General features: G+C 57.1%; 47 protein-coding genes and 4 pseudogenes. 36 read left to right on the top strand and 15 right to left on the bottom strand.

What is annotated here, in order from left to right; translation table 11 throughout:
• Positions 1–308, top strand: a pseudogene (locus tag A7Q00_RS00245) (IS630 family transposase); the annotation flags it as partial.
• A 141-nt stretch (positions 309–449) separates the two neighbouring features.
• Here A7Q00_RS00245 and A7Q00_RS00240 read toward each other — a convergent pair.
• On the bottom strand, positions 450–1,394 hold the full coding sequence (locus A7Q00_RS00240) for a class I SAM-dependent methyltransferase (protein WP_064088659.1): 945 nt from the start codon (positions 1,392–1,394) through the stop codon (positions 450–452).
• A gap of 495 nt (positions 1,395–1,889) precedes the next feature.
• On the opposite strand from A7Q00_RS00240, the gene A7Q00_RS00235 reads away from it, so the two are divergent.
• The 24 genes and pseudogenes from A7Q00_RS00235 to hpnE all read left to right on the top strand — a co-directional run bounded on the left by A7Q00_RS00235 (position 1,890) and on the right by hpnE (position 21,616).
• Positions 1,890–3,185, top strand: coding sequence for a DEAD/DEAH box helicase (locus A7Q00_RS00235; RefSeq protein WP_064088658.1), 1,296 nt, complete (start codon positions 1,890–1,892; stop codon positions 3,183–3,185).
• Between the two features lie 49 nt (positions 3,186–3,234).
• Positions 3,235–3,341, top strand: a pseudogene (locus A7Q00_RS13165) (IS5/IS1182 family transposase); the annotation flags it as partial.
• Positions 3,342–3,569: 228 nt separating this feature from the next.
• On the top strand, positions 3,570–4,301 hold the full coding sequence (locus tag A7Q00_RS00230) for an SDR family oxidoreductase (RefSeq protein WP_064088657.1): 732 nt from the start codon (positions 3,570–3,572) through the stop codon (positions 4,299–4,301).
• A 77-nt stretch (positions 4,302–4,378) separates the two neighbouring features.
• Positions 4,379–4,798: a hypothetical protein gene (locus tag A7Q00_RS13160; RefSeq protein WP_156503666.1), complete on the top strand. Its 420-nt coding sequence runs from the start codon at positions 4,379–4,381 to the stop codon at positions 4,796–4,798.
• 165 nt (positions 4,799–4,963) lie between these two features.
• Positions 4,964–5,941, top strand: a complete 978-nt coding sequence (locus A7Q00_RS00220; protein ID WP_064088655.1) for a pseudouridine synthase — start codon at positions 4,964–4,966, stop codon at positions 5,939–5,941.
• 69 nt (positions 5,942–6,010) lie between these two features.
• Positions 6,011–6,751: a DNA repair protein RecO gene (recO, locus tag A7Q00_RS00215; protein WP_064088654.1), complete on the top strand. Its 741-nt coding sequence runs from the start codon at positions 6,011–6,013 to the stop codon at positions 6,749–6,751.
• Between the two features lie 43 nt (positions 6,752–6,794).
• Complete coding sequence (locus A7Q00_RS00210; RefSeq protein ID WP_064088653.1) at positions 6,795–8,024, top strand: DUF711 family protein; 1,230 nt, start codon at positions 6,795–6,797, stop codon at positions 8,022–8,024.
• Positions 8,025–8,121: 97 nt separating this feature from the next.
• Positions 8,122–8,853, top strand: a complete 732-nt coding sequence (gene pdxJ, locus A7Q00_RS00205; protein WP_064088652.1) for a pyridoxine 5'-phosphate synthase — start codon at positions 8,122–8,124, stop codon at positions 8,851–8,853.
• A 145-nt stretch (positions 8,854–8,998) separates the two neighbouring features.
• Entirely contained in the window at positions 8,999–9,424 is a 426-nt protein-coding gene (locus A7Q00_RS00200; RefSeq protein WP_281178994.1) for a type IV pilin protein, read from the top strand.
• Positions 9,425–9,498: 74 nt separating this feature from the next.
• The gene (locus tag A7Q00_RS00195; RefSeq protein ID WP_064088651.1) at positions 9,499–9,972 is read left to right on the top strand and encodes a type IV pilin protein; all 474 of its coding nucleotides are present in this window, start codon (positions 9,499–9,501) and stop codon (positions 9,970–9,972) included.
• A gap of 28 nt (positions 9,973–10,000) precedes the next feature.
• Positions 10,001–10,321: a hypothetical protein gene (locus A7Q00_RS00190; protein ID WP_064088650.1), complete on the top strand. Its 321-nt coding sequence runs from the start codon at positions 10,001–10,003 to the stop codon at positions 10,319–10,321.
• A 58-nt stretch (positions 10,322–10,379) separates the two neighbouring features.
• Positions 10,380–11,153 (top strand): exodeoxyribonuclease III, encoded by a 774-nt coding sequence (locus tag A7Q00_RS00185; RefSeq protein WP_064088649.1) that lies wholly within the window; start codon positions 10,380–10,382, stop codon positions 11,151–11,153.
• Positions 11,154–11,356: 203 nt separating this feature from the next.
• Complete coding sequence (locus A7Q00_RS00180; protein WP_064088648.1) at positions 11,357–11,713, top strand: hypothetical protein; 357 nt, start codon at positions 11,357–11,359, stop codon at positions 11,711–11,713.
• A gap of 5 nt (positions 11,714–11,718) precedes the next feature.
• Positions 11,719–12,162 (top strand): protein YgfX, encoded by a 444-nt coding sequence (locus tag A7Q00_RS00175; RefSeq protein ID WP_064088647.1) that lies wholly within the window; start codon positions 11,719–11,721, stop codon positions 12,160–12,162.
• A gap of 61 nt (positions 12,163–12,223) precedes the next feature.
• Positions 12,224–12,628 carry a DUF302 domain-containing protein gene (locus A7Q00_RS00170; RefSeq protein WP_064088646.1) on the top strand — a complete coding sequence of 135 codons (405 nt, stop codon included), beginning with the start codon at positions 12,224–12,226 and terminating at the stop codon, positions 12,626–12,628.
• 252 nt (positions 12,629–12,880) lie between these two features.
• On the top strand, positions 12,881–14,188 hold the full coding sequence (gene folC / locus A7Q00_RS00165) for a bifunctional tetrahydrofolate synthase/dihydrofolate synthase (RefSeq protein WP_064088645.1): 1,308 nt from the start codon (positions 12,881–12,883) through the stop codon (positions 14,186–14,188).
• Positions 14,189–14,194: 6 nt separating this feature from the next.
• Complete coding sequence (locus tag A7Q00_RS00160) at positions 14,195–15,286, top strand: SPOR domain-containing protein (protein WP_064088644.1); 1,092 nt, start codon at positions 14,195–14,197, stop codon at positions 15,284–15,286.
• Positions 15,286–15,792, top strand: coding sequence for a CvpA family protein (locus A7Q00_RS00155; RefSeq protein WP_064088643.1), 507 nt, complete (start codon positions 15,286–15,288; stop codon positions 15,790–15,792). Before A7Q00_RS00160 ends, A7Q00_RS00155 begins: the two co-directional genes overlap by 1 nt.
• A gap of 4 nt (positions 15,793–15,796) precedes the next feature.
• Positions 15,797–17,323 carry an amidophosphoribosyltransferase gene (gene purF / locus A7Q00_RS00150; RefSeq protein WP_064088642.1) on the top strand — a complete coding sequence of 509 codons (1,527 nt, stop codon included), beginning with the start codon at positions 15,797–15,799 and terminating at the stop codon, positions 17,321–17,323.
• Positions 17,324–17,549: 226 nt separating this feature from the next.
• On the top strand, positions 17,550–18,302 hold the full coding sequence (locus tag A7Q00_RS00145) for an alpha/beta fold hydrolase (RefSeq protein WP_082887672.1): 753 nt from the start codon (positions 17,550–17,552) through the stop codon (positions 18,300–18,302).
• A gap of 73 nt (positions 18,303–18,375) precedes the next feature.
• Positions 18,376–18,741, top strand: coding sequence for a hypothetical protein (locus A7Q00_RS00140; RefSeq protein ID WP_064088640.1), 366 nt, complete (start codon positions 18,376–18,378; stop codon positions 18,739–18,741).
• Between the two features lie 219 nt (positions 18,742–18,960).
• Positions 18,961–19,482: a hypothetical protein gene (locus A7Q00_RS00135; protein WP_064088639.1), complete on the top strand. Its 522-nt coding sequence runs from the start codon at positions 18,961–18,963 to the stop codon at positions 19,480–19,482.
• Positions 19,479–20,330: a presqualene diphosphate synthase HpnD gene (gene hpnD, locus A7Q00_RS00130; RefSeq protein ID WP_064088638.1), complete on the top strand. Its 852-nt coding sequence runs from the start codon at positions 19,479–19,481 to the stop codon at positions 20,328–20,330. The genes A7Q00_RS00135 and hpnD overlap by 4 nt, the downstream gene beginning before the upstream one ends.
• The gene (gene hpnE, locus A7Q00_RS00125) at positions 20,327–21,616 is read left to right on the top strand and encodes a hydroxysqualene dehydroxylase HpnE (RefSeq protein WP_064088637.1); all 1,290 of its coding nucleotides are present in this window, start codon (positions 20,327–20,329) and stop codon (positions 21,614–21,616) included. The genes hpnD and hpnE overlap by 4 nt, the downstream gene beginning before the upstream one ends.
• A gap of 647 nt (positions 21,617–22,263) precedes the next feature.
• Here the strand turns inward: hpnE and plsY are convergent.
• On the bottom strand, positions 22,264–22,884 hold the full coding sequence (gene plsY, locus A7Q00_RS00120; RefSeq protein WP_425387483.1) for a glycerol-3-phosphate 1-O-acyltransferase PlsY: 621 nt from the start codon (positions 22,882–22,884) through the stop codon (positions 22,264–22,266).
• Positions 22,885–22,941: 57 nt separating this feature from the next.
• On the opposite strand from plsY, the gene folB reads away from it, so the two are divergent.
• A complete protein-coding gene (folB, locus tag A7Q00_RS00115) occupies positions 22,942–23,307 on the top strand; it encodes a dihydroneopterin aldolase (protein ID WP_064088636.1) in 366 nt (121 codons plus the stop codon).
• A 336-nt stretch (positions 23,308–23,643) separates the two neighbouring features.
• On the opposite strand, the gene A7Q00_RS00110 is transcribed toward folB, so the two are convergent.
• The 5 genes from A7Q00_RS00110 to A7Q00_RS00090 all read right to left on the bottom strand — a co-directional run bounded on the left by A7Q00_RS00110 (position 23,644) and on the right by A7Q00_RS00090 (position 27,789).
• Positions 23,644–24,060 carry a YidB family protein gene (locus A7Q00_RS00110; protein ID WP_064088635.1) on the bottom strand — a complete coding sequence of 139 codons (417 nt, stop codon included), beginning with the start codon at positions 24,058–24,060 and terminating at the stop codon, positions 23,644–23,646.
• A gap of 141 nt (positions 24,061–24,201) precedes the next feature.
• The gene (locus A7Q00_RS00105) at positions 24,202–24,981 is read right to left on the bottom strand and encodes an acetoin reductase (protein ID WP_049259334.1); all 780 of its coding nucleotides are present in this window, start codon (positions 24,979–24,981) and stop codon (positions 24,202–24,204) included.
• A gap of 413 nt (positions 24,982–25,394) precedes the next feature.
• Positions 25,395–26,315, bottom strand: a complete 921-nt coding sequence (locus tag A7Q00_RS00100; RefSeq protein ID WP_064088634.1) for a MetQ/NlpA family ABC transporter substrate-binding protein — start codon at positions 26,313–26,315, stop codon at positions 25,395–25,397.
• A 50-nt stretch (positions 26,316–26,365) separates the two neighbouring features.
• Positions 26,366–27,049 carry a methionine ABC transporter permease gene (locus A7Q00_RS00095; RefSeq protein ID WP_064088633.1) on the bottom strand — a complete coding sequence of 228 codons (684 nt, stop codon included), beginning with the start codon at positions 27,047–27,049 and terminating at the stop codon, positions 26,366–26,368.
• A gap of 2 nt (positions 27,050–27,051) precedes the next feature.
• Positions 27,052–27,789: a methionine ABC transporter ATP-binding protein gene (locus A7Q00_RS00090; protein ID WP_082887671.1), complete on the bottom strand. Its 738-nt coding sequence runs from the start codon at positions 27,787–27,789 to the stop codon at positions 27,052–27,054.
• Positions 27,790–28,088: 299 nt separating this feature from the next.
• Here A7Q00_RS00090 and eno point away from each other — a divergent pair, with 299 nt between their 5' ends.
• From eno to A7Q00_RS00070, 4 genes are all read left to right on the top strand, one after another.
• Complete coding sequence (gene eno, locus A7Q00_RS00085) at positions 28,089–29,375, top strand: phosphopyruvate hydratase (protein ID WP_064088632.1); 1,287 nt, start codon at positions 28,089–28,091, stop codon at positions 29,373–29,375.
• A 14-nt stretch (positions 29,376–29,389) separates the two neighbouring features.
• Positions 29,390–29,695 carry a cell division protein FtsB gene (gene ftsB, locus A7Q00_RS00080; protein WP_064088631.1) on the top strand — a complete coding sequence of 102 codons (306 nt, stop codon included), beginning with the start codon at positions 29,390–29,392 and terminating at the stop codon, positions 29,693–29,695.
• A 269-nt stretch (positions 29,696–29,964) separates the two neighbouring features.
• The gene (locus tag A7Q00_RS00075) at positions 29,965–30,837 is read left to right on the top strand and encodes a DMT family transporter (protein WP_064088630.1); all 873 of its coding nucleotides are present in this window, start codon (positions 29,965–29,967) and stop codon (positions 30,835–30,837) included.
• Between the two features lie 65 nt (positions 30,838–30,902).
• The gene (locus tag A7Q00_RS00070) at positions 30,903–31,781 is read left to right on the top strand and encodes a YicC/YloC family endoribonuclease (protein ID WP_156503665.1); all 879 of its coding nucleotides are present in this window, start codon (positions 30,903–30,905) and stop codon (positions 31,779–31,781) included.
• Positions 31,782–31,861: 80 nt separating this feature from the next.
• Here the strand turns inward: A7Q00_RS00070 and A7Q00_RS00065 are convergent, their stop codons facing one another.
• From A7Q00_RS00065 to rarD, 7 genes and pseudogenes are all read right to left on the bottom strand, one after another.
• Positions 31,862–32,455, bottom strand: a complete 594-nt coding sequence (locus A7Q00_RS00065) for a YcxB family protein (RefSeq protein WP_064088629.1) — start codon at positions 32,453–32,455, stop codon at positions 31,862–31,864.
• Positions 32,456–32,551: 96 nt separating this feature from the next.
• The gene (locus A7Q00_RS00060) at positions 32,552–33,214 is read right to left on the bottom strand and encodes a hypothetical protein (RefSeq protein WP_064088628.1); all 663 of its coding nucleotides are present in this window, start codon (positions 33,212–33,214) and stop codon (positions 32,552–32,554) included.
• A gap of 62 nt (positions 33,215–33,276) precedes the next feature.
• Complete coding sequence (locus A7Q00_RS00055) at positions 33,277–33,795, bottom strand: hypothetical protein (protein WP_064088627.1); 519 nt, start codon at positions 33,793–33,795, stop codon at positions 33,277–33,279.
• A 22-nt stretch (positions 33,796–33,817) separates the two neighbouring features.
• Positions 33,818–33,942 (bottom strand): annotated as a pseudogene (locus tag A7Q00_RS13155) (IS5/IS1182 family transposase); the annotation flags it as partial.
• 51 nt (positions 33,943–33,993) lie between these two features.
• Positions 33,994–36,393, bottom strand: coding sequence for a DNA topoisomerase (ATP-hydrolyzing) subunit B (gene gyrB, locus A7Q00_RS00050; RefSeq protein WP_064088626.1), 2,400 nt, complete (start codon positions 36,391–36,393; stop codon positions 33,994–33,996).
• 81 nt (positions 36,394–36,474) lie between these two features.
• The gene (locus A7Q00_RS00045) at positions 36,475–36,828 is read right to left on the bottom strand and encodes a hypothetical protein (RefSeq protein WP_064088625.1); all 354 of its coding nucleotides are present in this window, start codon (positions 36,826–36,828) and stop codon (positions 36,475–36,477) included.
• A 175-nt stretch (positions 36,829–37,003) separates the two neighbouring features.
• Positions 37,004–37,939, bottom strand: a complete 936-nt coding sequence (gene rarD / locus A7Q00_RS00040) for an EamA family transporter RarD (protein WP_245637493.1) — start codon at positions 37,937–37,939, stop codon at positions 37,004–37,006.
• A gap of 336 nt (positions 37,940–38,275) precedes the next feature.
• Here rarD and A7Q00_RS00035 point away from each other — a divergent pair, with 336 nt between their 5' ends.
• The 6 genes from A7Q00_RS00035 to A7Q00_RS00010 all read left to right on the top strand — a co-directional run bounded on the left by A7Q00_RS00035 (position 38,276) and on the right by A7Q00_RS00010 (position 45,252).
• Complete coding sequence (locus tag A7Q00_RS00035; protein WP_064088624.1) at positions 38,276–38,932, top strand: hypothetical protein; 657 nt, start codon at positions 38,276–38,278, stop codon at positions 38,930–38,932.
• Positions 38,933–39,133: 201 nt separating this feature from the next.
• Positions 39,134–39,955, top strand: a complete 822-nt coding sequence (gene mutM / locus A7Q00_RS00030; protein ID WP_064088623.1) for a bifunctional DNA-formamidopyrimidine glycosylase/DNA-(apurinic or apyrimidinic site) lyase — start codon at positions 39,134–39,136, stop codon at positions 39,953–39,955.
• Positions 39,956–40,024: 69 nt separating this feature from the next.
• On the top strand, positions 40,025–40,804 hold the full coding sequence (locus A7Q00_RS00025; protein WP_064088622.1) for a 1-acyl-sn-glycerol-3-phosphate acyltransferase: 780 nt from the start codon (positions 40,025–40,027) through the stop codon (positions 40,802–40,804).
• 191 nt (positions 40,805–40,995) lie between these two features.
• A complete protein-coding gene (locus A7Q00_RS00020; RefSeq protein ID WP_064088621.1) occupies positions 40,996–43,998 on the top strand; it encodes a YadA-like family protein in 3,003 nt (1,000 codons plus the stop codon).
• Positions 43,999–44,101: 103 nt separating this feature from the next.
• Positions 44,102–44,551 carry a hypothetical protein gene (locus A7Q00_RS00015; protein ID WP_064088620.1) on the top strand — a complete coding sequence of 150 codons (450 nt, stop codon included), beginning with the start codon at positions 44,102–44,104 and terminating at the stop codon, positions 44,549–44,551.
• Between the two features lie 89 nt (positions 44,552–44,640).
• Complete coding sequence (locus A7Q00_RS00010; protein WP_064088619.1) at positions 44,641–45,252, top strand: nitroreductase family protein; 612 nt, start codon at positions 44,641–44,643, stop codon at positions 45,250–45,252.
• Between the two features lie 136 nt (positions 45,253–45,388).
• Here A7Q00_RS00010 and A7Q00_RS00005 read toward each other — a convergent pair.
• Positions 45,389–45,696 (bottom strand): annotated as a pseudogene (locus A7Q00_RS00005) (IS630 family transposase); the annotation flags it as partial.

Genomic DNA, 45,696 nt, shown 5'->3' with positions numbered 1-45,696 from the left:
TTGCTCCGATGGTTTATCAAAATACGATGACCGGAGTCTTTTTTGAAGCGTGGTTTCAGCAATGCCTACTGCCCGCATTGACTCAAAAATCGGTGATTATTTTAGATAATGCACGATTTCACCGTATAGGTGTCTTACGGGAAATGGCGGAAAAATTGGGACATAAGGTATTGCCTCTTGCACCCTATTCACCTGAGCTCAATCCGATTGAGAAGGTGTGGGCGAATATTAAGCGGTATCTTCGAACCGTATTGTCTGATTACGCCCGATTTGACGATGCGTTACTGTCCTATTTTGTTTTTAATTGACTATAAATCAGGACAAGGCGGCGAGCCGCAGACAGTACACAAATAGTACGGCAAGGCAAGCCAACGCTGTACTGGTTTAAATTTAATTCACTATAAAAGGCTACTTGAAAACGGTTTGGATGTTTTCAGGTAGCCTTTGCTTTAGCGGTGTTTGATTGTCCAGCAGCGGTGGATTTTGCGGTTGCGGAAGTCTTCGGGCACGGATTGGCGGCTGATTTCGGCCACGGCATGGCGTTCGGCCACGGCGGGTTCGAGTTCGAAGCTGCGCAGGTTGTTGGAGAAATAAAGCGTGCCGCCGGTCTCGAGCAGGTGCATGGCTTCGCGGATGAGGCGAGGGTGGTCGCGCTGGATGTCGAGGATGTCGAGCATTTTTTTGCTGTTGGAAAAGCTGGGCGGGTCCATCACGATGAGGTCGAAGCGTTTGCCTTCGGCGGCGGCGTTTTGCAGGTATTGGAAGACGTCGGCACGGATGATGCGGTGCTGCTCGGGGTTGATGAGGTTGAGCTCGAAGTTGCGCCGTGCCCAATCGAGATAGGTGTTGGACAAATCGACGGTTTCGCTGCTAATAGCGCCGCCGGTGGCGGCGTATACGCTGAAGCTGCCGGTGTAGGAGAAGAGGTTGAGGAAGCGTTTGCCTCGGGCTTCGCTGCCCACGAGGGCTCGGGTGTTGCGGTGGTCGAGGAAGAGGCCGGTGTCGAGGTATTTGTCGAGGTTTATCCAGAAGGTGCGGCCGTTTTCGTGCACGATAAAATCTTCGCCGCTGCGGCCAGTTTTTTCGTATTGGCTGCTGCCGCGCTGGCGGCTGCGCTGTTTGAGGTGGATGTGTTCGGCGGGAAAGCCGGTGATGAATTGCACGGCTTCCACCACTTCGGCCAGCCAGGCTTCGTATTCGGCATGCTGCATGATCCAGCCGGTGTCGTATTCCTGCAGGTGGACATGGTTGCCGTAGATGTCGATGGCGAAGGGGTATTGCGGGATGTCGCGGTCGTAGAGCCGCCAGGCTTCGATGTTTTGCCGGCGTGCCCATTTGATGAGGTGTTTGGCGTTTTTGCCCAGCCGGTTGGCAAAGGCGGTGATTTCGCTCATGTGGGGCTACCTGAAAAGTGGAAAAAGGAGTGCGGCTATTTTACGGTTAATTGCCCCGTCGCTCCAAACGGACAACTGTGGCTTTCAGGTAGCCTTTTCGGTAGATAGGTGTCAATCCAAAGATTTTGCTTGACCGATTCCAAGCAAACGCCTAATATGCTGCCTCTTTTTTGTTCGAAGCCATCGTCTTCAGCCCCCGCAGTTTTACAGCTGCGTCTGTTTGCCGCATTTTGCGTGCAATTCTTCTCTGCTTCGCAGGTTGTCGCCGATGCCACTCCAAGCGCTTTGCTTGCGACAATCTTTTGCGTAACCTCCAGCGGTTGCCCTCGTTTTCTTTGCTGTGTCAGCCCGTTTTGCCGTACTGCCTGTACTGTTTACGGCCTGCCCTAGTATGGAAAGCGAATGAATCCCGCCTCTTTCTGTTAGCGCATCCTTTTGCTTCGCGGCTGCCCGTTTTGTGCGGGCGGAAAGTATTGTTGTCTTTTTTGGAAACACATGACCATCCAATTCAGCGACCTGCTGCACGATAAAAACCTGCTCGCCGCCCTGCGTTCCGCGGGCTACATCGAGCCCACCCCCATTCAAACCCAAGCCCTGCCCGCCGCCATTGAAGGCCGAGACATCATGGCTTCGGCGCAAACCGGCTCCGGCAAAACCGCCGCTTTCCTGCTGCCCAGCCTGCAGCGCATCACCCGCCGCAGCGACAAGCCCGGCAAAGGCCCGCGCATCCTTGTGCTCACGCCCACGCGCGAGCTGGCGGCGCAGGTGGAAAAAAACGCCAAAATCTACGCGCAAAACATGAAATGGCTGCGTACCGTTACCCTGGTGGGCGGCTCGTCTTTCGGCTTCCAAATCAAAGCGCTGGCCAAACCGATTGATTTGGTGGTGGCCACGCCCGGCCGCCTGATGGACCACATGCGCAGCGGCCGCATCGATTTCGACCGCCTCGAGGTGTTGGTGCTCGACGAAGCCGACCGCATGCTGGATATGGGCTTTATCGACGACATCGAAACCATCGTGGCCGCCACGCCCGAAAGCCGCCAAACCCTGCTCTTTTCCGCCACTTGGGACGGCGCCGTGGGCAAACTCGCCAGAAGGCTCACCAAAAATCCCGAAGTGATTGAAATCGAACGCGAAGACAACCAGGGCAAAATCGACGAGCAGCTCTTTTACTGCGACGACAAAAACCATAAAAACCGCCTGCTCGACCATATTTTGCGCGATGCCAATATCGACCAGTGCATCATCTTCACCAGCACCAAAGCCATGAGCGAACAGCTGGCCGACGAACTTTATGAAAAAGGCTTCGCCGCCAACTGCCTGCACGGCGACATGCCGCAAAACTGGCGCAACCGCACGCTGATGGATTTGCGCAAAGGGCGCATCAAAGTGCTGGTGGCCACCGATGTGGCCGCGCGCGGCATCGACGTGCCCAGCATCACCCACGTGATCAACTACGACCTGCCCAAACAGGCCGAAGACTACGTGCACCGCATCGGCCGCACCGGCCGCGCCGGCCGCCACGGCCTCGCCCTCACTTTCGCGGAAGTGAACGAATATATGGCGGTGCACAAAATCGAAAAATACCTCGGCCGCAAGCTGCCCGAGTTCACCATCGAAGGCATGGAGCCCACCCGCAAGCGCAGCAAAGCCCCGCGCAAAACCAAAGGCGGCGGTTGGAAACAAAAAGGCGGCCGCAAGCCCAACGGCAGCGGCAAACCCTTCGGCCGCCCCGCCGGCAATCCGCGCGGCAAAGCCCGCAAACCGGCCGCCCAAGGCCGCCGTGCCTGATATGGTTGAATAATTTTCCCCTGCTGGGTGAAGTGACGCGGCAGGGGGAAAATATAGTGAATTAAATTTAAATCAGGACAAGGCGACGAGCCGCAGACAGTACAGATAGTACGGCAAGGCGAGGCAACGCTGTACTGGTTTAAATTTAATTCACTATAAGTGTTCGAGCTATGGCCGGTTCGGTAGCAGCTGGCTGTAAAGAATAAAGGCTACCTGAAACTTGGTAAGCGGCACGAAAAATTGCCGGATTGTTTTCAGGTAGCCTTTAAGTTTGCTCGAACGATTGGCTTGTTTGCCCGGCTTACAGTAAGATGATTGGCTGTTGGAGAGTGGTGAGAACGCTTCCCTATACAGGCTCTTCCACCACGCTTAACGGAGAACCACATGAACCTGACCGACAAAAAAATCCTTCTTACCGGCGGCAGCAGCGGCATCGGTGCCGCCCTGGCAGAAGCCCTGCACCGTCGCGGCGCACACGTGCTGACCTGCGCCCGCCACCTGCCGGAATCGCTGCCAGACGGCATTACCTTCCGCCGCTGCGATTTATCCCTGCCTGCCGAACGCGACGCGCTGGCCGCATGGGTGCGCGAGGAACATCCCGATACCGCCGTTTTAATCAACAACGCCGCCGTGCAGCGCACGCTTGATTTTGTCGGCGGCGAACGCGCAGCCCTGCTGCAAAACCTCGCACAGGAGCTGGCGGTCAACCTTGAAGCCCCCGTTGCCCTGACCGCCGCGCTGCTGCCCGTGCTGGCAAGCCAGCCGCAGGCCGCCGTGGTCAACATCACCACCGGCCTTGCCCTCGCGCCGAAAAAAAGCGCCCCCGTTTACTGCGCTGCCAAGGCAGGACTGCACAACTTCACCCGCGCCCTGCGCTACCAAACGGAAGCCGCCGCGCCACACATCCGCGTACAGGAAATCGTGCCGCCCCTGGTTGACACCCGCATGACCGCCGGACGCGGCAGCGGCAAGCTCAGTCCCGAAGCGGTCGCTGATGCAGTCGTCCGCGCCATTGAAAGCGGTCGCGCCGAGACCTGCATCGGCAAAATACGCCTGCTCAAATGGCTGCTGCGCCTCGCCCCATCCGCCGCCTACCGCATTTTGCGCAACGAATAACCCCGTTCATTCGCACGGCAGCCTGAAAACGGATTTCCCTCCTTTCAGGCTGCCTTTAAACCAAACAGCACTCATCTTTGCCCACACAAACGCCCCACCCCGCCAAAGGCAGCCTGAAAGCGCGTCCACACGCTTTTGCAAAGCGAAAACCAGAAATTCCCTCCTTTCAGGCTGCCTTTTTTGTTTACAATCCCCCTTTCTCAACCACTCGCACACAACAACATCATGTATCTCCCCAACAAAAAACGCCCGTGGCTGCCGTGGCTGGCGGGTTTTCTGCTTATCGCCTTTCTGGTTGCCTTTTTCCACTTTCTCGGATGAACACTGTGTCGGGGAGGCACCTAAAGCCAAACCCCAAAACGCCATTTTCCGAGCAAATTGCAAAACAGCCAATCTACGGCACATTGTGCCGTAAACGTAAACTGCGGCTCAAGCACCTCGTTTCACGGGATGGTCTGGTTTCTATTTTGAACGGCGATACCGTTTGGGCTACCTGAAAACAGATGGCATTGCTGATGTTTGCTTTGCAGCAGCCCTATTGTTTTACTTTATTGAGGCTTCGTTTTCAGGTAGCCTGTTCCATCATTTTCCCCAACCCAACCCTGCCGCTTATTGCCGCAGAAGAACCGTTGATGAACATCACGAGTTAGGAGTGTAAATATATGAAAAACCAACGTGATTCCAATAAACGCAATCCGCGCCGCGCCGATGAAAAAGTTTCAGGTAGCCCTAAGCGCCAGCAGCGGCCTGAAGCGGAAAAAGCGCCGAAAACCCGCGTGGCACGGGCAAAAAAGCTGGCGGTGCGCCCGGCTAACCAAAAAGTGCAGAGCCAAGTGCGCCGTTTGCAGGAACAGCGTTCCGATTTGAGCGGCATCGAGCCGGTGCGCCTGCAAAAGGCATTGGCCGCTTCGGGTGCGGGTTCGCGCCGCGAGATGGAGGAGTGGATTCAAAACGGTTGGGTAACGGTGAACGGCAAGGTGGCGCAGCTGGGCGATAAGGTGCGGCCGGAAGACCAGGTGTTGGTGAAAGGCAGCGTGATCAAGCTGAAATGGTCGGATCGGTTGCCGCGTATCATCTTGTATTACAAGCAGGAAGGTGAGATTGTGTCACGCGATGACCCGCAGGGGCGCGTGAGCATTTTCGACCGTTTGCCACAGGCGGCAAGCAGCCGTTGGGTGGCCATCGGCCGTTTGGACATCAATACCAGCGGCCTGCTGATCCTTACCACTTCCGGCGAGCTGGCCAACCGTTTTGCCCACCCGAGCTTCGAAGTGGAGCGCGAGTATGCGGTGCGCGTGTTGGGTGAGCTGGGCATGGACGAGATGCGCCTGCTCACCAGCGAGGGCGTGATGCTGGAAGACGGCCTGGCGCGGGTGGAGCGCATCCACAGCCAGGGCGGGGAAGGCGTGAACAAATGGTATAATGTGGTGCTCAAAGAGGGGCGCAACCGCGAAGTGCGCCGCATTTTCGAGTATTTCGGCCTTACCGTGAGCCGTCTGGTACGAACCGGCTTCGGACCGATTGGTTTGCCCAACCGGTTGAAGCGCGGGCAGTTTTATGAGCTAAACGCGGCGGAAGTGGCCTCAGTGATGAAATGGGCGGATTTACCGCTGCCGGACAGCCGCCGCCGGTATGGCTGACGGTATGCTGCCGATTAAAGGCTACCTGAAAAATCAAACAGCCGTTTTCCCATTGTTCTTTAACGAGTTATGAAGCAGCCCAACCGCATCGATTCCCAGCCGGCGTTTTTGTTGTCGGCCACGCCGTGGCGCGAAACCAGCCTGCTGGCGGAGCTGTTTAGCCGCGATTACGGGCGGGTGGCGGTGGTGGCGCGCAGCGCGCGCAAACGGCAGAGCGAATTACGCGGCGTGTTGGTGCCGTTCGTGCCGGTTCAGGTAGCCTGGTATGGCAAGGAAGAACTGAAAACGCTGCACCGTGCCGAATGGCTGGGCGGCTGGCCGCAGCCGCAGGGCAGGGCGCTGCTGAGCGGGCTGTATGTAAATGAATTGGTGCAGAAACTCACTGCCAGAGAAGACCCACAACCTGCGCTGTATGAGGCCTTACAGCAGGTGATGCGCACTTTGTGCACCGAGCCGAACCACGCCGCCGTGCTGCGCCGTTTTGAGTGGACATTGCTCACGCTGGCAGGCTACGCACCGGACTTGCGGAAAGACAGCGCGGGCTGCCCAGTGGAAGCCGATCGGCAATACTGGCTGCGGCCGGAACATGCGGTGCTGCCGTTGGAGCAGCGGCATAGCCTGACGCCGGCAGAAGTGCAGCCTGGCGTGGCGGTAGATGGTGATGTGTTGATTCAGCTGCAAAACGGCAAATTTACCGATGCCGCCGCTTTGCAGCAGGCACGCCGGATTACCCGCCTGCTGCTGGATTTCCGCCTGCCGGAAGGAATTAAATCGCGGCAGGTGTTGCAGCAGATACAGGCTTTCAGGTAGCCTCTATCCTCCGATCACATCATAATTTTGAGGAAAAAAAGAAATGGATTTGCGCAACACCGAACTTTGCCGCGTGCGGGCGATTACCGCGTTTATCAGTTTGAATAAAAATAGTAATTTATGGGCTGGTGTGTTGGCGGAAGCCAAGCGCCAATGCGACCGATTGGCCGAATCGTTTGCCCGGGCGGGCTATACCGTGCAGTCGGTACGGCTGGTGTCAAACCCATTCGGCGAATATTTGGATACCGAAAACGCGCAAACCGCCAAGCAGGGTTTGGCCCGTATCCAGCAGATTTTGCAGGAATTGAATTACGGAAAGGCGATGCGTATCCGTTTCGCTGTTGGCGAGGCGGTGGGTGCGCACGAAATCGCCCTGCTGCCGGAGTTGATTCGCGATTACGGCGATTTGTGTAATGCCTGTGTGAATGTAGGCATGGATGAAAATGGTTTTTTAGACAGGCAAACCATTGAGTTGTGCGTGGCGGCCATGCAGGAAATCGGCCGCATTACGCCGCGCGGCGAGGGCAATTTCAATTTCACGGTAAACTTCAATTGCCGGCCGCTGATTCCGTATTTCCCCGCCGGCTACCATCGCGCAGAGCAGGGCAACTGCATTGTGTTGGGCTTGGAAACGCCGGATTTGCTGGCTGCCGCCTTACGTGGATTAAATAATCAGCCGGCAGAGCATGCCCAATATTTTCAGGTAGCCTATTCGGCCATGCGCGAGGCGCTGCAATACCACATCGACCGTGTGCAGCAATGTGTGGCCGACATGCCTTTGGATGCAGGTTGGGCTTATGCCGGCATGGATACTTCGGCGGCGCCGTCAAAGAATTGTACTTCAATGGTGGAGCTGTATCGGCTGATGCGCGTGCCGTATTTCGGCGCAGCCGGTACGGTGGAAGTATCCGCACTGCTTACCCGTGTGTTCAAGTCGCTGGAGCGGGTGCAGGCCGTGGGTTTTTCCGGCCTGATGCTGGCGGTAACCGAAGACGAAGGCTTGGCCGAGGCCACCCGCAAGCAACAGTTCGATATCCGCTCCCTGCTCACTTACAGCAGCGTATGTGGCATCGGTTTGGATACCGTGCCGATTGCCGGCAGCACTCCGGCGGAGAAAATTGCCGACATCATGTGCGACACCGGCACCATGGCCTTCCGCCTGAACAAACCGCTCACTGTACGCCTGTTCCCCGTTCCCGGATTGGAGGCAGGCGAGATTACGGCATTTGAGAGCGATGATTTGTGTAATTGTGCGGTGTTGGCAATACCTTAGAATGGCTTCGTGCAGATGGCACGCCGGTTGCTTAGTTACCTTTGCGGCGTGAGTCATGAAGCTAAATTGCAAAATTCGATACCCGAAAGGAAAGAAGATGCTGTTGGGCGTTAATATCGACCACGTTGCTACTTTGCGTAATGCGCGCGGTACGCGCTATCCCAGCCCGTTGGAAGCAGCTTTGGTTGCCGAAACCCACGGCGCGGATTTGATTACTTTGCATTTGCGCGAAGATCGCCGCCATATCAAAGATGCAGATGTGTTCGCCATCAAGCAGGCAATCCGCACCCGTATGAATTTGGAAATGGCGCTGACAACAGAAATGTTGGATAACGCCTTACAGGTGCAGCCGGAAGATGTGTGTATCGTGCCGGAAAAACGGCAGGAGGTTACCACCGAAGGCGGCTTGGATGTGCTGGCGCAACAGCAGACAGTAGCGGAGTTTACGCAGCAATTAAATGCTGCCGGCATCCGCGTTTCGTTGTTTATCGATGCGGATGAGCAACAAATCAAGGCTGCTCGTGATGTTGGCGCGCAAGCCATTGAGCTGCATACCGGCGCGTATGCCGATGCAACTTCTCATACTGTTCGGCAAAACGAATTGTTGCGCCTGGAAGAAGCGGCATATTTTGCTTCGGAATTGGGTTTGGTGGTCAATGCTGGGCATGGTTTGGCAATTCACAACGTAGCGCCAGTGGCACGGATTTTGCCGATTCGCGAGCTGAATATTGGTCATGCGCTCATTGCGCAAGCTGTGTTTTTGGGCTTGCCGGAAGCGATACGGCAAATGAAGGAAGAGATTTATCGGGCTCGGAGTCAGCCGGATTAAATTTAGATTGAAATCGGCTTATTTTGAGATGTGGTGGGTTGCCAAATAATGTTGTGCTTGCCATAGGGATAAACCTACTAGGCTAAAAATTAGGTAGGTAGCAAATAATATACTTGTGGGAAAATAAGAATAAAAAGGGGATGTGATGAATAAGTTGAAAATGCAAGGTTTTACCTTGATGGAGTTGATGATAATTGTTGTAATAGTAGCCATTTTGGCAACTATAGCCTACCCAAGTTATGACACATTTATCCGTAGATCTCGTATGGAACAGGCTAAAGCCAGTATTATGGCCAAGTCTCGAGATATGGAGCGGTTGTATACCAAAGCTCGTTCGTTTACGGATGCAAGCCATCCGGCATCTGCCCCTGCGAGTACTGATTTCTTCACAATTGGCTTTGTAGGCGGAGCCCCGCAATCAGATAGCTATGAAATTTTTGCTAAGCCGACCAATAAAAATCCAAACGAAACTCAAGGTATCTACTTCAATAGTATTGGTACAACGATGAGTCGTTGTGATGCCAATACTATTGATCAGTCAGATAGCAGAACCAATTGTGAGCCATATTAGTATTGGCCTCTATTCCGTTTGGTAACAAAGCCGTTTATACTGTCCACTCCGTTACTTTCCTAAGGAGCAACAGCATGAACGGCTTATCTTTTCCCACTACTAAGCGCGGCTTCACGTTGATGGAGCTGATGATTATTATTGCCATAGTGGCGATTTTGGCGGCTATTGCGTATCCTTCATACCAATCGTTTGTACGCAAATCCCGTTTGGAAGAGGCTAATGCTGCTTTATTGGAAAATAGTCGGGCGATGGAGCGTTTTTATTCGAGAAATCGAACGTTTAAAGCCACTTCCACTACTTGGCCGGCATTGGCGGTTAGTCAAACGCAGCATTTCTGTATTAAATTCCAAGGCAATGCGCGCGGGGTGTTGGGAGATAAATATACAATTAAAGCCGTGGCTTTTGATGTGAATAAAGAGCCACGGGTTTTATTGATTAACCAAGACCAAACGGTACGGATTTGCCAAAGCAGCCGTAGCCGTTGCGATAATAAAGAAGTGTTTTCCGGCGGTAATAATATCGACCAAGAATGCGAATTATTGCATTAGTTTTTCTTTAATTAAAATCTAAATTTTGATGAGCATTATTCTTTTATTACAACAAAAAATTCAGAATGCCGATTATGCACGCATGATTCAAAACAATATCGCCTCTTTCAGCCTGGCAGAAACCGATCTGTTGGCTGAAATTTTGAGTGGCTACGAATTTGATGTGGTGCAGCAGCAGGCACTGGTGCAGGCGGTGATGCAGCAGTCCCGTTTTGATCCGGATGCCTTCCACCAAGAGTTCGACGATGAAGATGTAACCGGCATTTGCCCGCATTGCATCAACCCGCCTATGCCGCCGTTGCGTGATTATCTTGTATGGCGTCAAACGTTGGCTAAACAGGCTACCTGAATATTTCAGGTAGCCTTCTTCCCTGTATAATCAAATAATAACCTTATTTGGAAAACCCATGCGCATCATTTCTGCCAATGTAAACGGCATCCGTTCTGCCTATAAAAAAGGCTTCTATGAATACCTGGCCGCAAGCGGCGCCGATATCGTCTGCGTGCAGGAACTCAAGGCTCAAGAAACCGATTTGGACGACAGCATGAGGGCTCCGCACGGTATGCACGGTGTTTGGCATTGTGCCGAGAAGCGCGGCTATTCCGGCGTGGCGCTGTATAGCAAACGCGAGCCGGATCGTGTGCAAACCGGCATGGGGATTGCCGAATTCGATGCCGAAGGCCGTTTCGTTCAGGCTGATTTCGGCAATTTGTCGGTGATTTCGCTCTACCTGCCTTCCGGCAGCAGTTCGGAAGAGCGTCAGCAGGTGAAGTTCCGTTTCTTAGAAGCCTTCTACCCGATGTTGCGCGAGCTGAAAACCCAAGGCCGCGATATCGTGATCTGCGGCGATTGGAATATCGCACACCAAAACATCGACTTGAAAAACTGGAAAGGCAACCTGAAAAACTCCGGCTTCCTGCCCGAAGAGCGCGAGTGGATCGGCAAAGTGATTGCCGAACTGGGCTGGGTGGATATTTGGCGCACGCTCTATCCCGAAATGCCCGGCTACACCTGGTGGAGCCAGCGCGGCCAGGCCTATGCTAAAGACGTGGGCTGGCGTATCGACTACCAAATGGCCACGCCCGCCCTGGCCGAGCGCGCCCGCTCCGCCCATGTTTATAAGCAGGAGAAATTCTCCGATCACGCCCCGCTGGTGGTGGATTACGATTATCCGCTGTAGCGGATGCCGGCGTTCCGGTTTTTTAGAAATCCGGCCTGTCGGAAAATCGGTTTCAGGTAGCCCGCATCTTGCCCGGCAGGCTGCCTGAAAAGCCGATTGCTTATATTAAGCGTTTGATAATTTTGAACCGTATGTTTTCAGGTAGCCTGTCTTTTTGTTGAACAGGCTACCTGAAACCGCGAAAACCAACCCAAGGAAATACCATGTATTTTGTAGACCGCAGCGCCGTGGTGGTGAAGCCCACCGAAGCCTTCCTCACTTGGCTCAAAAGCACCGGCGACGACCTGCCCGACCTCACCCTTGCCCAAATCCGCAGCAACTGCAGCGTGTATTTGTTGGCGCAGGCCGATACGCCCGAAGAGAGCGCCGGCCTGTTCGGCGAACGCTGGCGCGAGGTGTTCAGCGGCGAGATTGCTTCGTGGGAAGTGCCGCAGGAGCAATGGCCGGAGCTCACGCCCGAGTTGTTTGCCCGCTTTTTCGACCTCGAATTCCACGACATGGTGCTGGACACGGATGACGATGATATCCGCGTCAGTCCCGTGGTGGACAACATGATGTAGCCGCCGTGCAGCCTTTTCAGGTAGCCTTCCGGCCTTCGCGGTTGCAGCGCGTGTTGCAGCTGGTCGCATGGGTGTGGCTGGCCGTTATCTGGCTGCTGTATTTCGCCGGTTGGCTTCGCCTGCTCGGCCTCGCGCTCACCGCTTCCGCCGCTTGGTATGCTCTGCGCCGGCCGTTGCCCATCGGCAGCCTCACAGTAGGCAGCGGCGGCGAGGCCGTGCTGTTTTTGCAGCCGCAGCAAATCGCCGTGGCGGCCACCCTGCGCGGCGGCATGGTGCTGCCGTGGTTGCAACTTTTGCACTGGCAAACCGACGGCGGCCGGCAGATTTACCAAGCCGTGTGGCCGGATTCCGCCGATGCCGAAGGCCTGCGCCGCCTGCGCGTGTGGGCACGTTGGGGGCAGGCGCGGAAGAAACGGAGCAAGCCGTTGGATAGGCAGGATTCCCGCTAAAAAACGGCCGCGCCCGCGGCATACTTTATTGGCTTTTCCATTGTAGACAGGACTCAACCCTATGACCAATCCCAACCACCTTATCCTGCCCAGCCGTTTGGGTTTTGCCGAAACGCTGGCCGTGTTGAAACAGGCTTTTGCTGCCAAGCAGATTACCCTGTTTGCCGAAATCCCGCATTCCGCGCTGGCCGCCGAACACGGCCTGCCGCTGGCGCCCGCCAGCCTGCTGATTGTCGGCCACCCGGCCAAAGGTACGCCGCTGATGCAGGCCGATTTGCTGCTGGCCGCCGAGCTGCCGCTGAAAGTGTTGGTGTACGAGCAAAACGGCCGCGTGCAGGTGCTGTACCGCCGCGTGTTGCCGCTGGTGGCGGGGCGCGGTTTGGATGCGGCCGAAACTGCCGCCGCGCAAATCGATTCCGCCACGGGCGCACTGATTGCCGCCGCACTGGAGAGTATGCCGGGCTGAATTTTGCTGCGGTATAATGCGGCGGCAAAAGGCTACCTGAAAAGGTTCAACCGTTTTCAGGTAGCCTTCATCAGTTAAAGCAGGCTACCTGAAAACGCCGCTCAAAATCCGGCCAGCAAGCGCTTGGCACAATAATGCCGACTGACACCATTATTTTCAGCTAGCCTTTATCAAGCCGCCCGTATCGGCGCATATAGGCTACCTGAAAACCCGTTCGGCATTTTCAGGTAGCCCTCAAACAAGGTTGAACAAATGAAAACACTCTCCCAATGGCTCGCACACCTCGAAACCGCCTACACCGGCGGCACCGCCCACAGCCACGGCAGCATTGATTTGGGCTTGGAGCGCGTGCGTGCGGTGAAAGAGCGGATGGGTTTGCAGCCGCAGTGCCCCGTGATCGTGGTGGCCGGCACCAACGGCAAAGGCTCGGTGTGCGCCTTTTTGGAAAGCATCTACCGCGCCGCCGGCTTCAAAACCGGCATGCTCACCAGCCCGCACATCCTGCGCTACAACGAGCGCATCTGTGTGAACGGCCAGCCCGCTGCCGATGAAACCATTGCCGCCTCTTTCGAGCGCATCGAAGCCGCCCGCGGCGATACCGCGCTCACTTATTTCGAGTTCAACACCTTGGCCGCTGTGGATATTTTCCAGCGCGCCGAAGCCGATGTGATGATTTTGGAAGTCGGGCTCGGCGGCCGGTTGGACGCGGTGAATATTTTTGACGGCGACGTAGCGGTGGTAACGTCGGTGGATTTGGATCACCAAGCCTTTTTGGGCGACACGGTGGAGCAGGTAGCCTTTGAAAAGGCGGGCGTATTCCGCGCGGGCAAACCCGCTGTCTGCGCCCAAAACCCGCCGCCCGAATCGCTGCGCCGCCACGCCGAAGCCATCGACGCCGACCTCCTGCTGGCCGGGCGCGATTTCGGCTTCAGCAAGCTGGAGCAGCAACAATGGTCGTTTCACTTTCATCCCGAGCACAGCCGCCTGTTTTCAGGTAGCCGCAACCGCAACGCGCTGCCTTTTCCCGCCCTGCGCGGCGGCTACCAGCTGGGCAATGCCGCCTGTGCGCTGGCCGTGCTCGAATGCTTGAATGCGCGGCTGCCGGTGGATATCGGCGCCATCAAGCGCGGGCTGTTGCTGGTGAGCCACCCCGGCCGTTTCCAAGTGTTGCCCGGCCGCCCGCTCACTATTTTGGATGTCGGCCACAACCCGCACGCCGCCCGCGCTTTGCGTCGCAGCCTGATGGCGCTGCCGTTTGCCGAAAAACGGCTGGCGGTGTTCAGCATGTTGGCCGATAAAGATATCGACACTGTGGTTTCCCTGCTGCAAGACCAGTTCGATGAATGGCTGATTGCCCCGTTGCCGCTGCCGCGCGGCCTTTCGGCGGAAGCATTGCGGCAGCATCTGGAAGCGGCGGGAGCGGCCAATGTGCGCCTGTTTGCCGGCGTGGGCGAGGCCTATCGTGCCGCCTTATCGGAGGCGGGGGAAAATGATAGAATTGTCGTATTTGGTTCGTTTCACACGGTGGCCGAAGTGATGGGCGCACCGCAACAGGAATAAGGAATTATGCCCCCCCAGTCCAACCCGAATTGGCGCCATCTGGAAGAATACGAGCAGATTAAGCGCAAAAACCGCCGCCGCTTGGTGGGCGCGCTGCTGCTCACCACGGTGGTGGCGCTGCTGCTGGCCAAAGTGATGGGCAGCAGCAAAAATACTGCCGCGCCGGGCGAAATCACCGTGAGCGGCGGCAGCGAAACCGCCGCTTCCATGGCGGTGGAAACCCATCCGCTGCCCGAGCCGGTGGCCGAAGTGCCAACCGGTGCTGACACTACGGTGGAAATGCAGCCGCAGCCTGTGTCGGCGCCGGTTGTTGAGCCGGAAGCGGTGGTTGTGGAGCCTGCTTCGCCTGCGCCGCAGCCCGTGCAACCGGCCAAGCCGGTGGAGGCGCGCACCACAGTGTTGCCCAATCCGCTGGCCAACTCCGGCAATGCGGCTAATCCGCTGCCGAGCCGCCCGGCTGCACCGCCGGTGCGGGCGGAAAGCAAGCCTGCGCCGCAGCCGCGTGTAGAAGCCAAGCCGGTGCCTGCCGAGCCGCGCGCGCAACAGGTGGAAAACAATAAACCGGCGGCCCAGCCGCAAACCAAACCTGCCGTGCCGGAAACCCCGCGCCGCGCCGAGGGTGTGAAACCGCAAACGCCTGCCGCGCAGCCGAATGAGCGCCGTGCCGAAAGCAAACTGGCCGAGCCGAAGCCGACCGAACAGAAACCAGCCGAGCGCCGCCGCCCAGCCGAACGCCCAACTGAACGTCGGCAGGAGCGTAAGCCAAACGGCAACCGCCTCTCTCCGGAAGATATTTTGAACAACCGCGCTGCCGACCATGTAACCGGCAACGGCAAAGCGGCCGACAATCAACCTGCCCAGACGGAGCGGCGCATGGTGATTCAGGTGGGTGCTTACACCACCGAAGAGCAGGCGCGCGCCGTGCAAAAACGGCTGGCCGATGCGGGCGTGAGCGCCTATGTGGCGCCGCCTGCCAACAAAGGCGGCAATGCGCTCTACCGCGTGCGCACCGGCTCTTATCCGAACCGCCAGGCCGCCGGTCAGGCAATGGGTAAAATTAAATCGCAGGGGCTGGACGGCATCCTGCTGGAGCGCTGATGACTTTGTTTGACTATCTCGCGCTGCTGGTGATTGCGGCGTTTACCCTGATTTCGCTGTTTCGCGGCGTAGTGGCCGAATTGGTGGGCTTGGTTTCTTGGCTGGGCTCGCTGCTGGCGGCCAAGCTGCTTGCTCCATCGGTGGGCGACTGGCTTTCAGGTAGCCTCAAGCCGCATGCGCTGGCGGTGGTGGTGGCGTTTATCGGCGTGTTTCTGCTGGCGCGGCTGCTGTTCCGCCTGCTGCAAACCGTGCTCACTTCGTCTGCCGGTGCGGCCGGGTTGGGTGGGGCAAACCGCCTGCTCGGCGGCGTGTTCGGCGCGGTGAAGGGGGTATTGGCGGTAACGCTTGCGGTGCTGGCCTGCGCGTTTACCGATTTGCCGAAGAGCGAGGAATGGCGGCATTCGCAAACCGCATTTGTTTTCGAGGGCTTGGCCCAATTGGCCGTGCCGTATCTGCCGCCGTTTATGGCGGATCGTGTCGACTACCGGCAAGCGCCGGAGGAGTGAGTTTATGTGTGGCGTATTGGGCATGGTGGCCTTCGAGCCGGTGAATCAGTTGCTGTATGACGGCTTACAGGTGTTGCAGCACCGCGGGCAGGACGCGGCGGGCATCGTAACCGCCGAGGGCGAGATGTTTCATATGCACAAAGACACCGGCATGGTGCGCGATGTGTTCCGCACGCGCGATATGCGCAACCTGGTGGGCAACGCAGGTATCGCCCATGTGCGCTATCCCACCGCAGGCAACGCGGGCAGCAGCGCCGAGGCGCAGCCCTTTTATGTGAATTCGCCCTTCGGCATCGTACTGGCGCACAACGGCAACCTCACCAATACCGATGAGCTCAATGCCAACCTGTGCCGCCGCTACCTGCGCCACATCAACACCGGCTCCGATTCCGAAGTGCTGCTCAACGTATTGGCCAGTGAGTTGCAGCACGTGATCGGCAGCCGCAGCAAGCTGGAAGTGGGCGATGTGTTTGACGCCGTGGCCGCGCTCAACCGCCAAGTGCGCGGCGCATACGGCGTGGTGGCGCTGATTGCCGGCTACGGCATGCTCGCCTTCCGCGACCCGCACGGCATCCGCCCGCTGGTGTTGGGCAGGCACACCGACGAAGCGGGGCGCACCGCCTATATGGTGTCTTCCGAATCCATCGTTTTCCCCAGCCTGGGCTACGAGCTGGTGCGCGATATCGCGCCGGGCGAGGCCGTGTTTATCGGTTTTAACGGCGAGTTCCACAGCCGCCAATGCGCCGAAGCGCCGCGCCTTTTGCCCTGCCTGTTTGAATACGTGTATTTCGCCCGCCCCGATTCCGTGATGAACAGCGTATCGGTGTACCAAGCCAGGCTCGATATGGGCGTAACCCTGGCCGAAAAAGTGAAACGCAGCCTGAAGGCAGACGAAATCGACGTGGTGATGCCCATCCCCGATACCAGCCGCCCCAGCGCCTTGCAGCTGGCCATGCACCTGGGCAAACCCTACCGCGAAGGCCTCATCAAAAACCGCTACATCGGCCGCACCTTCATCATGCCCGGCCAAGCCACGCGCAAAAAATCCGTGCGCCAGAAGCTCAACCCCATCGACAGCGAATTTGCCGGCAAATCCGTGCTGCTGGTGGACGACTCCATCGTGCGCGGCACCACCAGCCGTGAAATCGTGGAAATGGTGCGTGCCGCCGGGGCGCGGAAAGTGTATTTTGCCTCCGCCGCCCCCGAAGTGCGCTACCCCAATGTGTACGGCATCGACATGCCCACCCGCGCCGAACTGATTGCCAACGGCCGCAGCGCCGAGCAAATTGCCGCCGAAATTTCCGCCGACGGCGTGGTGTTCCAAGATTTGGGCGATTTGGAAAACGTGGTGCGCGCGCTTAACCCCGCCATCGAAGGCTTCGACAGCTCCTGCTTCAACGGCTGCTACGCCACCGGCGACATCGACGAAGGCTACCTGAAACGCCTTTCCGACCGCCCAAAAGGCGGCAGCGGCAAAGCGCATGCCGGACAAATGGAACACAGCATCCGTGTGGATTCGCTACGGGAATAGCAAATGGCGGAAGCCGGCTTTCGAGGCCGGCTTCTTTGGTTTGGCGGGGTAGGGCGGTTTCAGGTAGCCCCAAACATGAAAAGGCTACCTGAAAACCAGCCCGCGTGTAGTTTGCCGTCCGACAGGCTACCTGAAAACCATGAATCTTTCGCGCAGAAACCTGCTCACGCTGGCCGCAGTAATATTAACGGTTTCCGCCTGCGATAGGCCAGACAAGGAAACTTCCATGCAATCCAAATTCATCAAACATCAAGGCGCGACGCTGCACTACCAAACCGGCGGCACGGAAACCGCCCCTGTTATCGTGCTGCTGCACGGCGGTTTCGGTTCGATTGCCGACTTTGCACCGCTGTTGCCGCGTTTGCAGCAACACTACCGCGTGATTGCGATAGATACGCGCGGACACGGACGCTCCACGCTCGGCACAGCCGCGCTGACCTATGCCCAAGCCGCCGAAGATGTGCGCCAAATCCTGCGGCACGAAGGCGTGGAAAAATACAGCCTGTTCGGATTCAGTGATGGCGGCACGACAGCCTACCGACTGGGTGCGGCAGACAAAAATATCGAGAAAATCATCACCGTGGGTGCGGAGTGGCACAAAAAGCACTTGGACGGTGTCCGCCCGATGTTTGAAGCGATAAACAGTGATTTTGTAAAAGAAAACCTGCCCGAACAGCTTGCCGCTTATCAGGCAGCCAATCCCGAACCTGATGCGGCAAAATGGGCAGCGGCATTGAAAGCCATGTGGCTGGACGAGGGCGCAAGCGGTTATCCCAACGAAAACATCCGTCAAATCCAAACCCCCGTGCTGGCAGTGCGCGGCGAAGCTGATTTCCTGCTTGCATTTGACGACTGGGCGGCATTGAAAACCGAATTGCTCGAAGTCCATTTGATGAACGTACCGTTTGCCGCGCACGAGGCTATTAAAGAACAGCCCGAAATCGTTTGGGCGGCGGTGCGGGCGTTTCAGGTAGCCTGAAATACAGATGTATCTGTGTTCCATCGCTATAAGGCTACCTGAACATCGAACTCTGAAGGAAAAACACGTTGCCATGAGCAAACGCGAAACCGCGATAAACTGCGCGGCGGGCGGCCTCAGCCTGCTGTGCGCGCTGTGGGTGGCGCTGCATGCCGAGCGCAGCGGTTGGCTGCCGGCCTATCTGCTGGGGCAGGCATATTTCTCCTTCCTGCTGTTCGGCGGTTTGGCGGCGGGGCTGGCAGACGATTTCGCCGGCAAAGCCGCGCCCCGCTACCTGGCCGCCCGCTGCGGCTGCATCGTTTTGTCCGCGCTGCCCGCTGCGGCGCTGTATGCCTGGCTGGACAATTGGGGCATGGCAGTGCGGTTTGCATTCTGCCTGCTGTTGTTTTTCGGGCTGAATATGGTGTGCTACTACGGGCTGCTGAGGATTTTCAGGTAGCCTCTCCGCCCCCTTGGGGCTACCTGAAAAATACCGGAGCATTGTTTTGGTGAAATCTACCTTGCTTATAGTGGATTAAAATAAAAATGAGACAAGGCGGCGAGCCGCAAGGCGTACAGGTAGTACGCCAAGGCGAGCCAACGCCGTAGCATTGCGATTTTAATCCACTATATTTTCAGGTAGCCTAGCTGCTCCCCCGATAACTAAGGAATCCAACAGATGGATACTGCTTCCCCAACCCCCTCGCCGCGCCCTTTGGGTTTGGCCATCCTGTGCCCGCTGCTGCTGGCGTACGGCATTGCCTGGCCGCTGCTGATGATTATTGCGATGGGCAATTTGGCCGGTAGTTGGGAGGGATTTGAATGGGGGATGCTTGAAGTGTACAGAATCAGCTCGAGAATCGTATTCATCCATTTCATCTTCGGGATGATTGAACCGTTTGTGATGTCGTTTGGGATATTGTTATGCTCAGCGGGATTGTGGTATCGCCATAAATGGGCGCGTGTGGTATTTTTGTGCGGAGGCCTGCTGCATTTTGGGTGGCTGGTTGGCAGCCAGTTAATCGTTTGGGTGGAGAGGGACATTTTCGGCTCTACGATTTTCGATAACAGGCCTTTCTTCATTCCATGGCTCGATATGCTCTGCTTCAGCGCCGTCATCCTCTATCTTTACCTGCGCGTGCCGACAACCTATTTCCATAAAGCCGCCCCGACCACCATTATCAAAATTCCAAAATCATGACCCCATACGACTACTGCCATCAAAAAGCCGAAGAGAGCGGCTCCAGTTTTCTGGCCGGTTTCCGCTTTCTGCCGCCGGAAAAACGCCGCGCCATGACTGTGCTGTATGCCTATTGCCGCGAACTCGACGATGTAGCGGACGATTGTGCCGACCCGGCCGTGGCGGCGCAAACGCTGGCCTGGTGGCGGCAGGATGCGGCCAAGGTGTTTCACGGCGCGGCCTTGCCGGAGCATCCAGTCAATCAGGCCATGCGCGAAGTGGCGCCGGCCTACGGGCTACCTGAAAACGAATTGGCCGCCGTGATTGACGGCGTGGAAATGGATTTAACCCCGGCGCGTTATGCCGATTTCGCCGCCTTACAGCAATACTGCCAGCGCGTGGCCGGGGTGGTGGGGCGGCTGATTGCCCGCATCCTCGGTTTCCAAGATGCCGCCGTGCTGGATTATGCCGACAAAATGGGCTTGGCGCTGCAACTCACCAACATCATCCGCGACGTGGGCGAAGACGCGGTGGCCGGGCGGATTTACCTGCCGGTGGAAGATTTGCAGCGCTTCAACGTGCCTGCCGCCGATTTGCTGCAACGCCGAAACAGCCAAGCGTTTGCCGAGCTGATGGCTTTTCAGGTAGCCCGTGCCCGCCAAACCTACCGCGAAGCCGTGGCCTTGCTGCCTGCTGCCGAGCGGCGCGGACAGAAGGCCGGGCTGGTGATGGCCGCCATCTACTACGCGCTTTTAAACGAAATCGAGCGCGACGGCGCGGCCAATGTGCTGCGCTACAAGCTGGCGATTCCGAAGCCGCGTAAGGCACGGATTGCCCTGAAAACCTGGCTCTTGGGGTTTAAGCCATGAGCGCCGCACCGCGTGTGGCGGTTATCGGCGGCGGCTGGGCCGGGCTTTCGGCGGCGGAAGCGCTGTGCGGCCGGGCGCAAATCATCCTGTTTGAGGCCGGGCGGCAGTGCGGCGGCCGTGCCCGCGCGTTGGGCGGCGGCAGCGGTTTTGCCCATGCCGACAACGGCCAGCATATTTTGGTGGGCGCGTATCGGCAGGTGCTGGATGTGCTGGCGCGCTGCGGCGTGCGCGAAGAAGAAGCATTTTTGCGTCTGCCGCTGCAATGGCATTTGGCCGACGGCCTGCAATTTGCCGCCCGCCGTCTGAGTGCGCCGCTGCATTTGCTTTTCGGCGTGCTGGGCGCACGCGGCATCGGTTGGGGCGAGAAAACGGCGCTGCTGCGCCAGATGCGTGCCTTGCAAAGCCTGCGCTTGGCGGAAGATATTTCCGTGGCTGCTTGGCTGCGGCAGCAGCAAGTGTCGCACCGTTTGCAGCAGCAGTTTTGGCAGCCTTTGGTGTGGGGCGCGATGAACACCGCTTTAGAGCAGGCTTCGCTGCAACGCCTGCAAAACGTGCTGCGCGACGGCGTGTGGGCGGAGCGCGCCGCCAGCGATTTCTTGCTGCCCAAGCAGGATTTGGGGCGGCTGTTTGCCGAGCCGGTGTGCCGCCGCCTGCAAAAATACGGCGCACAAATCCGGCTGGAAACGCGCGTGCCGCAGATTGAACAAACGCTTTCAGGTAGCCTGTTGGTGAACGGCGAAGCCTTTGATGCCGCCGTGCTGGCCGTTGCGCCCTATCATGTGCCGCCCCTGCTGCCCGAGGCCGCCCCGCCCAAGATTGCCGCCGCGCTGGATGCCTTGGCCTACCACGCCATCACCACCGTGTATCTGCGTTATCCCGTTGCGCCCGGGCTGCCCGCGCCGATTACCGGCCTGGCCGAAGGCACGGCGCAATGGTTTATCGACCGCGATGCGCTCGGCTTCGGGCGCGGCGAAGTATCCGCCGTGATTTCCCTGTCCGACCAATACGGCAAACTCGGCCGCGAAGAGTGGATAACGCGCGTGCACCAGGATTTGCGGCGTATCTGCCCGCACCTGCCGCGCCCTGTTGATGCCCAGGTCATCACCGAAAAACGCGCCACCGCCGCCAGCCGCACCGATAAGCCTACCATCCCCACCGCCTGGCTGCGCCACCAGCATATCTACCTCGCCGGCGACTATCTGCACCCGCGCTACCCCGCCACGTTGGAAGCCGCCGTACAAAGCGGCCGACAGGCTGCGGCTTTGCTGTTGAAAGATGCGGGGTGAGGAGAAGCCTCCTGAAAGAGAAACTTATACGAGGCTGAAAGTAGGCTAAACTAGTTTTAGTTTTCAGGTAGCCTGCTCCGTGTATGTTTTGTTTACCCTTGCGCCTCCTGCCGGCGCGGGGCACTTCCTTTTAGCTACGCAGAAACTCTCCCTCCTTCGGAGAGCTCGTTTTCTTTGCTTCGCCAAAGAAAAGGAAGCAAAAGAAAGGCGACTGCGGACACAGGTTTGGCTCCGCCAAACTTCCCTCTCTCCGCACGGTTTTTCGGGCGGGCTCGCAACTTGCGGCTTCGCCGCTTCGAACATGCAAGCCCTTATTCCCCGAAAAACCGCGCTCCGTTCGGCTGTGTCAGCAGAGAAAAGCACAGCTCAACCTTTGATACTAGAAAGCCTATATCTAGTTTTTCAAGAGTTTTATAGTCGATTAAAATAAAAATGAGACAAGGCGGCGAGCCGCAAGGCGTACAGATAGTACGTCAAGGCGAGCCAACGCCGTATCATTGCAATTTTAATCGACTATAATTGGGTTTCAGATTGAATTGTTGGATATGGAGTTTTTGGTATTAATAAAGGCTACCTGAAAGTGCAGCGCAGCGAAGTTTCTGCGAAGCTAAAATTTTCAGGTAGCCTCTATCGGGCAGCCAACGCTGCTATTTGCCTGAGCCGATTTTGCTTTCCTTGCCGCTGAGCAGGTTTTGGATATTGCTGCGGTGGCGCAGCAGCACCAGCGTGGCAATTACGGCAATGGCCGCCTGCCAGGAAGGCTGTTGCACCAGAAACATGGCGGCCAGCGGGCTGATTACGGTGGCGGCTAGTGCGGCCAGTGAAGAAATTTTCAGCCCGAAGGCCATCATCAGCCATACTGCCGCGCAAATCAGCGCCACCGGCCACGACAAAGCCAGCAGCACGCCCAGCGCGGTGGCCACGCCCTTGCCACCCTTGAAGCCGAAAAACAGCGGCCACATATGCCCCACCAACACCGCCACCGCCACGGCGGCCACCACTTCGTCGGACAGGCCGAAATGCGATTGCAGCCATCGGGCAAGCAGCACGGCCACCAGGCCTTTGAGCGCGTCGCCCAAGAGCGTGAGCGCGGCGGCTTTTTTGCGGCCGCTGCGCAAAACATTGGTGGCGCCCGGGTTGCCCGAGCCGTAGTTGCGCGGGTCGTCCAGCCCGTAGAATTTGGATACGATAACGGCAAACGAGAGCGAGCCGATTAAGTAGGCGGCGACCACGGCGGCCAAGCCCCACACAGACAAGATGTCAGCCATAAGATTTTTTCACATTCAAACAAACGAGCCGGATTCTATCACGAGGACAAGCACAGCATGGATACCGTTTTTCTGCACGGCCTAAAAGCCCAAACCCTAATCGGCGTTTTCGACTGGGAACGCCGCCAGCCGCAAACCGTGCTGCTGGATATCGACATCCGCGCCGATTTGAGCACGGCGGAAAAGAGCGACAACGTGGCCGATACGATCAGCTACGCCGAGGCGGCGGAATTGGTAACGGCCGCTTTGGCAGGGCAGCAGTTTTTCCTGCTGGAAGCGCTGGCAGGCTATGTGGCGCAACTGCTGCTCAAGCATTTTCCTTCTTGCGAGAGCGTGCGGATTAAGGCGGTGAAACCCGGCATCCTGCCCGGCGTGGCATCGGTGGGCGTGGTGATGGAGCGGGGCAGGGCAGAGGCTACCTGAAAAGATATAGTGGATTAAAATCAGAATGCTATGGCGTTGGCTTGCCTTGCCGTACTGCTTGCACACTGTCTGCGGCTTGCCGCCTTGCCCCTTCTGATTTTCATCCGCTAAGCGGGCTAATGCGGTATTGAAGCGCAGGTTTCAGCCATCCCACCGTTTAAACTTCGCCTAAGCTGCGCTTTCAGGTAGCCTCACAACTATAGTGGATTAACAAAAATCAGGACAAGGCGACGAGCCGCAGACAGTACAGATAGTACGGCAAGGCGAGGCAACGCTGTACTGGTTTTTGTTAATTCACTATAAAAAAGCCGTCTGAACATTCAGACGGCTTTTGGTTTATTTCATAAAGTTTTTCAGTAGAATGGAAGCCACATCATCCAGGCCGAAGCCGTCTGCGTCTTGCGCGCTGCCATTGGGGGTGGCGTGGTCTACCAGATTGGGCAGGATTTTGGCCAGCATCTCGCTTGCCTGGTTGGCATCCACGCCGAATTTCTGCGCCAGCTGGTTTACGGTGTCGCTGCCCAGCGCTTGTTGTAGTTGGCTGCCGGACACGGGCAGGTTGCCTGCCTGGTTGGAAACCCAGCTGCTGATGGCATCACCCAAGCCGCCTTGTTGCAGCTGGCTGATCAGGTTGCCCACGCCGCCGTGCTGTTTCACCAAATCCATCGCCATATCGGTGAGCGAGCCTTGGCCGCCGTCTTTGCCGCCCAGCATCTGGCTGGCCGCGTTCATTAGATTATCCATTAAAGTCATGATTTTCCCTTATGTTAGAGTGAAAAGGGGCGCAGTGTAGCAAAGTTTGGGCGGCAGGGTGCGGGTTTAACCGAATTTAGCGGATGCAAAATGCGGGCGGCCATAAAAACAGCCGGCTGCCGCCGGCCGTTTGCCTGTTGTTTAACGGAATACCATGCCGCCGTCGGTGAGGATGGTTTGGCCGGTGATGTAGTCGGCGTCTTCCGAAGCCAGGAAGGATACCAGGTTGGCCACGTCTTCCGGCTGTTGCGGCCGGCCGGCGAGGATGCCTTTGGTAAATTCGTTCCACGCCTGTTTCGGCTGGTAGCCCTTGTGTTCTACAAATGCGGCGTCGATGCGCTCCCACATGGGGGTGTCGGCCACACCCGGGCAATAGGCGTTTACGCGGATGTTGTAGGGGGCGAGTTCTTTTGCGGTGGAATGGGTGAACGAGCGTACCGCGTGCTTGGTGGCGCAATACAGGCTCAGCATTTCGTAGGATTCGTGACCGGCGATGCTGCATGCGTTGATGATTTTGCCTACGCCCTGCTGTTTTTTCATTTGTTCGGCGGCGGCCTGCGTGCCGAAAATCACGCCCTTGATGTTGATGCCCAACACCCGGTCGATTTCATTTTCGTTCAGGCTCAAGAATGTGCCGACCGATTCCACGCCCGCGTTGTTGACAAACACGTCCACCCGCCCGAAGGCCTTGACTGCTTCGTCCACTAGGCGGAACTGGTCTTCCCGGCTGGCGGAATTGCCCTTTACGGCGATATTTTCAAACCCGGCGGCATCGAATTCCGCTTTAACCTTGTTCAGGTTGTCGGCGTTGATGTCGTGCAGCACCACGCGGAAGCCGTCTTTGGCCAAACGGGTGGCGATTGCTTTGCCCAAACCTGCGGCGGAACCGGTAACTACGGCTACTTTTTTCACATCGGTCATGGTAGATCTCCTTTTCGGGTGGGAATGCAGCCGTATGCCTTTGCGGCACGGCTGGTAGATGCCAGCCGCCCGAACAGGCGGACGGATGGCGGAAAGGGGGAATTTTGAAATCTAAATGTGCGGTGTGTATCTGCATGAATAATGGCAGTAAAGTACCAAAAATCATAACAGATGTAAACAAAAGGTCAACAGATTGGTTGACTTGGCAAATTTTATGCAGATGGCAAAATCGGGTAAGGCTGTGGGCGGGGCTTGGGTAGTAAGGAGGGGCAACGCGTTAGGAAGGAGTAAGCCACATAAAATCAGTTTATTGCGTGTTTCCAGATATAAGGGTATTTTTCAGGTAGCCTTTTCCTCAATTAAAAACAGCCGCTTCAGGTTACCTGAAACGGCTATGGTTTTATCCGCGTTGCTTATTTGGCGGCAGATGCGCCGGAGGCGGCTGCTGTGGAAGCGGCTGAAGCGGCGGCTGCACCTTCACCCCATACGGCAGGATATTTGTAGCCGACGAAGCGTTTGTGCGCGTAGTCTTTGAATTCTTGGGAATTGTAGGCGGCGGTTACGTCTTGTACCCACTGTGCGTCTTTATCGGCAGTGCGCACGGCAGACCAGTTGATGTAGGCGAAGCTGGGTTCTTGGAACAGGGCTTCGGCCAGTTTCATGCCGGAAGACATGGCGTAGTTGCCGTTTACGATGGCGAAGTCTACGTCTTGGCGGCTACGCGGCAGGTTGGCGGCTTCCATTTCCACGAATTCGATATTTTTGGTGTTTTCGGCAATATCTGCTTTGGAGGCGGTCAGTGGGTCGATCCCCTCTTTCAGTTTGATCCAGCCCAAGTTGTCGAGCATCACCAGAGCGCGTGCCAAGTTGGACGGATCATCCGGGATGGAAACGGTGCTGCCATTTTTCACCTGGTCCAGCGCGGTGAGTTTGCCGGGGTAGATACCCAAAGGAGCGGTCGGTACTTGGAATACTTCGGTCAGGTCGAGGTTGTGGGCGGCCTTGAAAGAATCCAGATAAGGCTTGTGCTGGAAGATGTTGATGTCGATGGCACCCTCGGCTAATGCTTTATTGGGGATAACGTAGTCGGGGAATTCGGTGAGGGTAACGGTGTAGCCCTGTTTTTCCAACATGGGTTTGATTTGATCGGTAATCATGTCGGCAAAGTCGCCCGGGGTAGTGCCGAAGCGGATTTCCCGCTTGGCTTCTGCAGCGGGCTGGCTGCCGGCTGAGGCGGCGGATGCCTGTGCACCGCTGCCGCTGTCTTGTCCGCCGCAGGCGGCCAGGGACATGCCCAGCACGGCGGCGCAGGTGAGTTTCCATAATGCTTTCATAGAGTGTCTCCTATTATGAAGGTAACGGGTTGGGGAAAATAAATCTAGGCTTAGCGTTTATCCAGCTTGGCAGCTACGTAGTTGCCTGCTGCTTGGATAGTGATGACCAGGGCGGACAGGGCGAGCAATACGGTGTGCATTACTTCGGGCATATAGCGCTGGTGACCGTAGCGGATGCCTAAGTAGCCAAGCCCGCCGCCGCCGATTAAGCCCGCTGCCGAACTGGTGCTTAAAGTGGCGATAATCAGGATGGTGATACTGCGCACCAAGCCGGAGCGGGCTTCGTTCAGCAATACTTTTACAATGATGGTCAAGGGGCTGGCGCCCATGGCGGTTGCGGCTTCAATCACGCCTTTAGGCACTTCTTTCAGGTTTTGCTCCACCAATCGTGCAAAATAAAAGCTGGCGGCCACACTGAGGGGCACGGAAGCGGCCAATGGGCCGTAGGAAGTACCGATAAAGGGAATCCGGCGGACGTATTCCATCATTTCGATCATGAGGAATACGAAAGGGAATGCTCGCATAAAGCTGACCACCCAGCTTAAGCCGTGGTTGAAATGGATTTTTGGGAACAGCCCGCTTTTATCGGTAACAAACAGCCATATGCCGAGAAGGCCGCCCAGTAAAACGCCCACAGTGGTGGAAATGCCTAGCATAAGGAATGTTTGCCAAGTAGCTTCGTAAAATTCGGGTAATAGCCGTTGCAGGTTACCCCAAGGGTCTGAACGATCCATATTCAATCCTCCTGTACCAATTCGCGCCCGATGTCGGTGTGCGCCAGAATCTGCTTGTCGCGCACGTCGGCCACTTCCAGCAAATGCCCTTGATGCAGCAGGGCGGTGCGGCGGCACAGGCGGCGGATGACGCTCATTTCGTGGGTAACGATCACGATGGTTACGTTGAAACGGCGGTTGATGTCTTGCAGGCAGTCGAGCACGCTGCGGGTGGTGGCCGGGTCGAGCGCGGAAGTGGGCTCGTCGGCCAGAATCACGCTCGGGTTGGGTGCGAGCGCACGGGCAATGCCCACGCGCTGCTTCTGCCCGCCGGAAAGTTGGGCGGGGTAGTGCTGCGCGCGGTCGGACAGGCCGACAATCTGCAAACATTCGCGCACGCGTTCGTTGATTTTGCTTTTGCTCCAGCCGGCAATCTCCAGCGGGAAGGCCACGTTGCCGGCCACGGTGCGGTTGGCGAGCAGGTTGAACTGCTGAAACACCATGCCGATGTTTTGGCGGGCGGTGCGTAGCTGGGCGGCATTCATGGCGGTGAGGTCTTGGCCGTCTACCAGTACTTTGCCGCTGTCGGGGCGTTCCAGCAGGTTGATCAGGCGCAGCAGGGTGGATTTGCCTGCGCCGGAATAGCCCATCAGCCCGAACACCTCGCCTTGGTCGATGCTCAGGCTCAAGGGATGCACGGCCATGAATTGGTTGCTTTTGCCGTGATGATAGCTTTTACAAACGGAATCCAGAATAATCATGATGTTGTTGTATGGCCGCCTCATTCGGCGGCTGCAAAGATTTAAAGCCCACTGGATCAACAATGGGCTTAAAACAGAGATGCGTGTTATGGATGGTACGCTTTAGCTGTTTTAACGCCCGCAAGCTGTATCAAATCGGCGTAAATAATGGTGGCGTATTTAATGCCCAAATGTGTGTTTTGTCAAGAGCGGCTGTTTGCCGGGCTGTGTTTCAAGCTCGCCGGTTTCGGGTATAATCTTGCCGTTTGGGCGGGCAAGCCGCCGTTTCTTCAGCCAACTAACTTTTTGGAGCAGAGTGCATGAGCGCCATTATTGATATTTTCGCCCGCGAGATTCTCGATTCGCGCGGCAATCCCACCGTAGAATGCGATGTGTTGCTGGAAAGCGGCGTGATGGGGCGCGCGGCCGTGCCCAGCGGTGCTTCCACCGGCCAGAAAGAAGCGCTGGAGCTGCGCGACGGCGATGCCGCACGCTATTTGGGCAAAGGCGTGCTGAAGGCCGTAGAGCATGTGAACAATGAAATCGCCCAAGCCGTTATCGGCATTGATGCTTCCGAGCAGAGCTATATCGACAAAGTGCTGGTGGAATTGGACGGTACGGACAACAAAGGCCGCCTCGGCGCCAATGCCACTTTGGCCGTATCCATGGCTGTGGCACGCGCTGCCGCCGAAGATGCCGGCCTGCCGCTCTACCGCTATTTGGGCGGCGCGGGGCCGATGGCGATGCCGGTGCCGATGATGAACGTGATCAACGGCGGCGAACACGCCAACAACAGCCTGGATATTCAGGAATTTATGATTATGCCGGTGGGCGCAACCAGCTTCCGCGAGGCCTTGCGCTGCGGCGCGGAAGTGTTCCACCACTTGAAAAAAATCTGCCACAACAAAGGCTTTCCCACTACCGTGGGCGACGAGGGCGGCTTTGCCCCCAATTTGGGCAGCCACGCTGAAGCTTTAGATTTGATTTTGGAAGCCGTGAAAGCCGCCGGTTACGAAGCGGGTAAAGACGTGCTGCTCGCGCTCGATTGCGCTTCCAGCGAGTTTTATAAAGACGGCAAATACCACCTCTCCGCTGAAGGCAAAGCGCTGACCAGCGCCGAATTTGCCGATTATCTGGCTGATTTGGCCAGCCGCTATCCGATTGTTTCGATTGAAGACGGCATGGACGAAAACGACCGCGAAGGCTGGAAGCTGCTCACCAAAAAGCTTAGTGGCAAAGTGCAGCTGGTGGGCGACGACTTGTTTGTTACCAACCCGAAAATCCTGGCTGAAGGCATTAAAGAAGGCATTGCCAACGCCCTGCTGGTGAAAGTGAACCAAATCGGCACTCTGAGCGAAACCCTGAAAGCCGTGGAGCTGGCCAAACGCAACCGCTATGCCAGCGTGATGAGCCACCGCTCCGGTGAAACCGAAGACAGCACCATCGCCGATTTGGCCGTGGCCACCAACTGCATGCAGATTAAAACAGGTTCGCTTTCCCGCTCCGACCGCATGGCCAAATACAACCAGCTGCTGCGCATTGAAGAAGAGCTGGGCGAAGCCGCTTATTATCCCGGCCAAGCCGCGTTTTACCATTTGGCTCGTTAAAGGCTACCTGAAACATGAAATGGGTAACCGTGGTGCTGGTCGTGGCGTTGGTGTGGCTGCAACATAATCTGTGGCTGGCCAAAGGCGGCTGGCGCGATATGTGGCGGCTGGAGGCCGAAGCCGAGCGCCAGCGGCAGGCCAACCAAAGCCTGGTGCTGCGCAATCAGGCCTTGACGGCCGAAGTGGAAAACCTGCGCACCGGAAAAGAAGCCATCGCCGAAATCGCCCGCACCGATTTGGGCTATGTGGGGCCGGGCGAAGTGTATTACCGCGTTTTGCCCGCTTCCGAGGCGGCGGCAGGGAGTGCAGCGGCCGAATAATGTGTCCGCATCCTTTTCAGGTAGCCTCATCCGCCGGACAGGCTACCTGAAAGTAATCACGCTGAATTTTTTGCCACCCATTTTGAAAGAGAAATTATGAAAGTATCATTGAAAACCTGCTTGTCTTGGCTGTTGGTTTCTGCCGCTGTTTTGCTGCTGAATGCCTGCCAGATTTTGCCGGTGCGATAGCCCGGTTTGTTTTTCAGGTAGCCTTGCTTGATCAGTAGAGGCTACCTGAAAATATTTCCGCAACCCCGATTGAATCCTTTATGAACACTCCCGCCATTGCCGCCGACCGCCTGGGCTCAGGTTGGATGGTGGTTTCCGCCGCCCTGTTTGCCCTGATGGGCGCGTTTGCCAAAGCCGCCGGCAGCCGTTTCGGCTTCAGCTTCAACGAGCTGGTGTTTTGGCGCATGCTGTTCGGCCTTTTCGCCATCGGCCTGCCTGAATGGTGGCGCGGGCATGCCTTCCGCACGCCCTATCTGAAATCGCATCTCAACCGCAGCATCACCGGTTCGGTGGCGCTCCTGCTTTCGTTCTTTGCGCTCACCCGCCTGCCGCTGGCCACCGCCATCACGCTCAATTACACCTCTTCGCTGTTTTTGGCCTTGCTTTCCTTCATCTTCCTTAAGGAAAGAATTGCCCCGCTGATGCTGGCCGCGCTCTTGATGGGTTTTGGCGGCATCATTATCCTGCTCCAGCCCACCATTGCCGCTGAGCAGCAGCTTGCCGGCCTCATCGGCCTGATTTCCGGCGTGTGTTCCGGCTGGGCGTATTTGCAGGTGCGCGAACTTTCGCAGCTGGGCGAACCCAGCTGGCGTGTGGTGTTTTACTTCTGCTGCGTGGCCACCGCCATGTCGGGCACATTGGCCTGCATCAACGGCTGGCAGCCGCCCACCGTCCAATCGCTGCCCTATCTGCTCGGCCTAGGCGCCGCCGGTACGCTCGGCCAGCTGGCGATGACCCGCGCCTACCAAGTGGGGCGCAAGCTCACCGTGGCTTCGCTGGCCTACCTCACCGTGGTGTTTTCCACCCTGTTGGGCATTTTCTGGCTGGGCGACAGCACCAGCTGGCACGAAATCATCGGTATGCTGGTGATTGTATGCGCCGGTGTATTGGGCAGCTTTGCCAAGGGCAAATAAGGGGGCTTAAAGGCTACCTGAAAGCAAGGCGAACAATTTATCCACTGTATTTGAAGGAGAAAATTATGATCAAAAGCATGACCGGTTTTGCCAACGGCAGCGCCGAACATGGCAGCAAACGCCTGTATATCGAACTGCGCGCGGTCAATCACCGCTATCTCGACATCCAATTCAAAATGCCGGAAGACCTGCGCCACCTAGAAGGGGCATTGCGCGAAGCCGTATCCGCCCACGCCGCGCGCGGCAAAATCGAATGCCGCATCCAGCTGCGGCACAGCGAGCAGGCAGGTGGAGAGCAAGAATTGCGGCTGAACAAAAAATTGGTTGCCCGGCTGGCTAAAATCAACAAGAAAATCTGTGAGAAACATCCCGACATCAACCGTTTGGGCGTAGCCGACATCCTCGCTTTCCCCGGCGTGCTGGCTGCTCCGGCAGAAGAAACCGGCGATTTAGACGAAGCCGTGCTGCAGCTCATCAACGAAGTGCTGGTTTCCTTCAACCAAGCCCGCAGCCGCGAGGGCGAGCAGCTGCAGCAACACCTGCTGCAGCGTTTGCAGCAGATGGAGCAGATTCTGGACGCTTTGGCCGCTGCTTTCCCGCAGCTGCTGCAACAGCATATGGACAAAGTGCGCCAGCGGCTGCGCGAAGCCGTGGGCGACGTGGAAAACGACCGCCTGCAGCAAGAGTTTGCCTTGTTTATGCAGAAGGCAGACGTGGACGAAGAGTTCAGCCGACTGCGCACCCACATCGCCGAAGTGCGCCGCATCGTGAGCAGCCAGCCCAAAGGCAGCATCGGCAAGCGCCTGGATTTTCTGATGCAGGAACTCAACCGCGAAGCCAATACGCTGGGCAGCAAATCCATCGCCGCCGAATGCACCCAGGCTTCGGTGGAGCTGAAAGTGCTCATCGAGCAGATGCGCGAGCAAGTGCAGAATATCGAGTGATGTTTTGAAGAATGGGAAAAGGCTACCTGAAAGTTTCAGGTAGCCTTTTGCTTGGCTGAGGATGGCGATATGGCAATATTTCAGTTTTCTACAGAGAGACCGGTGTGCTTTTGCAGCAATTCGGTAAATCGGCGGCATTCTTCATCGTTGGCGAAGGCACTGTGGGGGACGGCATATAAATGGATGGGGCCGATACGGATAACGAGGTGGCGGTGCAGGTTGGAGAGGCGGGTGATGGCGGGGTAGCGGATAAGGGTTTGGGTTTGGCCGTTTTCCGAAACGTGCAGCAGGCCGTCGGGTTGGAGGGTGATGGTGTTGCGCCCTTCGATTAAAACGTTCATGGCTTCAAACAATTTGGAATAAATTCGGTCGATGCATTTGGGGCGCACAATCAGGGAATAGGTAGAAACGAGGAAGGCGTAGGCAATCATGGGCAGGCAGGCGGCGGCAAGGCTAGCAAACATGGGGTCGTCGGCAAGACCGTAGGCTTCAAGCGATTGTTTCAGGCTGTAGCAGAACCAAGCCGTAACCGGAAAAAATGGCAGCAGGAGGATGAGGTCGCCCAATCCTACCAGGTTAGGCAGTTTGCTGGTTTTGACGATTTCTTTGGTAATCAGGGCGCAAACGGCTTTGTAGGAAGGGTCGTGTTGGTTGAAGAGGTAGTTGACTTGCATGGGGGCTCCGGGTATTGGATTGGCGGGATATGAGGCTTCTGGTTTTCAGGTAGCCTTTGGGGGTGTGGAAAGTAACAGTGTTGTTTACACTTTCGGCTAGTGGTTGCAGCCGCAGTTGTGGCCGTGCTCGTGCCCGTGGTGTTCGTGTTCGGGCTGGCTCTCGCCGCCGTGTTCGTTTTGGAAGAATTGGTGCGCTTGGCGGGCGGCCTGGCTGCCGAGGTCTTCAATCATGAGGGAAACGTATTCGGGGAAGAGGTAGCGGCCGCCGAGTTTGGCGCGGGCGGCGTCGGTTTCGGGGTCGAGGCTGGGGATGGGGGTGGAGAGGTCGACTTGGCCGTCCCATTCGATGGTGAAGCGTTTGTCGGCAAAGCGGATGGGGGTGATTTCGGCTTCTGTGTGGCGGTGCATCAGGCACAGGGCACGGCGGCTGAATACGTCGTAGAGCCAGGCGTCGCCTTGGTCGGTGTTGAACAGGAGGTAGGCGCTGGGGGTGGCGGTTTCAAAGCCGGTGGCGGTTACGTAGTCTTGGCCGGAACGGGTGTGCTCGACTACGGTGTGGCATTCTTCGGTGAGCGGGGTGCGGCCGAAGCGTTCGCCGGCTTGGTGGCAGATTTCGGCGTGGCGCCAGCTTTGGTATTTGGCCTCTTGGGCGGCGCGGTTGAGCAGCTCGGCGATTTTGCCGCCTTGTTTGTTTTGGCGTTTTTTGGCCTGCTGGCGGAGGTGTTCGAGGGTGTCGGCGGTGGTATGGATGTATTTCATGCGGGGTCTCTTTTTAATTTGATGTGAGGCTACCTGAAAATGTTTCAGGTAGCCTTTCGGGTTTATTGGGCTGAGCCGGAGGCTTCGTTGGCCGGGGTTGCGGAGGCGTCGGCGGGGTTTTTCAGCCAGGCGGCGGTGTCTTTGGCGAGGGTGTCGGTTACGCGTTCGAGCACGGAGCAGGAGCTTTTAAACATGCCGCCCATGCCGCCGAGGGAGCGGCGGGAAAGCTCGGTGGTGGCGGTTTGTTGGCCGTTTTCGTAGCGGGTGAGGCGGATGTGCATGGATTTGTAGTGGCCGGTGAAGGCGCTGCCGTAGCTGCGGGCGTCGGTAATCTGCACGTCGAGGCGGTTGGGCTGCGCGGCGAGGCTGTCGGCGCCGGTGGCCTGCAGTTCGATGCCGCCGGCTTTGGCTTGCTCGATGATTTTGCGGCTGAAGTTTGCGCCTAAATCGGTGCATTCTTGGCGGATGCGGTCGGCCACTTTGGCTTCGGGGGCGTAGGGAATGGTGTCGGCGATAAAGCTTTGGGCGTAGGCTTGGCCGGCGATGAGGAGGGCGGCGATGGCGGTGAGGCGGCGGAACATGGGGTGTCCTTTCGTGGTGGTTGAACGGTGGGGTAAGGGGGTATAGTGAATTAAATTTAAACCAGTACAGCGTTGGCTCGCCTTGCCGTACTATTTGTACTGTCTGCGGCTCGCCACCTTGTCCTGATTTAAATTTAATCCACTATAAATTTTCAGGTAGCCTTTGTAGGGAAGGTTACCTGAAAAATCTGTGCTGCTTTACGCATCAATATTTTGCGCAATCAGGGCGTTGGTTTCGATGAACTCGCGGCGGGGTTCGACTTCGTCGCCCATGAGGGTAACGAATACTTTGTCGGCGGCGATGGCATCTTCGATGCGCACTTTTAAGAGGCGGCGCACTTCCGGATCCATGGTGGTTTCCCACAGCTGTTCGGCGTTCATCTCGCCCAGCCCTTTGTAGCGCTGGATGGCCATGCCTTTTTGCGCACCGGCGAGCAGGATGTCGATGGCCTGCTCGAAGCTGTTTACGGGTTGCGGCTCGGCTTCGCCTTTGTGTAGCAGGGCGCCGGGCTCAACCAGGCCTTGGAGCTGTTCGGCGGTGCGGCTGATGGTTTGGTAGGCTTTGCTGTCGATGAATTTCTGGTCGAGATAGGAAACCATCACGTTGCCGTGCAGCTGGCGGGTGATTTTGATGAAATGGCCGCCTTCGTGGCCGTCGAGTCGCTCCAGCGCCACTTCTTCTTTGGCCAGCAGGGGGGTGAGGGCGGCAATGGCGGCATCGGTGCTCTCGGCGCTTTCGAGCGAAATGGGGGCGGTGTCGAGCAGGGCGTGCAGCACGAGGCCGTCGATGATGCGGCTTTCCTGTTCGATGGTGCTGCGGGCGCGGAGGAACTGTTTGGCGGCGCGTTCCAGCTCGGCGCCTTCCAGCGTGCGGCCGCCGGAAACGATTTTGGCTTTGTCCACGGCGAGGCCGAGCAGGAATTCGTCTTTTTCCGTGTCGTCTTTCAGGTAGCGTTCCTGCTTGCCGTATTTGGCTTTATAAAGCGGGGGTTGGGCGATATAGATGTAGCCGCGTTCCACCAGCTCGGGCATTTGGCGGTAGAAGAAGGTGAGCAGCAAGGTGCGGATGTGCGCGCCGTCCACGTCAGCATCGGTCATGATGATGATGCGGTGGTAGCGCAGTTTTTCCAGATTGAATTCTTCTTTGCCGATGGACGTGCCCAGTGCGGTAATCAGCGTGGCCACTTCTTGGCTGGCGAGCATTTTTTCGAAGCGGGCTTTTTCCACGTTGAGGATTTTGCCCTTCAGCGGCAGGATGGCTTGGAATTTGCGGTCGCGGCCTTGTTTGGCGGAGCCGCCTGCGGAATCGCCCTCCACCAGATAAAGCTCGGATAATGCAGGATCTTTTTCTTGGCAGTCGGCCAGTTTGCCGGGCAGGCCGAGGCCGTCCATCACGCCTTTGCGGCGCGTGATTTCGCGCGCTTTGCGGGCAGCCTCGCGGGCGCGGGCGGCATCCACGATTTTGCTGCAAATGATTTTGGCGTCTTGCGGATTTTCTTCCAAGAATTCGTGCAGGGCTTGGCTGAGCACTTCGTTCACCACGGGGGCGATTTCGCTGGAAACCAGTTTGTCTTTTGTTTGGGAGGAGAATTTCGGGTCGGGCAGTTTCACGGAAAGCACGCACACCAAGCCTTCGCGCATATCGTCGCCGCTGGTATCCACTTTGGCTTTCTTGGCGATTTCATTGGCTTCGATGTATTGATTAATGGTGCGCGTCATCGCGGCGCGTAGGGCGGTGAGGTGGGTGCCGCCGTCGCGCTGCGGGATGTTGTTGGTGAAGCATTGCACGGATTCTTGGTAGCTGTCGTTCCACTGCATGGCGCACTCTACGGTCATGCCGTCTTTTTCGCCGATGGTGTAGAAGATTTTTTCGTGCAGGGGCTTTTTGTTGCCGGTGGTGTAGCGGACGAAACCGGCTACGCCGCCGGATTCGGCGAAGTTTTCGTGTTTGCCGTCGCGTTTGTCGAACAATTCGATTTTCACGCCGTTGTTCAAAAAGGACAGTTCGCGGATGCGCTTGGCCAGGGTTTCAAATTTGTATTGCACCACGCCGAAGGTTTCTTCGCTGGCCATGAATTGCACGCGCGTACCGTGTTTGTCGGGCGGGCAGTCGGCCACGGCTTTGAGCGGGGCAACGGTTTCGCCGCGTTTGAATTCCACGAAGTGCTCTTTGCCTTCGCGCCAGATGGTGAGTTTCAGCCAATCGGAAAGCGCGTTCACCACGCTCACGCCCACGCCGTGCAGACCGCCGGAGACTTTGTAGCTGTTGTTGTCGAATTTGCCGCCTGCGTGCAGGATGGTCATGATGACTTCGGCGGCGGAGCGGCCTTCTTTGGGGTGGATACCGGTGGGGATGCCGCGACCGTTGTCTTCAATGGTGATGGATTCGTCGGCGTTGATGCACACGGTGATGTTGTCGCAGTGGCCGGCCAGCGCTTCGTCAATGGCGTTGTCCAGCACTTCGAACACTATGTGGTGCAGGCCGGAGCCGTCTTGGGTGTCGCCGATATACATGCCGGGGCGTTTGCGCACGGCCTCCAATCCTTCGAGGACTTGGATGCTGTCGGCGCCGTATTCTTGCTGGGTTTGTTCTGTCATGGTTGTTTTGCTGTGATGAGAATGAGTTTGAGGCTACCTGAAAAATGGCAGCGCAAATTGGGATGTTTAACCGGCAGCCGATTAGGCCAGTAGGGAGGCTTGGCCGACGATTTCGCCGGCGGGTGTGCCGTGCACCACCACGGCAGTTTCCAGCCTAGCTATGAGTGCGGCGAATAATTCATCTGCTTCAACGCGAGGCAGCCAAAGCCGGCGGAAGGCTTCGGCCTCGATGCCGCCGATGATGGTGATCATCAGAAGCTTGGCCTCTTGGCAGGGCATCAAAAGCTGGCTGAAAACGGCCTGCTGCACTTCGTGCACGAATGCCTCTGCTTCTGCTTCGTTGTTGATATTGCAGGCGATAAATAGGGCTGGGGTTTCTTGGCCGTTTTCGTTTTCCAGGATTTCGTAGCTGATGTCGGCGATTTCATTTGGCATGGGGTGGTGATGACAGGTATTGTTATATTGGGAAATGATGTGAGCTCAATGCGATTTCAGGCTACCTGAAACCCAACGTCCAATTATAACACATCTGCCCAGGCCGTTTTTGCCTGAAAAAGAAAAGGCTTCCGCTTAGGAAGCCTGGTTTTCATTTGATTGCAGCAGGTAATTTTCAGGTAGACTGTTCTGCCTTTTCGCGGCGCATAGTTTGGATGCCGTGATACAGCATCACGATGATGCTCGCCCAAATCAGGCTGTGGCTCACCATGGCCACCCAATCTAAATGCTCGCCCAGCACAAACACCGAAAGCAGAAACAGCAGCGCCGGCTCCAGATAGCTCAGCATGCCGAACAGCACCACCGGCAAAAGCTCGTTGGCTGTGAGGTTGACCTGCATTGATACCGCGCCGTTGAGCCCCAAGAGTACGGCAAATAAAAGCAGAATCGGCTTGGCCTCGATCATGGCCGGGCTGGGTGAATACATCACCAGATACCAAATAACGAAAGGCAGCGCCAAAATCAAATCCAGCAAGAGTCCGAGTAGCGGCGGTACGCCTTGCCAGCGGCGCATGATGTAATAAATCGGGAAGGTGGCGAACACGGCAATGGTTACCCAAGAAAATGTGCCGCTGTTCCAGATTTCCAGCGCCACCGCCGCCGAAGCCAGCAGCACGGCAACCAGCTGCAATCGATCGAGCCGCTCGCGGAACACCATCACCCCACCCAGCATCATCGCAAGCGGAAACAGGAAGTAGCCCATCGATACGTCCACGCCCTTGCCGTTTACCGGCGCCCACATATAAAGCCAAATCTGCCCGATCATAATCGGCGCGGGCAGCAGCACCAACGCCCAGCGGCGCACATTGCCGCCGATTTCGTGCAGGAATTTGGCCGCATCGTGTTTGGCCGAAGTGAGCAGCATAATAGAGAGCGCACAGGCAAACGTGCCCACGATACGCCAGGCAAACACATCTGTGCCGCTCATCGGCCGCATCCACGGGCCGAACATAAACAGCGAGCCGAACAGAATATTGGAGACCACGGCCGCAATAATCCCCTTGGCCATTCTCGACATATACAGCCTTTCGGAATTAAAGATAGTTAACATTATAAACATCTTCTCGCCGCTTGGCACGTTTTGGCGGTGTTTGTCCAAATATCCGTAAGAAAAAGAAAATATGGCAATGAATGGCCTATCTGTGCCGTGGATAAAGGCTACCTGAAAAATTCCGGCGATGGTTTGTGTGAAGTTGGGTTAATCAAGATGAAAAAGATTTGAGTTGAGTGATTAAGACGATTTTTCAGGTAGCCTCTGCGCACTGTAAAGGCTACCTGAAAAATATCGTGGCGCTTCAGGTAGCCTCTCTTGTTGATTAAACATTGCCCGGTTTGTCTTTCTCTTGTACTCTGCTGCCTCCCTGCAATCTTGTTTAAGGAAACTGAGATGTCTGTTTATGCTAAAGCTCTTCTGACGCTGCTGCTGGCAGCCTTGTGTGCCTGCCGTGTGGATGTAGGCCGCCATGATGGCGAGGCTGCCAGCCAGGCCGCTGCCGCCGCACCTGTTTTGCAAAGCGTGGAAGTGGGCAAAACCACGGTGGATCAGATACGGGCATTGTATCCCGATGCGGTGAAGATGGAAGATGGCGAGATAATTTTCGGCAACCGGAGGCTCGGCAGCGAATCCGGTGCGGTGGAAGTGTATCAGAGCAATGTTCAGAACGGCTTCCCGTTGCGCATGTTTGCGTTCGACGGCGAGAGCAAGCTGCTGCAAATGATGATTTTGGCGCGCACGGATAATGAAGTGGCGCCCTTGGTGAAAGATTTGGAAGCCGCCGGGTTTGCACCCTATCCGCACCTGAGCGCGGAAGAATTTACCGTGCTCAACAGCGGCATATCCGTTATGGCTGAAGATCGGGAAAAGTTTTTGGCCGAAAACGGTATACAGCAGTTTAAGCGCGGCAGCCTGCTGGCTTTTGTGACGGCTAAGGGTGTTAACAACGGCAAGGCCGGAATCGTTATCGTAAATCTCGCCTACGAGCCGGAACACCGCGCCAAATGGCAGCGGCAGGAGGCCGCCAAACAGCAGGCGGGGCAGCAATAGCCTGCCGCGATTGGGTTTTATGCAAACTCTTTAATATGCGTTTTCAGGTAGCCTTCTTGCGTGAAAGGGGCTACCTGAAAAACAGCGGGCGGCATTTGTGTCCGAGTTGCGCGGGGGCGGCCTGAAAATCGGTTTTCAGGTAGCCTAAACCATGCAAACGGTCTAAACTTCCCGCTTTGTTTATTTCCAACCCGAATTCCCATGCCCGAATTGCCCGAAGTTGAAACCACCCGCCGCGGCATCCAGCCCTATATGCAGGGCAAAACCGTGGCCGGGGTGGTGGTGCGCCAGCCGAAGTTGCGTTGGCCGGTGCCGCCGGATTTGGCGCGGCAGTTGGTCGGCAGCCGCATTGTGCACATCCGCCGCCGCGCCAAGTATTTGCTGTTTGAATTTGCCCACGGCGTGATGCTGCTGCATTTGGGCATGTCCGGCAGCCTGCGCGTGTATCCCGACGGCAGCGCGCCGCCGCCGGAAAAGCACGACCACTTCGACATCGTTACCGACGACCAAACCGTGCTGCGCCTGCGCGACCCGCGCCGTTTCGGCGCGGTGCTGTGGTTTGCCGGGCCGGCGGAGCAGCACCCGCTGTTGCAGCATCTGGGCCCCGAGCCGCTGCAGGACGAATTTACCGCAGGCTACCTGAAAACCGCGTTCTCGCGCCGCAAAAGCGCCGTCAAAACCGCGCTGATGGATAACAAAATCGTGGTGGGCGTGGGCAATATTTATGCCAACGAGGCGCTGTTTGCCGCCGGCATCCTGCCCACCCGCCGCGCCGACCGCGTATCCGCCGAAGAGTGCCGACGCCTGGTGGCGGAAATCCGCAGCGTGTTGCAGCGTGCCTTGAAGGCGGGCGGCAGCAGCCTGCGCGATTTTCTGCACAGCGACGGGCAAAGCGGCTATTTCCAGCAGCAATATCAGGTATATGGCCGCGAGGGCGAACCCTGCCGCCAGTGCGGCACGCCGATTGCGCGGCAGACCATCGGCCAGCGCAGCAGTTTCTACTGCCCGCAATGCCAGCGTTGAGGCCGTTTCCGGCAGCCTTTGGTTTTTCAGGTAGCCTTTTAAAATCCGACCGACAAACGAAACAAACACATGAACACACCATCCACCTCCGTCTTCACCCGCCTCTTCCGCATCCTGCACCTGCTGTTTTGGTTTTTCATCACCGCCTACCGCCTGTTCCGCCTGCGCGAATACAACCAGCACAGCAAAGACGTGATGCAAGACTTGGCGCGCAGTATGTTGAAAGTATTGCACATCCGTATCGAAGCCAATCCGAACAACCCGCCTTTCCCGCCCGTGTTCCTCGGCGCGGCGAACCACGTTTCCTGGCTCGATCCGATGATTCTGATGGCCATGTATCCCACCGTGTTCATCGCCAAGCGCGAAATCCGCTCTTGGCCGGTGGTGGGCGCGGTGGTGGCGCGTACCGGCGCGGTGTTCATCAACCGCAACAGCCGCAGCGATGTAGCGCCGGTAAACGAAGCCATCGTGCGCTCGCTCACGGCCGGGCACAGCGTGTCGTTCTTTCCCGAAGCCAAAGCCTCGGACGGCGTGGCGCTGCTGCCGTTTAAAGCCGCGCTGTTCCAATCCGCGCTAGACAGCGGCCTGCCCGCCGTGGCCGTGGCGCTGCGCTATTGCGACCGTGCCGGCCGCCGCACCACCGCCCCCGCTTATGCCGGCAATACCAGCCTCCTTACCGCGCTGTGGCGCATCGTCTCCATGCCCGAAATCATCGTCCGCGCAGACTGCTCCGAGCCGCTCACCCTGAACGCCGAAGAAGCCGCCGACCCATCCGCCCGCTTCCTGCTCAAAGACAAGGCCGAGGCTTTCATCAGCGCGATTGTGAACGGGGAAGACAAAGGCGCTTGAGCGCGTTTGCCCGAATTAAAGGCTACCTGAAAACGAGTCAAGCGAGTTTTCAGGTAGCCTTTTTTTATGCGGCAGATAGGTTTTTCCATTCACTATATTGAGTATATTCAGTATAATGCGCGGTTTTTCTCTATATGCAAACGCAGTTGGGCAGCAATTTGCAAAGTCTGCAACAATTAAGGAATATCGCAATGAACAAAACGTACAAAACTGTTTACAACGCCGTGAGCGGCACTTGGACGGCCGTTTCCGAGCTGGCCAAATCACAAGGCAAAAACACCACGCGGGCCGCTGCCGCTTTAGTGCTGCTGGCGGTTTCTCCCGCTTGGGGCGCACCAAATACCGGCACGACTACAGCGGGCGGTAATGCTATGCCATCTGGCCCAGACTATAAATTTTGTTATTACGACGACAACAGCAAAAACGTGGTTTGTGGCGATGCCACTACTACAGCGGCCGATATTGTAGGCGGCAATAAGCCCGGCAAATCTGTAGCCATCGGCTTATCGGCCAAAACGGCGGGCGAGAGCAATGTGGCTTTGGGTGCGAACTCTTCCGCTTCCAGCACGTCCGGCTTGGCTATCGGTGCAGACAGCAAAGCGCATCATAATCAAACGGTTGCTATTGGCGAACGTGCCAATGCGCTGGGTGAGGCAGATATCGCCATTGGCAAAGCGGCCGGTGAAAACGCCAACAGCACAGGGCGTAATATTGCCGTGGGAGAGGGTGCGGTAAAAGATGCGGTGTTGGCCAATAATGTGATCGGTATCGGTACCGGCGCGGCGCAGAAAATTAGCGGCCAGCACGTTATTGCCATCGGTACGGATGCCAACCAGGGTGTGTCCGGTGTAAACCAAGTGGTGGCCATCGGCTATAAAAGCTCCGCTGTAACATCACAGTCGGTTGCCATCGGCACAGCGGCTTCCGCTAAGCAAATCGGCGCATTGGCTTTGGGCAACAGCAGCAATGCGGCCACTGAGAGCTCAGTGGCAGTAGGCCGCTTCTCGCAAGCTTCCGGTGCAAACTCCATTGCCGTTGGCGGCGGCCGCAGCGCTGCGCAGTCGGCACAGGCAGGGGGTACGTATTCCATCGCTGTCGGCGCGGGTGCAGAAGCGACACACGCACAATCAATCGCCATGGGCTGGAATGCTGGTGCGAAATCTATCGGCACTGTGGCGGTAGGTGACACGGCACAGGCTTCAAAATTGTATGCGATTGCCATCGGTAACAAAGCAGAGGCATCGGGTGAGAAATCTGTTGTGATTGGCTCGAACGAAACGGCCACCAATATTGCCAAAGCCACCGGCAGACAGTCTGTGGCCATCGGCTGGACGGCCCAGGCAACAGGGTTTACCCAAGCAGTGGCCATCGGCCCGGATGCACAAGCATTGGGCGGACAATCCACTTCCATCGGTAACAACACCCGCGCCAGGGGCAATTCTTCCATCGCGATCGGCAGCGATGATTGGGATTTAGCCAAAGCCCAAGTGGACGCGGATTATCTACGGCTGACCGGCACGTCAATGAGCACCGGTTATCAAAGCACAGAGGCGGCTGAAGCCGCGATTGCCGTGGGTGTGAAAGCCCAAGCCACAGGCGCACTTTCCACTGCTTTCGGCCCGGGGGCGCAGGCCACAAAAGTAGGCGCATCTGCATTCGGTGTGGGTGCGGAAGCCGACAAAGACAAAGCCGTAGCCATCGGCGCAGGTTCGCGCACAAGCACCATCGCAACCCCAGTAACCAGCGCTACCGTGAACGGCGTGACCTACAGCGGTTTTGCCGGTGCCACCAATATTACGGATGGTTCGCAGGTTTCCATCGGTACGGCAGGCTACGAGCGCCAAATCAAACATGTTGCCCCAGGTGAAATTTCTGCCACGTCCACCGATGCCATCAACGGCAGCCAGCTTTATCACGTTGCCGCCCAAGCCGCCAATCCGCTCAAGTTTGACGGCGACAGCGGCACCACCGTTGAGCGCAAGCTCGGCACCACGCTCAACGTGAAAGGCGGCGCCACCGGTACGCTCACCGACAACAACATCGGCGTGGTGGCAGACAAGGCCAGCAACACATTGCGCCTCAAGCTCGCGCAAAACGTGGATTTAGGCAATGCAGGCAGCCTGAAAACCGGTAATACCACCGTGAACAACAACGGCCTGACCATCGCCAATGGCCCGAGCGTGACCAACACTGGTGTTGACGCAGGCAACAAACAAATCACCAACGTCGCCAGCGGCGGCAACACCGACAGCAATGCCGCCAATATCGGCGATGTGAAACGCATAACCAACCAACTTTCCACCAACATCCAAGCGGCGAAAACCGAAGTGGTGGCGGGCGACAACATTCAGGTAACCCATTCTCCAGGCGGTAATGGTCAAACCATTTACACCGTCAAAACCGTTGCCAACCCGACGTTTACCAGCGTGACCGCCGGTGGCAACACGCTGAACAACACGCCGATAACGGTAAACGGCAACACGGTAACCAACGTGAACAGCGCCATCAACCAAACCGCCGCCCAAGCCTTCAATCCGCTCAAGTTTGACGGCGACAGCGGCACCACCGTTGAGCGCAAGCTCGGCACCACGCTCAACATAAAAGGCGGCGCCACCGGCACGCTCACCGACAACAACATCGGCGTGGTGGCCGATAACGCCAGCAACACATTGCGCCTCAAGCTCGCGCAAAACGTGGATTTGGGCAATGCAGGCAGCCTAAAAACCGGCAATACCACCGTGAACAACAACGGCCTGACCATTGCCAACGGCCCGAGCGTGACCAACAACGGCATTAACGCAGGCAACAAGCAGATTAGTAATGTGGCCGACGGCACCAACCCCACCGATGCCGTGAACGTGCGCCAACTGCAGGCAGCCATGAATGGTGGCAGCAATGCCAACCAAAACCTGATCCAGCAGGTAAACAACAACCTGAATCAGCGTATCGACAAGCTGGAGGACAACAGCAACGCCGGCATCGCAGGCGGCATCGCGCAAAGCTCCATTCCGCAGGTAACCCGCGCCGGCGCGTCCGGTATCGGCGTAGGCACCGGCTACTACGGCGGCCAATCTGCGATTGCCGTGGGTGTGTCGTCTATCAGCGACGGCGGCAACTGGATTGTGAAAGGCTCGTTCTCCGTCAATTCCCAAGGCCGCACCGGCGTTGGCGCGGGCGCGCTGTATCAGTGGTAAAAAACAGCTGTATGTCTTGAAAAAAGGCTACCTGAAAGCCGGCTTCGCAAAAACTGCGCGGCACGGCATGTTCAGGTAGCCTTTTTGGGGCAGGGCAGGCAGAATGGCCGCATTGTCTTTTGCCGATAATCAAGCCATCTCCCCCGCGGGCTGTTGCAAACGTTATGCCAAAGAAAATATGCCGCCTATCCTCAAATCTTGGTTGAAAACCATCCTGCTGCCGCACCTATGCACTTTGCTGCTGATGGTGCTGATTATTTTGCCGCACACCATGACCATGCTGCGGCATGGAGAAATAGGATTGCTCGAAGCATTTGCCGTGCTACTTGCGCAGCTGCCGCTTTGGCTGCTCGGCGCTACGCTGGGCTGGTATGGCGTGCTCATTTTTCCGAACGTGCCGCCCGAATACACCATTGCCGTGTTGTCGGCGATAGCTGCCATGCTGATTGCAGGCTACCTGAAAAGGCATAGCGCCACAGGCAGATGCCTGGTTTCGCTCGCATTGTGGCTGTGGACTGCCTACGGTTTTCTGATGCTGGGTTTGCAAGGATAAGCACAGCAGCGTGAATACCCGACTGCGCAGGAAGATATTTCAGGTAGCCTGCCCCCATTCTATCCGCATCACACAGGAGAATCCCCCCAATGAACCACCAAACCATTATGCAGAACGCCGAAGCGCGCCGTTCCGTGTACGCGCTTAACCGTAACCTGCCCCTGCCGCCCGAAGAAATCGCCGCCATCGTCCGCCACGCGCTGAAATACAGCCCCTCGCCGTTCAACTCCCACTCCGTCCGCCTGCTCGTCCTGTTCGGCGCTGAACATGAAAAATTGTGGGACATTGCCGCTGAAGTGCTGCAGGCCGCCGCGCCGCCCGAAACCTTCGCCAAACAGACTGCGCCCAAACTCGCCGCCTTCCGCGCCGCCGCAGGCAGCATCCTGTTTTACCAAGACACGGACGTGGTTTCAGACTTGCAGCAGCGCATGCCGCTTTACGCCGACACCTTCCCCGTGTCCGCCGACAAAGAATTCGCCATGATGCAGTACGCGATTTGGACAACCTTCGCTGCCGCCGGAATCGGAGCGAACATCCAGCATTACAACCCGCTGATTGACGAAGCCGTCGCCCGAACGTGGCAGATTCCCGCTCACTGGCGGCTGCGCAGCCAAATGGTGTTCGGCGGCATTGCCGCCCCCGCCGCTGAACGCGAATACGCCCCCACTGAACCGCGCCTGCGGATTTGCGGGCTGGATTGAGAAAACATACCGCCGGTTTTTCAGGTAGCCTCTTGCCATCGCAAAGGCTACCTGAAAACGAAACGGCGGATTATTGGCATAGGCATATATAGTGAATTAACAAAAACCAGTACAGCGTTGCCTTACCGTACTATAGTCAATTAAAAACAAAATAGGACAGTAACGCATCGTCAAATCGGGCGTAATCAGACAATACGGTTCGAAGATACCGCTTAATATTCGCCCACACCTTCTCAATCGGATTGAGCTCAGGTGAATAGGGTGCAAGAGGCAATACCTTATGTCCCAATTTTTCCGCCATTTCCCGTAAGACACCTATACGGTGAAATCGTGCATTATCTAAAATAATCACCGATTTTTGAGTCAATGCGGGCAGTAGGCATTGCTGAAACCACGCTTCAAAAAAGACTCCGGTCATCGTATTTTGATAAACCATCGGAGCAA

It is taken from the genome of Eikenella halliae (genome assembly GCF_001648475.1).
Lineage (GTDB): Bacteria > Pseudomonadota > Gammaproteobacteria > Burkholderiales > Neisseriaceae > Eikenella > Eikenella halliae.
This window is presented reverse-complemented; position numbering and strand designations above follow the sequence as displayed.

Excerpts from the sequence above, each read along its gene's own strand:
- A7Q00_RS00240 (WP_064088659.1), bottom strand. The coding sequence starts at position 1,394 with ATGAGCGAAATCACCGCCTTTGCCAACCGGCTGGGCAAAAACGCCAAA.
- A7Q00_RS00235 (WP_064088658.1), top strand. The coding sequence starts at position 1,890 with ATGACCATCCAATTCAGCGACCTGCTGCACGATAAAAACCTGCTCGCC.
- A7Q00_RS00230 (WP_064088657.1), top strand. The coding sequence starts at position 3,570 with ATGAACCTGACCGACAAAAAAATCCTTCTTACCGGCGGCAGCAGCGGC.
- A7Q00_RS00220 (WP_064088655.1), top strand. The coding sequence starts at position 4,964 with ATGAAAAACCAACGTGATTCCAATAAACGCAATCCGCGCCGCGCCGAT.
- recO (WP_064088654.1), top strand. The coding sequence starts at position 6,011 with ATGAAGCAGCCCAACCGCATCGATTCCCAGCCGGCGTTTTTGTTGTCG.
- A7Q00_RS00210 (WP_064088653.1), top strand. The coding sequence starts at position 6,795 with ATGGATTTGCGCAACACCGAACTTTGCCGCGTGCGGGCGATTACCGCG.
- pdxJ (WP_064088652.1), top strand. The coding sequence starts at position 8,122 with ATGCTGTTGGGCGTTAATATCGACCACGTTGCTACTTTGCGTAATGCG.
- A7Q00_RS00200 (WP_281178994.1), top strand. The coding sequence starts at position 8,999 with ATGAATAAGTTGAAAATGCAAGGTTTTACCTTGATGGAGTTGATGATA.
- A7Q00_RS00195 (WP_064088651.1), top strand. The coding sequence starts at position 9,499 with ATGAACGGCTTATCTTTTCCCACTACTAAGCGCGGCTTCACGTTGATG.
- A7Q00_RS00190 (WP_064088650.1), top strand. The coding sequence starts at position 10,001 with ATGAGCATTATTCTTTTATTACAACAAAAAATTCAGAATGCCGATTAT.
- A7Q00_RS00185 (WP_064088649.1), top strand. The coding sequence starts at position 10,380 with ATGCGCATCATTTCTGCCAATGTAAACGGCATCCGTTCTGCCTATAAA.
- A7Q00_RS00180 (WP_064088648.1), top strand. The coding sequence starts at position 11,357 with ATGTATTTTGTAGACCGCAGCGCCGTGGTGGTGAAGCCCACCGAAGCC.
- A7Q00_RS00170 (WP_064088646.1), top strand. The coding sequence starts at position 12,224 with ATGACCAATCCCAACCACCTTATCCTGCCCAGCCGTTTGGGTTTTGCC.
- folC (WP_064088645.1), top strand. The coding sequence starts at position 12,881 with ATGAAAACACTCTCCCAATGGCTCGCACACCTCGAAACCGCCTACACC.
- A7Q00_RS00160 (WP_064088644.1), top strand. The coding sequence starts at position 14,195 with ATGCCCCCCCAGTCCAACCCGAATTGGCGCCATCTGGAAGAATACGAG.
- A7Q00_RS00155 (WP_064088643.1), top strand. The coding sequence starts at position 15,286 with ATGACTTTGTTTGACTATCTCGCGCTGCTGGTGATTGCGGCGTTTACC.
- purF (WP_064088642.1), top strand. The coding sequence starts at position 15,797 with ATGTGTGGCGTATTGGGCATGGTGGCCTTCGAGCCGGTGAATCAGTTG.
- A7Q00_RS00145 (WP_082887672.1), top strand. The coding sequence starts at position 17,550 with ATGCAATCCAAATTCATCAAACATCAAGGCGCGACGCTGCACTACCAA.
- A7Q00_RS00140 (WP_064088640.1), top strand. The coding sequence starts at position 18,376 with ATGAGCAAACGCGAAACCGCGATAAACTGCGCGGCGGGCGGCCTCAGC.
- A7Q00_RS00135 (WP_064088639.1), top strand. The coding sequence starts at position 18,961 with ATGGATACTGCTTCCCCAACCCCCTCGCCGCGCCCTTTGGGTTTGGCC.
- hpnD (WP_064088638.1), top strand. The coding sequence starts at position 19,479 with ATGACCCCATACGACTACTGCCATCAAAAAGCCGAAGAGAGCGGCTCC.
- hpnE (WP_064088637.1), top strand. The coding sequence starts at position 20,327 with ATGAGCGCCGCACCGCGTGTGGCGGTTATCGGCGGCGGCTGGGCCGGG.
- plsY (WP_425387483.1), bottom strand. The coding sequence starts at position 22,884 with ATGGCTGACATCTTGTCTGTGTGGGGCTTGGCCGCCGTGGTCGCCGCC.
- folB (WP_064088636.1), top strand. The coding sequence starts at position 22,942 with ATGGATACCGTTTTTCTGCACGGCCTAAAAGCCCAAACCCTAATCGGC.
- A7Q00_RS00110 (WP_064088635.1), bottom strand. The coding sequence starts at position 24,060 with ATGACTTTAATGGATAATCTAATGAACGCGGCCAGCCAGATGCTGGGC.
- A7Q00_RS00105 (WP_049259334.1), bottom strand. The coding sequence starts at position 24,981 with ATGACCGATGTGAAAAAAGTAGCCGTAGTTACCGGTTCCGCCGCAGGT.
- A7Q00_RS00100 (WP_064088634.1), bottom strand. The coding sequence starts at position 26,315 with ATGAAAGCATTATGGAAACTCACCTGCGCCGCCGTGCTGGGCATGTCC.
- A7Q00_RS00095 (WP_064088633.1), bottom strand. The coding sequence starts at position 27,049 with ATGGATCGTTCAGACCCTTGGGGTAACCTGCAACGGCTATTACCCGAA.
- A7Q00_RS00090 (WP_082887671.1), bottom strand. The coding sequence starts at position 27,789 with ATGATTATTCTGGATTCCGTTTGTAAAAGCTATCATCACGGCAAAAGC.
- eno (WP_064088632.1), top strand. The coding sequence starts at position 28,089 with ATGAGCGCCATTATTGATATTTTCGCCCGCGAGATTCTCGATTCGCGC.
- ftsB (WP_064088631.1), top strand. The coding sequence starts at position 29,390 with ATGAAATGGGTAACCGTGGTGCTGGTCGTGGCGTTGGTGTGGCTGCAA.
- A7Q00_RS00075 (WP_064088630.1), top strand. The coding sequence starts at position 29,965 with ATGAACACTCCCGCCATTGCCGCCGACCGCCTGGGCTCAGGTTGGATG.
- A7Q00_RS00070 (WP_156503665.1), top strand. The coding sequence starts at position 30,903 with ATGATCAAAAGCATGACCGGTTTTGCCAACGGCAGCGCCGAACATGGC.
- A7Q00_RS00065 (WP_064088629.1), bottom strand. The coding sequence starts at position 32,455 with ATGCAAGTCAACTACCTCTTCAACCAACACGACCCTTCCTACAAAGCC.
- A7Q00_RS00060 (WP_064088628.1), bottom strand. The coding sequence starts at position 33,214 with ATGAAATACATCCATACCACCGCCGACACCCTCGAACACCTCCGCCAG.
- A7Q00_RS00055 (WP_064088627.1), bottom strand. The coding sequence starts at position 33,795 with ATGTTCCGCCGCCTCACCGCCATCGCCGCCCTCCTCATCGCCGGCCAA.
- gyrB (WP_064088626.1), bottom strand. The coding sequence starts at position 36,393 with ATGACAGAACAAACCCAGCAAGAATACGGCGCCGACAGCATCCAAGTC.
- A7Q00_RS00045 (WP_064088625.1), bottom strand. The coding sequence starts at position 36,828 with ATGCCAAATGAAATCGCCGACATCAGCTACGAAATCCTGGAAAACGAA.
- rarD (WP_245637493.1), bottom strand. The coding sequence starts at position 37,939 with ATGTTAACTATCTTTAATTCCGAAAGGCTGTATATGTCGAGAATGGCC.
- A7Q00_RS00035 (WP_064088624.1), top strand. The coding sequence starts at position 38,276 with ATGTCTGTTTATGCTAAAGCTCTTCTGACGCTGCTGCTGGCAGCCTTG.
- mutM (WP_064088623.1), top strand. The coding sequence starts at position 39,134 with ATGCCCGAATTGCCCGAAGTTGAAACCACCCGCCGCGGCATCCAGCCC.
- A7Q00_RS00025 (WP_064088622.1), top strand. The coding sequence starts at position 40,025 with ATGAACACACCATCCACCTCCGTCTTCACCCGCCTCTTCCGCATCCTG.
- A7Q00_RS00020 (WP_064088621.1), top strand. The coding sequence starts at position 40,996 with ATGAACAAAACGTACAAAACTGTTTACAACGCCGTGAGCGGCACTTGG.
- A7Q00_RS00015 (WP_064088620.1), top strand. The coding sequence starts at position 44,102 with ATGGCCGCATTGTCTTTTGCCGATAATCAAGCCATCTCCCCCGCGGGC.
- A7Q00_RS00010 (WP_064088619.1), top strand. The coding sequence starts at position 44,641 with ATGAACCACCAAACCATTATGCAGAACGCCGAAGCGCGCCGTTCCGTG.